Annotated in this window: 57 protein-coding genes, 1 pseudogene and 1 other annotated feature; of the genes and pseudogenes, 23 read left to right on the top strand and 35 right to left on the bottom strand. The window is 37.8% G+C overall.

The window, feature by feature from the left end:
* Positions 1 to 73: 73 nt before the first annotated feature.
* Together HCB49_RS07655 and trpS are read left to right on the top strand one after the other, a co-directional pair.
* Entirely contained in the window at positions 74 to 418 is a 345-nt protein-coding gene (locus tag HCB49_RS07655; RefSeq protein WP_185481212.1) for a DUF3899 domain-containing protein, read from the top strand.
* Between the two features lie 42 nt (positions 419 to 460).
* Positions 461 to 688 (top strand) — a binding site (T-box leader).
* A 64-nt stretch (positions 689 to 752) separates the two neighbouring features.
* The gene (gene trpS / locus HCB49_RS07650) at positions 753 to 1748 is read left to right on the top strand and encodes a tryptophan--tRNA ligase (RefSeq protein ID WP_008948507.1); all 996 of its coding nucleotides are present in this window, start codon (positions 753 to 755) and stop codon (positions 1746 to 1748) included.
* A 58-nt stretch (positions 1749 to 1806) separates the two neighbouring features.
* On the opposite strand, the gene HCB49_RS07645 is transcribed toward trpS, so the two are convergent.
* The 5 genes from HCB49_RS07645 to HCB49_RS07625 form a co-directional block, all read right to left on the bottom strand.
* Positions 1807 to 2223 (bottom strand): organic hydroperoxide resistance protein, encoded by a 417-nt coding sequence (locus HCB49_RS07645; protein WP_008948508.1) that lies wholly within the window; start codon positions 2221 to 2223, stop codon positions 1807 to 1809.
* Positions 2207 to 2659 (bottom strand): MarR family winged helix-turn-helix transcriptional regulator, encoded by a 453-nt coding sequence (locus tag HCB49_RS07640; protein ID WP_185481336.1) that lies wholly within the window; start codon positions 2657 to 2659, stop codon positions 2207 to 2209. The genes HCB49_RS07645 and HCB49_RS07640 overlap by 17 nt, the downstream gene beginning before the upstream one ends.
* Before the next feature lie 122 nt (positions 2660 to 2781).
* On the bottom strand, positions 2782 to 4023 hold the full coding sequence (fabF, locus tag HCB49_RS07635; RefSeq protein ID WP_185481214.1) for a beta-ketoacyl-ACP synthase II: 1242 nt from the start codon (positions 4021 to 4023) through the stop codon (positions 2782 to 2784).
* Positions 4024 to 4225: 202 nt separating this feature from the next.
* Positions 4226 to 5164, bottom strand: a complete 939-nt coding sequence (gene fabH, locus HCB49_RS07630) for a 3-oxoacyl-ACP synthase III FabH (RefSeq protein ID WP_008948512.1) — start codon at positions 5162 to 5164, stop codon at positions 4226 to 4228.
* Positions 5165 to 5283: 119 nt separating this feature from the next.
* Positions 5284 to 6411 carry a GW domain-containing glycosaminoglycan-binding protein gene (locus HCB49_RS07625; protein ID WP_185604812.1) on the bottom strand — a complete coding sequence of 376 codons (1128 nt, stop codon included), beginning with the start codon at positions 6409 to 6411 and terminating at the stop codon, positions 5284 to 5286.
* A 323-nt stretch (positions 6412 to 6734) separates the two neighbouring features.
* On the opposite strand from HCB49_RS07625, the gene HCB49_RS07620 reads away from it, so the two are divergent.
* Positions 6735 to 6923 (top strand): YjzD family protein, encoded by a 189-nt coding sequence (locus tag HCB49_RS07620; RefSeq protein ID WP_185392509.1) that lies wholly within the window; start codon positions 6735 to 6737, stop codon positions 6921 to 6923.
* 89 nt (positions 6924 to 7012) lie between these two features.
* On the opposite strand, the gene gpmA is transcribed toward HCB49_RS07620, so the two are convergent.
* The 8 genes from gpmA to hemE all read right to left on the bottom strand — a co-directional run bounded on the left by gpmA (position 7013) and on the right by hemE (position 15545).
* Positions 7013 to 7702: a 2,3-diphosphoglycerate-dependent phosphoglycerate mutase gene (gene gpmA / locus HCB49_RS07615; RefSeq protein WP_185392508.1), complete on the bottom strand. Its 690-nt coding sequence runs from the start codon at positions 7700 to 7702 to the stop codon at positions 7013 to 7015.
* A gap of 90 nt (positions 7703 to 7792) precedes the next feature.
* The gene (gene clpB, locus HCB49_RS07610; RefSeq protein ID WP_185604585.1) at positions 7793 to 10393 is read right to left on the bottom strand and encodes an ATP-dependent chaperone ClpB; all 2601 of its coding nucleotides are present in this window, start codon (positions 10391 to 10393) and stop codon (positions 7793 to 7795) included.
* A gap of 148 nt (positions 10394 to 10541) precedes the next feature.
* Positions 10542 to 11219, bottom strand: a complete 678-nt coding sequence (locus HCB49_RS07605; RefSeq protein ID WP_185481217.1) for a Bax inhibitor-1/YccA family protein — start codon at positions 11217 to 11219, stop codon at positions 10542 to 10544.
* 111 nt (positions 11220 to 11330) lie between these two features.
* Positions 11331 to 12101, bottom strand: a complete 771-nt coding sequence (locus HCB49_RS07600; protein ID WP_185481218.1) for a Cof-type HAD-IIB family hydrolase — start codon at positions 12099 to 12101, stop codon at positions 11331 to 11333.
* 63 nt (positions 12102 to 12164) lie between these two features.
* Entirely contained in the window at positions 12165 to 12950 is a 786-nt protein-coding gene (locus HCB49_RS07595; RefSeq protein WP_185392504.1) for a GNAT family N-acetyltransferase, read from the bottom strand.
* A gap of 110 nt (positions 12951 to 13060) precedes the next feature.
* Positions 13061 to 13405: a hypothetical protein gene (locus tag HCB49_RS07590; RefSeq protein WP_185481219.1), complete on the bottom strand. Its 345-nt coding sequence runs from the start codon at positions 13403 to 13405 to the stop codon at positions 13061 to 13063.
* A 152-nt stretch (positions 13406 to 13557) separates the two neighbouring features.
* On the bottom strand, positions 13558 to 14487 hold the full coding sequence (gene hemH / locus HCB49_RS07585; RefSeq protein ID WP_185604584.1) for a ferrochelatase: 930 nt from the start codon (positions 14485 to 14487) through the stop codon (positions 13558 to 13560).
* Positions 14487 to 15545 carry a uroporphyrinogen decarboxylase gene (gene hemE, locus HCB49_RS07580; protein ID WP_185604583.1) on the bottom strand — a complete coding sequence of 353 codons (1059 nt, stop codon included), beginning with the start codon at positions 15543 to 15545 and terminating at the stop codon, positions 14487 to 14489. The genes hemH and hemE overlap by 1 nt, the downstream gene beginning before the upstream one ends.
* A 197-nt stretch (positions 15546 to 15742) precedes the next feature.
* On the opposite strand from hemE, the gene HCB49_RS07575 reads away from it, so the two are divergent.
* The gene (locus tag HCB49_RS07575) at positions 15743 to 16246 is read left to right on the top strand and encodes an antibiotic biosynthesis monooxygenase family protein (protein ID WP_185481222.1); all 504 of its coding nucleotides are present in this window, start codon (positions 15743 to 15745) and stop codon (positions 16244 to 16246) included.
* A 38-nt stretch (positions 16247 to 16284) separates the two neighbouring features.
* On the opposite strand, the gene HCB49_RS07570 is transcribed toward HCB49_RS07575, so the two are convergent.
* On the bottom strand, positions 16285 to 17508 hold the full coding sequence (locus HCB49_RS07570; RefSeq protein ID WP_185604582.1) for an ABC transporter permease: 1224 nt from the start codon (positions 17506 to 17508) through the stop codon (positions 16285 to 16287).
* Positions 17492 to 18244, bottom strand: coding sequence for an ABC transporter ATP-binding protein (locus tag HCB49_RS07565; RefSeq protein ID WP_008948525.1), 753 nt, complete (start codon positions 18242 to 18244; stop codon positions 17492 to 17494). The genes HCB49_RS07570 and HCB49_RS07565 overlap by 17 nt, the downstream gene beginning before the upstream one ends.
* A gap of 160 nt (positions 18245 to 18404) precedes the next feature.
* Between HCB49_RS07565 and HCB49_RS07560 the strand changes: the two genes are divergently transcribed.
* The 4 genes from HCB49_RS07560 to HCB49_RS07545 all read left to right on the top strand — a co-directional run bounded on the left by HCB49_RS07560 (position 18405) and on the right by HCB49_RS07545 (position 20936).
* Positions 18405 to 18827 carry an HIT family protein gene (locus HCB49_RS07560; RefSeq protein ID WP_185604581.1) on the top strand — a complete coding sequence of 141 codons (423 nt, stop codon included), beginning with the start codon at positions 18405 to 18407 and terminating at the stop codon, positions 18825 to 18827.
* A gap of 29 nt (positions 18828 to 18856) precedes the next feature.
* Positions 18857 to 19219, top strand: coding sequence for a YtxH domain-containing protein (locus HCB49_RS07555; protein ID WP_003768001.1), 363 nt, complete (start codon positions 18857 to 18859; stop codon positions 19217 to 19219).
* Between the two features lie 182 nt (positions 19220 to 19401).
* Positions 19402 to 19941, top strand: coding sequence for a DUF3267 domain-containing protein (locus tag HCB49_RS07550; RefSeq protein ID WP_185481225.1), 540 nt, complete (start codon positions 19402 to 19404; stop codon positions 19939 to 19941).
* 116 nt (positions 19942 to 20057) lie between these two features.
* On the top strand, positions 20058 to 20936 hold the full coding sequence (locus HCB49_RS07545) for a peptidylprolyl isomerase (protein ID WP_185604580.1): 879 nt from the start codon (positions 20058 to 20060) through the stop codon (positions 20934 to 20936).
* Between the two features lie 47 nt (positions 20937 to 20983).
* On the opposite strand, the gene yhaM is transcribed toward HCB49_RS07545, so the two are convergent.
* The 10 genes from yhaM to HCB49_RS07495 form a co-directional block, all read right to left on the bottom strand.
* Positions 20984 to 21925 carry a 3'-5' exoribonuclease YhaM gene (gene yhaM, locus HCB49_RS07540; protein WP_185481227.1) on the bottom strand — a complete coding sequence of 314 codons (942 nt, stop codon included), beginning with the start codon at positions 21923 to 21925 and terminating at the stop codon, positions 20984 to 20986.
* Positions 21926 to 21969: 44 nt separating this feature from the next.
* The gene (locus tag HCB49_RS07535; protein WP_185604579.1) at positions 21970 to 24693 is read right to left on the bottom strand and encodes an ATP-binding protein; all 2724 of its coding nucleotides are present in this window, start codon (positions 24691 to 24693) and stop codon (positions 21970 to 21972) included.
* Positions 24690 to 25925 (bottom strand): metallophosphoesterase family protein, encoded by a 1236-nt coding sequence (locus HCB49_RS07530; protein WP_185604578.1) that lies wholly within the window; start codon positions 25923 to 25925, stop codon positions 24690 to 24692. The genes HCB49_RS07535 and HCB49_RS07530 overlap by 4 nt, the downstream gene beginning before the upstream one ends.
* Positions 25926 to 26069: 144 nt before the next feature.
* A complete protein-coding gene (locus HCB49_RS07525; RefSeq protein WP_185481230.1) occupies positions 26070 to 26423 on the bottom strand; it encodes a YlbF/YmcA family competence regulator in 354 nt (117 codons plus the stop codon).
* A gap of 81 nt (positions 26424 to 26504) precedes the next feature.
* Positions 26505 to 27638, bottom strand: coding sequence for a DUF445 domain-containing protein (locus tag HCB49_RS07520; RefSeq protein ID WP_185604577.1), 1134 nt, complete (start codon positions 27636 to 27638; stop codon positions 26505 to 26507).
* A gap of 103 nt (positions 27639 to 27741) precedes the next feature.
* Positions 27742 to 29109, bottom strand: coding sequence for a class II fumarate hydratase (gene fumC, locus HCB49_RS07515; protein ID WP_185604576.1), 1368 nt, complete (start codon positions 29107 to 29109; stop codon positions 27742 to 27744).
* Between the two features lie 69 nt (positions 29110 to 29178).
* Positions 29179 to 29973 (bottom strand): ABC transporter permease, encoded by a 795-nt coding sequence (locus tag HCB49_RS07510; RefSeq protein ID WP_185604575.1) that lies wholly within the window; start codon positions 29971 to 29973, stop codon positions 29179 to 29181.
* On the bottom strand, positions 29970 to 30875 hold the full coding sequence (locus tag HCB49_RS07505; protein WP_185604574.1) for an ABC transporter ATP-binding protein: 906 nt from the start codon (positions 30873 to 30875) through the stop codon (positions 29970 to 29972). Before HCB49_RS07505 ends, HCB49_RS07510 begins: the two co-directional genes overlap by 4 nt.
* Positions 30875 to 31072: a PLDc N-terminal domain-containing protein gene (locus HCB49_RS07500; protein ID WP_185604573.1), complete on the bottom strand. Its 198-nt coding sequence runs from the start codon at positions 31070 to 31072 to the stop codon at positions 30875 to 30877. The genes HCB49_RS07505 and HCB49_RS07500 overlap by 1 nt, the downstream gene beginning before the upstream one ends.
* A gap of 108 nt (positions 31073 to 31180) precedes the next feature.
* Positions 31181 to 33325 carry a penicillin-binding protein 1A gene (locus HCB49_RS07495; protein WP_185604572.1) on the bottom strand — a complete coding sequence of 715 codons (2145 nt, stop codon included), beginning with the start codon at positions 33323 to 33325 and terminating at the stop codon, positions 31181 to 31183.
* A gap of 322 nt (positions 33326 to 33647) precedes the next feature.
* On the opposite strand from HCB49_RS07495, the gene HCB49_RS07490 reads away from it, so the two are divergent.
* From HCB49_RS07490 to HCB49_RS07480, 3 genes are all read left to right on the top strand, one after another.
* The gene (locus tag HCB49_RS07490; RefSeq protein WP_185392576.1) at positions 33648 to 34073 is read left to right on the top strand and encodes a low molecular weight phosphatase family protein; all 426 of its coding nucleotides are present in this window, start codon (positions 33648 to 33650) and stop codon (positions 34071 to 34073) included.
* Positions 34074 to 34136: 63 nt separating this feature from the next.
* Positions 34137 to 35006 (top strand): cation diffusion facilitator family transporter, encoded by an 870-nt coding sequence (locus HCB49_RS07485; protein ID WP_185599805.1) that lies wholly within the window; start codon positions 34137 to 34139, stop codon positions 35004 to 35006.
* A 255-nt stretch (positions 35007 to 35261) separates the two neighbouring features.
* Complete coding sequence (locus HCB49_RS07480) at positions 35262 to 36566, top strand: hemolysin family protein (RefSeq protein WP_185604571.1); 1305 nt, start codon at positions 35262 to 35264, stop codon at positions 36564 to 36566.
* A 36-nt stretch (positions 36567 to 36602) separates the two neighbouring features.
* On the opposite strand, the gene HCB49_RS07475 is transcribed toward HCB49_RS07480, so the two are convergent.
* Positions 36603 to 37481, bottom strand: a complete 879-nt coding sequence (locus tag HCB49_RS07475; protein ID WP_185604570.1) for a LysR family transcriptional regulator — start codon at positions 37479 to 37481, stop codon at positions 36603 to 36605.
* Between the two features lie 301 nt (positions 37482 to 37782).
* On the opposite strand from HCB49_RS07475, the gene HCB49_RS07470 reads away from it, so the two are divergent.
* From HCB49_RS07470 to HCB49_RS07450, 5 genes are all read left to right on the top strand, one after another.
* Positions 37783 to 38637: a sugar phosphate isomerase/epimerase family protein gene (locus HCB49_RS07470; protein WP_185604569.1), complete on the top strand. Its 855-nt coding sequence runs from the start codon at positions 37783 to 37785 to the stop codon at positions 38635 to 38637.
* Between the two features lie 69 nt (positions 38638 to 38706).
* On the top strand, positions 38707 to 40632 hold the full coding sequence (locus HCB49_RS07465) for an oxidoreductase (protein ID WP_185604568.1): 1926 nt from the start codon (positions 38707 to 38709) through the stop codon (positions 40630 to 40632).
* A 59-nt stretch (positions 40633 to 40691) separates the two neighbouring features.
* Complete coding sequence (gene aroE / locus HCB49_RS07460; protein ID WP_185604567.1) at positions 40692 to 41561, top strand: shikimate dehydrogenase; 870 nt, start codon at positions 40692 to 40694, stop codon at positions 41559 to 41561.
* A gap of 33 nt (positions 41562 to 41594) precedes the next feature.
* A complete protein-coding gene (locus tag HCB49_RS07455) occupies positions 41595 to 42803 on the top strand; it encodes an MFS transporter (RefSeq protein ID WP_185392483.1) in 1209 nt (402 codons plus the stop codon).
* 154 nt (positions 42804 to 42957) lie between these two features.
* Positions 42958 to 44151 carry an MFS transporter gene (locus tag HCB49_RS07450; RefSeq protein ID WP_185604566.1) on the top strand — a complete coding sequence of 398 codons (1194 nt, stop codon included), beginning with the start codon at positions 42958 to 42960 and terminating at the stop codon, positions 44149 to 44151.
* A 40-nt stretch (positions 44152 to 44191) separates the two neighbouring features.
* On the opposite strand, the gene HCB49_RS07445 is transcribed toward HCB49_RS07450, so the two are convergent.
* From HCB49_RS07445 to HCB49_RS07430, 4 genes are all read right to left on the bottom strand, one after another.
* A complete protein-coding gene (locus HCB49_RS07445; protein WP_185604565.1) occupies positions 44192 to 45256 on the bottom strand; it encodes a hypothetical protein in 1065 nt (354 codons plus the stop codon).
* Positions 45253 to 46131 carry an ATP-binding cassette domain-containing protein gene (locus HCB49_RS07440; RefSeq protein ID WP_185604564.1) on the bottom strand — a complete coding sequence of 293 codons (879 nt, stop codon included), beginning with the start codon at positions 46129 to 46131 and terminating at the stop codon, positions 45253 to 45255. Before HCB49_RS07440 ends, HCB49_RS07445 begins: the two co-directional genes overlap by 4 nt.
* Complete coding sequence (locus HCB49_RS07435; protein WP_185481246.1) at positions 46121 to 46516, bottom strand: GntR family transcriptional regulator; 396 nt, start codon at positions 46514 to 46516, stop codon at positions 46121 to 46123. The genes HCB49_RS07440 and HCB49_RS07435 overlap by 11 nt, the downstream gene beginning before the upstream one ends.
* Before the next feature lie 115 nt (positions 46517 to 46631).
* Positions 46632 to 47090, bottom strand: coding sequence for a methylated-DNA--[protein]-cysteine S-methyltransferase (locus tag HCB49_RS07430; RefSeq protein ID WP_185604563.1), 459 nt, complete (start codon positions 47088 to 47090; stop codon positions 46632 to 46634).
* Between the two features lie 145 nt (positions 47091 to 47235).
* On the opposite strand from HCB49_RS07430, the pseudogene HCB49_RS07425 reads away from it, so the two are divergent.
* Positions 47236 to 47804 (top strand): annotated as a pseudogene (locus tag HCB49_RS07425) (bifunctional transcriptional activator/DNA repair enzyme AdaA).
* A 16-nt stretch (positions 47805 to 47820) separates the two neighbouring features.
* Positions 47821 to 48690 carry an RluA family pseudouridine synthase gene (locus HCB49_RS07420; RefSeq protein ID WP_185604562.1) on the top strand — a complete coding sequence of 290 codons (870 nt, stop codon included), beginning with the start codon at positions 47821 to 47823 and terminating at the stop codon, positions 48688 to 48690.
* A 12-nt stretch (positions 48691 to 48702) separates the two neighbouring features.
* Here HCB49_RS07420 and HCB49_RS07415 read toward each other — a convergent pair whose 3' ends face one another.
* Genes HCB49_RS07415 through HCB49_RS07405 form a run of 3 tightly spaced genes read right to left on the bottom strand, consistent with a single transcriptional unit; the run spans position 48703 to position 50634 of the window.
* Positions 48703 to 49095, bottom strand: coding sequence for a VOC family protein (locus tag HCB49_RS07415; RefSeq protein WP_185604561.1), 393 nt, complete (start codon positions 49093 to 49095; stop codon positions 48703 to 48705).
* 1 nt (position 49096) lies between these two features.
* Entirely contained in the window at positions 49097 to 49753 is a 657-nt protein-coding gene (locus HCB49_RS07410; RefSeq protein ID WP_185604560.1) for a DNA alkylation repair protein, read from the bottom strand.
* On the bottom strand, positions 49750 to 50634 hold the full coding sequence (locus tag HCB49_RS07405) for an aldo/keto reductase (protein WP_185481251.1): 885 nt from the start codon (positions 50632 to 50634) through the stop codon (positions 49750 to 49752). Before HCB49_RS07405 ends, HCB49_RS07410 begins: the two co-directional genes overlap by 4 nt.
* Before the next feature lie 386 nt (positions 50635 to 51020).
* Here HCB49_RS07405 and HCB49_RS07400 point away from each other — a divergent pair, with 386 nt between their 5' ends.
* The 5 genes from HCB49_RS07400 (at position 51021) to HCB49_RS07380 (ending at position 56247) form a co-directional block, all read left to right on the top strand.
* On the top strand, positions 51021 to 51641 hold the full coding sequence (locus HCB49_RS07400) for a DUF47 domain-containing protein (protein ID WP_003723380.1): 621 nt from the start codon (positions 51021 to 51023) through the stop codon (positions 51639 to 51641).
* 13 nt (positions 51642 to 51654) lie between these two features.
* Positions 51655 to 52653, top strand: a complete 999-nt coding sequence (locus tag HCB49_RS07395) for an inorganic phosphate transporter (RefSeq protein WP_185481252.1) — start codon at positions 51655 to 51657, stop codon at positions 52651 to 52653.
* A 191-nt stretch (positions 52654 to 52844) separates the two neighbouring features.
* Positions 52845 to 54305 carry an ABC transporter substrate-binding protein/permease gene (locus HCB49_RS07390; protein ID WP_185604559.1) on the top strand — a complete coding sequence of 487 codons (1461 nt, stop codon included), beginning with the start codon at positions 52845 to 52847 and terminating at the stop codon, positions 54303 to 54305.
* On the top strand, positions 54298 to 55023 hold the full coding sequence (locus HCB49_RS07385; protein ID WP_185604558.1) for an amino acid ABC transporter ATP-binding protein: 726 nt from the start codon (positions 54298 to 54300) through the stop codon (positions 55021 to 55023). Before HCB49_RS07390 ends, HCB49_RS07385 begins: the two co-directional genes overlap by 8 nt.
* Positions 55024 to 55098: 75 nt before the next feature.
* On the top strand, positions 55099 to 56247 hold the full coding sequence (locus tag HCB49_RS07380) for a pyridoxal phosphate-dependent aminotransferase (protein ID WP_185481339.1): 1149 nt from the start codon (positions 55099 to 55101) through the stop codon (positions 56245 to 56247).
* Positions 56248 to 56313: 66 nt separating this feature from the next.
* Here the strand turns inward: HCB49_RS07380 and HCB49_RS07375 are convergent, their stop codons facing one another.
* Together HCB49_RS07375 and HCB49_RS07370 are read right to left on the bottom strand one after the other, a co-directional pair.
* Positions 56314 to 56766 carry a hypothetical protein gene (locus HCB49_RS07375; protein ID WP_185604557.1) on the bottom strand — a complete coding sequence of 151 codons (453 nt, stop codon included), beginning with the start codon at positions 56764 to 56766 and terminating at the stop codon, positions 56314 to 56316.
* Between the two features lie 117 nt (positions 56767 to 56883).
* Positions 56884 to 57513: an HAD family hydrolase gene (locus HCB49_RS07370; protein WP_185481256.1), complete on the bottom strand. Its 630-nt coding sequence runs from the start codon at positions 57511 to 57513 to the stop codon at positions 56884 to 56886.
* Between the last annotated feature and the right edge of the window lie 158 nt (positions 57514 to 57671).

The following is a 57671-nucleotide window of genomic DNA, read 5'->3' as shown; positions in this document are numbered from 1 at the left end:
TTCCTTCTATCATATAGTCTTTCTATGGAAATTGTGATAGAGTGAATTATGAATTTTAATTAGAGGTGAAGAAATGTTTTTACGAATTACTATTTATACACTTATTCAAGAAGCCATTATTTTTGGTATTCTGCTTTTCGGCAAAAATCAGCATGTTAGTTTAAGCAATTATGTGGATGTTTCTTTCCTTGTAGCGCTTATTACATTATTAATAGGGTTATTCGTTTATATTATGAGAAGTGGCTTTTTAGACCGTGTTCATAACGGCTTTCGAAACCTCTCTCGTAAAATTAAACGAGAAGAAGAGAGCGAGTTCTCGGATATGCTATTATCGGAGCTAGTTGGCCTTCAATACGCTGGAATTTTGATTAGTTCGCTTCTTGTTATGCTATCTAGTATCCTGTGCATATTTTTGTAATTGACAAGCTGATTTGAAAACTGCTAGAATAAATGTAATATAACTGATGCGTTAATAGGAAGATTAGTACATTTTGTTGCTTTATAATAGAGAGTCTGTGGTTGGTGAAAACAGATAAAGCGCAAAATCGAATGGACTTCTAAGGACTGTTTGTGAAAGATTAGTAGCGAACAGCGGCTAAAGACCGTTACTTCTTTAATAGAAATTTTCTATTGCTAAGAGCCTTTTTGGTACTTAGGGTGGCACCGCGGATAACCGTTCGTCCCTAACATTTATATGTTGGGATGGACGGTTTTTTATTTTCGCAATCAGTGAAAAAATTGGAGGAATAAACATGAAAAAAGTAATCTTTTCCGGAATACAACCTAGTGGACAACTAACTTTAGGAAACTATATTGGGGCGTTGAAACAATTTGGACAGTTTCAAGATGAGTACGAATGTTTTTATTGTATCGTAGACGAGCACGCGATTACGGTACCACAAGATAGATTAAAACTTCGCGAGCAAACAAGAAGCCTAGCAGCCCTTTATTTAGCGGTTGGACTTGATCCAGAAAAAGCGACTCTTTTTATTCAATCAGAAGTCGCAGCACACGCACAAGCCGCATGGATTTTACAGTGTAACGTTTATATTGGCGAATTAGAGCGTATGACACAATTTAAAGATAAATCAGATGGAAAAGCTGGCGTTAGTGCTGGACTTTTAACCTACCCTCCTTTAATGGCTGCTGATATCTTACTTTATCAAACAGATTTAGTGCCTGTTGGTGAGGATCAAAAGCAACATATTGAATTAACTCGTGACTTAGCAGAGCGATTTAATAAAAAACATGCGGATATCTTTACGATGCCAGAAGTATTTATTCCTAAACAAGGCGCTCGAGTGATGTCTTTACAAGATCCAACGAAAAAAATGAGTAAATCGGATGCTAATTTAAAAAATGCGATTTTCTTACTTGATCCCCCAGCAACTATTAGAAAAAAAATCAAAAGTGCTGTAACGGATTCTAGTGGTATCATCGAATACAATAAAGAAGAAAAACCAGGTGTATCTAACTTGCTAACTATTTATTCCGTTATTACTGGTGAAACGATTGCTAGTATAGAAGAAAAATATGTAGGCAAAGGTTATGGCGATTTTAAAACCGACTTAGCCGAGTTAGTTGTTGCTGAACTTGAACCGATTCAAGAAAGATATTACGCTTATCTTGAATCCGCAGAATTAGACACTATTTTAGACGCAGGAGCTGAAAAAGCTGCTCGTGTAGCTAATAAAACATTGAAGAAAATGGAAAATGGCGTTGGCCTTGGCCGTAAACGCAGAAAATAACGATAAAAAAGCCGAGTACTTGGATTAGCTCAAGTACTCGGCTTTTTCGATTTAAAGATTAACCTACTTTAATTTCTACATCAATGTTGCCACGAGTTGCTTTAGAATATGGGCATACTTCATGCGCTTTTTTAAGTAGTGCTTCTGTTTTTTCTTCATCTTGCCCTTCGATAGTTCCTTCTAATAAGACACCGATTTTAAAGCCATTATCTTCTGGGTCGCTATATAAGCTAACAGTCGCTGTTACTGTGCTTTTTGCTTCAATTCCAGCTTTGCCAAGAACTAATTCTAGAGCACTGTTGAAACAAGCTCCGTATCCAGCAGCAAATAGTTGTTCTGGGTTCGTTCCACCGCCACCATCTCCACCAAGTTCTGTTGGCGCAGAAATATCAAAGTAAAATACGTTATCTGGCGAATGTACTTCACCACTTCTTCCACCAGTATTAATGACCGTTGTTTCATACAGTTTTTTCATTTTCTATTCCTCCTAATTGGTTAGTTAGTGCTTGTATTTTTGTAAGTAATTGTCTGTAGTCTAATTCTGCAAAATCGAGTAATTGAAGGCAGTTGTCCACGCTTTTTAATACATCTGGTTGTATTTTTATTGCTTTTTCTGTTAGGCGAATATACACACGTCGCTCGTCTTCCGGATGACGATTCCGTGTAACATATCCTAAATGCTCCATTCGTTTTAACATAGGTGTTAACGTTCCACTATCTAAAGCCAAGCGTTTCCCAAGATCTGATACTGTTTGTTCCTCACCTTCCCATAGAACAAGCAGTGCAATGTATTGTGGATAAGTTAATTGAAACGGCTCTAAAGCTTCCCGATACAGTTTCGTAAATTGTTTGGATGCATTGTAAACAGAAAAACACAGCTGTTCTTCTAATATGCGCGTGTTCGTGTCCAACATGTTCTCCTCCTTTTAAGTTGTGTACAATTTAATTTTATACAATACAAATAAATAAAGCTAGTTTTCTGCTCAAAAAAAGCCTTACCTCTTTATTGGAGGTAAGGCTTTTGATTATAAGCTTATTCTTCTATTCTTTTGAATACTAAAGTAGCGTTATGGCCACCGAAGCCGAAAGAGTTAGAAAGTGCTACATTTACTTCTGTTTCACGAGCTACATTTGGAACATAATCCAAGTCACAAACTTCATCTTGGTTTTCTAAATGAATTGTTGGCGCAATAATGTTATCGCGGATACTCAACAATGCAAAAATAGCTTCAATACCACCAGATGCACCTAAAGTGTGTCCAGTCATTGATTTAGTTGAACTAATTGCTAATTTTTTCGCATGATCCCCAAAGACTGTTTTAATCGCTTGTGTTTCATACTCGTCATTATAAGGCGTACTTGTTCCGTGCGCATTAATGTAATCCACTTTGTCAGGAGTAAGACCTGCATCATCAATGGCCATTTTCATTGCACGAGCTGCACCTTCACCATTTGGAGCTGGGGCAGTAATATGGTATGCATCACCTGTTGCACCGTAGCCAACGATTTCTGCATAAATTTTCGCACCACGAGCTTTTGCGTGTTCGTATTCTTCTAAAATAACAATCCCAGCACCTTCACCAATGATAAAGCCATCACGGTCTTTATCAAATGGACGACATGCAGTTTCTGGATCTGGATTTAATGATAAAGCTTTGTTCGCAGTGAAACCAGCAAGCGACATTTTTGTAATCGGGGCTTCTGCTCCACCAGTAATCATCGCATCAGCATCTCCACGTTCGATAACTTTAAATGCATCACCGATAGAGTTTGTTGCTGTTGCACACGCTGTAACAGTTGTTGAGTTAATACCTTTTGCTCCGAAACGAATAGAAACTTGACCGGAACCCATATCCGGAATCATCATTGGAACGAAAAACGGACTAACTCGACGATGTCCGCGATTTAAGAAAATTTCATATTGTGTTTCGAAAGTTTCCATTCCGCCGATTCCTGAACCAATCCAAACGCCTACGCGAGTTGCATTGGAATCATCAATAACTAAACCAGAATCTTGTACAGCCATTTCAGCACTTGCAATTGCGTAATGTGTGAAACGGTCCATTTTACGAGCTTCTTTTTTCTCTAAATATTTTTCTACATCAAAATCTTTTAATTCTGCTGCAATTTTAACCGGAAAATCATCCGGATTAAGTCTTGTCATTTCTGCAACACCATTAACACCTTTTTTTGCGTTTTCCCAAGAGGTTTCCGCATCGTTTCCAATTGGTGTAACAGCGCCAATACCAGTAACAACTACTCTTCTCTTATCCATTTACTCATCTCCTTATTTTGCAATTCATAAAAAACAACTTCTGTCTAATGACAGCAGCTAGTATAAAGTTAAGGCTTTATTTAAAATTAAAAATAGTGCACAAACAAATAAACCAAAAGCCTGTTTCATTATAACATAAATAAAGGAAAGTTGTCCTAACAAAAATAATCGTTAGGGCAACTTTCCATTTTTAATTTGTTGCTTACTTACCCCAACGAATAATTAGGGCGCCCCAAGTTAGTCCGCCGCCAAAACCGACAAGCAAGACATTATCGTTATCCTTAATTCGTCCTTCTTCCACAGCATCAACAAGTGCAAGCGCTATAGAAGATGAGGAAGTATTTCCGTATTTATGAACAGTTTTCATTAGTTTTTCTTCAGGTAAATTCAAGCGTTCACGAGAAGCTTCCATGATACGAATGTTTGCTTGGTGAGGAATTAATAAATCTAATTCTTCTTTTTCAAGACCGGCACGTTCTAGTACACGTAAAGAAGCTTCACCCATTTGGCGAACTGCAAAACGGAATACTTCGCGTCCATTCATATAAATCTTTTTATTTTCATCTAAGTTCAAGTATTTTCCACCAGAACCATCTGAACCTAAGTCAAATGAAAGTAAACCATGATCATCAGAAACTGGTCCCATAACAACGGCACCCGCTCCATCACCGAATAATACAGCAGTTGCGCGATCATCCCAGTTAGTGATTTTAGATAATTTATCCGCACCAACAACGACGATATTTTTATATGCGCCTGTTTTAATGAATTGCGCTGCTGTTACTACGCCAAAAGTAAAGCCGGCACAAGCAGCTTCCACGTCCATACCCGCAGCATTTTTTGCTCCTAGACGGTCTTGGATAATATTCGCAACGGATGGGAATGTTGCTTCTTGCGTAACAGTTGCAACGATAAATAAATCAATATCATCTGGAGTAAGACCAGCATTTTCAATTGCTACTTTTGCTGCTTCATAAGCTAAGTCGTGCGTATATTCATCATCGCGAGCAATTCTTCTTTCTTCAATACCAGTTCGAGTACGAATCCACTCGTCAGATGTTTCCATTATCTTTTCTAAATCAAAGTTTGTTACTATTCTTTCAGGTACGTATTTACCTACTCCTAAAATTCCTGCGTTCATGCGTTCTCCTCCATATCAAACTACATCAGGATGAAAATATGCTTTTTCTCCTGGATATTTTATGACCTGGTACTAATTTTAACAGAGAAATATCAATTACGCAATTGGATTGCTATTTTTTATTTTACTTCTAGTGTTTTGTTAGGGTTGTTTTCAGCGAAACCGCCTGCTTTAGACCAGCCGATAACTTTCCCATCATCCGATTTAATACGGTACCAATATTCATTTTTCACATCTGCTCGGCGATCTATGTCTAATTCTTTTCCTAGATAATCATTTAAATTTGTTACTACTTTTGAATTATCTTCTACTGGGTAAGCATAGATTTTTTGGTCAGAATCGGTGATGTATTTATCTAGCGTTACACTCGTTTCATTTTGTGGTGTGTAGAAAACTGTTACCGATTGACTGTTAATCCACCCAATTATCTTACCTTGATCTTGCAGTTGATACCATGTTCCTTTTGCTGTTATAGCTTTTTGAGAAATTCGAAGTGTTTTATTTTGGTAATCTCTGGTGATGCCTGCTTTTTCTGCACCTTCTGTATTGTATGGTTTCGTCCAAATAATTTCATCACTTGGATTCGTAATTTCTGCATAGGCTAATTGGTTCTCAGTTGAAGTAACTGTATCGTAAATTTGGTCATAACGATCCAAATGATAAGTTTCAATAGTTGAAATGAGTTTATCAGCGTAACCTGGGTCAGTTGCATAACCTGCATCTTGAATGGCGTGGGCTGCTGTTTTATAATCGGTTTCTCCAATTACTGCGGAATATAATTCTGAATTACCAGATACTCCATTAACAAAAAGTTGCGCATGATCGACTAATGATGCCTTTTTGTCTGGATATTTTCTAAAGTCGGCTTGTGTGTGGTATGCCTTGCCGTTGCTAAATTCTTGTGTTCCCATGGAAACGGAACTTCCTTCATAGCTACCTTTAATTCCAAACAAGTTGTTAGCTGAAGTGGATAAGCCGCTTTTGCCCCAGTTGGATTCTAAAATGGCTTGCGCTAATGTAACGCTCGTTAATATTTTTTCGTCTTTTTGTAAGTCTTGTGCATCGTTTGCGATTGATTGTATAAATTGCTGTTGTGATAAAGTCATTCCTGCTTGACTCACTGCAGTTTGGCTCGCTTCTGCTGCCCCTGCATCCACAAAAGGTAACAATGTAGAACTTACGATGACACTTGCTAGTAAAATCTGCGTGAATTTCTTTTTCATTATCAGTTGGCACTTCCTATCCAAATTAGTTAGTTCCCCCAATTTAAATGGCTCTGTCTCTGTTAACCTTCTCCATTCTAGCATTTTCATTCTGAGAGCCTACTAATTTTTCAATGAAAGAATTATCATAAAGTAAGCAGAATGGCTATTTTAAAGGGGTGAAATACACCTATTTACATTTGACAATATTATGTCATTGCTTATTTGCCCCTTTACACTACTATTCTCCGTACTTGCGGTTTTTCCTTCCTTTTTTTCGATAATCGTATTTTCAAATGATATATGATTGGATAATCCCATTTTATGTGCTAAAATGTATAATGAAATAGATGAAATGGGGTGTAAGGATGCGTTACGTGGTGACTGTAATTTGGGTATTCTTACTTTCTTTAATGGCTGAATTCGTTCTTTCTTCCATGTTATATGTATCATTTGATATGACACGGGCTATTATTTTAACAGTAGGGTTATCCTTCTTCATTATTTTAATCACTTTCTTGATGCCTAAAGATAGCGAAGTTTATGACTTTAAGTAAACATCCAACTTTCTGATAGCGAGAACTCACTTTTCGAGTGTAGCTCAAAAAAAGAACCTCTTTCCAATAACTGGAAAGAGGTTCTTTTTTTATTTGTCCAAATAATATTTGTTGACTGGTTTTAAATCATCATTTAGCTCGTATACAAGCGGTACGCCTGTTGGGATTTCTAATTCCATTATTTCATCATCACTGATTCCTTCTAAGAATTTCACTAATGCTCGTAAACTGTTACCATGAGCTGCGATAACTACTCGGCGACCAGCTTTAATTTCTGGAGCAATTGTATCCATCCAGTAAGGAATAACACGTTCTAGCGTTACTTTCAAGTTTTCACCTGAGGGAATTGCGTGTGTATCAAGTAGTTGATAACGACGGTCATTCTTTGCTTGTCTTTCGTCGTTTTCTTCTAATAATGGTGGAAGAGTATCATAGCTTCTGCGCCATTTTTGTACTTGGTCGGCACCATATTTTTCAGCGGTCTCTTGTTTATTAAGACCTTGAAGTGCGCCGTAATGCCTTTCGTTTAAACGCCAAGATTTATTAACTGGGACCCACATTTGATCAGATTCTTCTAATACATAATTAAGTGTTTTAATAGCTCTTGTTAAAACGGAAGTGAAGGCTACATCAAATTCTAAGCCGGCTTCTTTGATTCTTTTCCCAGCAGTTTGCGCTTCTACAACGCCTTCCTCTGACAAGTCTACATCATGCCAACCTGTAAATAAATTCAATTTGTTCCATTCACTTTGACCGTGACGAATTAATACTAATTTCATCTTCCTCATCCTTCCATTTTCGTCTATTTTCTAAACGACTAATCCAACCAAAGTTTTCCCTTTCACGTGGGGTGTCAAACCTTTTTCATGTTATTCTGTGACTTTAAAAGTAAATTCTTTATCGTGCAAATCAATTTCCACGGATGAATGTGGCATGATTTTACCAGATACAATTTCTCTTGCTAGTGGTGTTTCTACATGACGCACAATATAGCGTTTAAGTGGTCGAGCGCCGTAAACTGGATCATACGCTTCTTCTGCAATGAAAGCTTTGGCATTATCAGAAATAGTGATAGAGATTTCTTGATCAGCTAAGCGAAGTTGCAATTCTTCTACTAATTTTTCCACAATGCCTTTAATATCAGCTAGTGTTAGTGGTTTAAATAGAATAATATCGTCTACTCGGTTCAAGAATTCTGGTTTAAATTCACTTTGCAAAATTTGCATGACGTCTGATTCTAATTCTGGTGAAATTTCGCCTTCTTCAGTTCTTTCAAGTAATAAATTAGAGCCAATATTTGACGTCATAATAATTACTGTATTTTTAAAATCAATTAAGCGACCTTGCGAATCCGTAATACGTCCGTCATCGAGTACTTGTAATAGTATGTTAAATACATCTGGATGAGCTTTTTCGATTTCATCAAGTAAAACAATTGAATAAGGATTTCGTCTTACAGCTTCCGTTAGTTGTCCGCCTTCCTCGTAGCCAACATAACCTGGAGGAGCTCCGACAAGTCTTGATACAGAATGTTTCTCCATATACTCAGACATATCAATTCGAATCATATGATCTTCTGAATCAAACATGTTGAAGGCTAAAGCTTTGGCAAGTTCTGTTTTACCCACACCTGTTGGGCCTAAGAAAATAAAGGAACCGATTGGACGTTTTGGATCTTTAATACCGGCACGTGCGCGCAATACAGCATCGCTAACTAACTGAACAGCATTTTCTTGACCGATTACTTTTTGGTGAAGGACATCTGCCAGTTTTAACAGTTTTTCGCGTTCGCCTTCTACAAGCTTAGTCACTGGAATCCCCGTCCAGCGTCCGACAATTTCCGCGATTTCATTTTCTGTGACTTCTTCTTGTAAAATCCGATCTTCTTGCGCTGTTTTCTCGCGATTTTCTTCTTCTAAAGCGAGCAATTCTTTTTCCACGGCTGGGATTTTACCGTGACGTAATTCTGCGGCTTTGTTTAAATCATAATTGTTTTCCGCTTCTTCTAATTCATGGCGTAAATGATCGATTTGTTCACGAACTTCGCGAATTTTACTGATTTCGCTTTTTTCGGACTCCCATTTCGATTTCATTTTATTTGCTTCTTCTTTGTAATCAGCTAGTTCGCGTTGCAACATTTCTAAGCGTCGTTCACTTGCTGGATCTTTTTCTTCTTTTAAAGCTGCTTCTTCAATTTCTAATTGCATCACTTTTCTTGTTACTTCATCAAGTTCACTAGGCATCGAGTCAATTTCTACACGAATCGTTGCGCATGCCTCATCTACTAAATCAATTGCTTTATCTGGTAAAAAGCGGTCGGTAATATAACGGTTGGAAAGACTCGCTGCCGCCACTAACGCATTATCATGAATATTAACACCATGATGGATTTCAAAACGTTCTTTTAAACCACGTAAAATGGAGACTGTATCTTCCACTGTTGGCTCTGGGACAAGTACTTTTTGGAAACGTCTTTCAAGTGCGGCATCTTTTTCGATATATTGGCGGTATTCATCCAATGTGGTCGCGCCGATACAGTGAAGTTCTCCTCTGGCAAGCATTGGTTTTAGCATATTTCCTGCATCCATTGCCCCGTCTGTTTTACCTGCGCCGACAATCGTATGAATTTCATCAATAAAGAGTAAAATTTGACCGTCACTTTGTTTTACTTCTTGGAGTACTGCTTTCAAACGTTCTTCAAATTCACCGCGATATTTAGCTCCAGCAATAAGGGAACCAATATCAAGTGAAATAATCGTTTTATCTTTCAGCCCTTCTGGCACGTCTTTTCGAACGATACGTTGTGCTAAACCTTCGACAATCGCTGTTTTACCAACACCTGGTTCACCGATTAATACGGGATTATTTTTAGTTTTTCTAGATAAAATTCGGATAACGTTACGGATTTCAGCATCGCGTCCGATTACTGGATCGAGTTTGCCACTTCTAACTTCCGCAACTAAATCACGTCCATATTTTGTTAAAGCTTCATAGTTTTCTTCTGCATTTTGAGAAGTCACTCTTTTCCCTCCTCTGATTTTTAAAATGGCATCTTTGATTTGTTTTTTAGTTTTGTGTTGATTTTTAAGTTCGGCTGTAATTGGATTCGACTTTTGATCCATAACAGCTAAGATAAGATGCTCTGTTGAGACAAAATCATCTTCTAATTGTTGTTGTTCTTTTTCTGCATCCCGCATTAGTTGGAAAAGTGCTTGACTCATTGCTTGGCCATAGTTCACGCCACTTCCTGAAACTACTGGGATTTTTTCCAAAGCATTATCTACTACTTTTTGAAGTGCTTCTGTGTCAACTTCTGCTACATCATATACCCGTTTTGCAAAGTCGCTCTCTGTTAATAACACTTTAAAAACGTGTGTAACGTCGATTTCTTGGTGTTCTGATGCAATAGCTAGATTTTGTGCGTCCGCAATTGTTTGCTGGACTTGTTGTGTAAATTTTTGTAAATCCATTTATTCGTCCTCCTTATAAAAGATAAGTCTGACCTTTTTTGACCTTAATTTTATTATAGAATTTTAAATGACGTTTGTCTAACAAAAACCATCTTTTTTTATAGAAAAAGATCCACCACTTTTTAGGTTGGCAGATCTTCTAATTTTCTCAGTCACGGCCTGTAAATAAACGTAACAAGAACAGGAATAAGTTAAGGAAATCTAGGTATAAATTCATCGCAAGCATTGGTACATCTGCAAGCTCCACATCGCGCTTCATAATTTGGTTAAAATCATACAAAATATATAATGAGAAAATGATTGTTCCGCCTGCTGAAATAATGGTTGACAACATAGAACCTAGTGGTAAAAATACTCCTACGAAACTAAAGATGATTAGAATGATAACCGCAGCGAATAACGCACTACTTAAGAAAGATAAGTCTTTCTTCATTTTGGCACCAATAAAAGCTAATGTGGTGAAAGTAACGGTTGCTGTAACAAATGCCATCAGAACGGCAGCACCTTGCCCAGCACCAAAATAATATGTCAAAGTTGGTCCAAGCGTTAAACCTGTGACAAACGCAAAGGCTAGCACTACTGGGTAACCAACTACTTTATTAACTGTTTTACTTCGACGCACTACCATTGCTGTGATTAGTAACGCGACTTCTAATACGACAAGAGGTAAATAAAGTTCTGGGCTTAATTTACTCCCAATTGCAGCACCGATAGATGCAAGTAGCAAAGAAAATACAAACCAATTAAGTACTTTTTGCATAATAATTTGTTTTTCTGTTCTTTTCTCTGTATTTACTCGCTCGGATGTTTGATTGATTTCGTTCATGAACATTTCTCCTCTTCCAATTGATTAGTTTAATTATATCAAAAGAATTATTACATTTCTATCGGTCTTGCGTTGGAATTTCACAAAAAAAGAAGCGCACGAGGCACTTCTTTAAATTAAATCAAATTGTTTCAAGCCTAGCATAATGCCGTCACTATTGTTATCTTTCGTTACAAAAGTGGCTTTTTCTTTTAATAGAGGTACGGCATTTTCCATTGCAATCGCATAATCTACTGCGCCAAACATCTCTAAGTCGTTCATACCGTCTCCGAAAGCATAGGTTGGAACATCCTGGTAACCCATTACTTCAAGTAGCTTTGAAATACCAACTGCTTTGGAACCACCTTTTTTTAGTACATCATTACTAAATGGTGTGTTGCGGACAAACTGTAACTCTGGAAAACGTTCTGGGAAATAGTCATCTCCTGTTTCAAGTAAAAGAAGCGCCATATTGATGGTTTCTTCTTTATACATATTCGTTCTTACTTCTGGCATTGGCTCCCCTAGGAAGTCATAATGTGCTTTTACAACTGGCGTGTTTGCGGTTGCACCAATTCTTTTATCATTATAATAACAAACTTCGACATTTTGTGATTTAGCTTCTTTTGTTAAACGTTCTAAGAGAGTCGCATCAATCACATCTTCGTATACTTTTTCGCCTTCAAAAATAGCCATTTGTCCATTCATCATTACAGCGGATTCGATGCCGGTATTTTTCATTTGATGACTGATTTCGATAAGTGTCCGTCCGGTAGCAATGACAGGAATAATATTATTTTCCCGAAGTTTGTCTAATGCTTGAAGTGAGCTATCAAGTACTTTGGATTCGCTATTTAACAGCGTTCCATCCATATCAAAAAAACAAATTCCACGTGGTTTCACATTATCCATCCTTTACTAACATAATATATCCATCATACCAATCATCCGGACGTAAAGTAAAGGCTATTTGTACATAACAAAATCTCCAGTATGCTCAAAACCAAGGCGGTGGTATATTTCACCAGCGACTGGATTATCATAGAACAAACAAGGCTTCTTCCCTTCTGCTAAAACATCGCAACATAATTTTTTGAGAAGTGTGCTCGCAAAACCCCGTTGCCGGTAGCCATCACTTGTTGCAACTCCTGTAATCATTGCTGAAAACGAATTTTCTGCAGACGTTTCTGCTACAGCTACTACTTCTTGATCTTGTTCAATATAATAAATTCGTTTCACGCCTTTTTCAATTTGGCGAATAATTAATTCTTCATTTTCTTCACGTGTGCCAAATTCTTTAATATCTTTGCGCATTTTAATAATTGGCGCTACATCTTCGGCAACTGCAGTCCGTACAATAACATCTTGATTTACGGAAATTCGGTTTACATGTTCGCACTCGCAAAAATAAGTATCTTGTCTTTTTTCGGCAAGTTGTGGTAAAAAAGCTTCAAATTCCTTTGTGACACGAGAAATACCGCTAACTTCATAAGTATCATGTTTAGCAATAATTTCCGAGAAAGCTTTTGCATCAAAATTAGCATCTTTTGAATACGGTAAGAAAAACGTATCGAATCGAAGTAACAATGCGTGTAATTTGCCCGCTGAATCGAATTCGCCCCAAAGATCTTGCACATCACTCTCGTAACCAAAATTCTCGATATCCCCAATTATAAATAGATTCAGGGTTGCTTCGGGTTTTAAAAGTGCCATTACTTCTTCATTATCAGATACAGTCAGTTTTCTAATCATGTGCCACACTCCTATTTTGAAAATTGTCTTCATTTTACGTGAGTTAGGTAGGTTCGTCAAGCCCTGAATATTTCACATAAAAAAGCTCGGGACAATTAGTCCCAAGCTTCTTAAGATTCGTAATGAATTTCGCCAATTTTTAACAATAAGCTGATTGCATTGAATTTTTCGTCTCCAAGATGCATTTTGTTTGTATCTTGAAAAGTAATAGGTGCTGATGTAATGGCTTCTTTCGGTTGTTCAAAGAATTTTTCGTCTAGTGCCAAACTTTCTGTAATTTGTGTTATGTATTTTTGGAATTTAGTTTCGTTTCTCATTTTCCCTATCATTAATGCTTTTAAAGTGCTTTGGGAAATCCCGGCTGCAAGAGCGAATGTTCTATGAGTATATCCATTTATTTTCATATAAAGTGACAAATTAGTGGCAATTCTTTGTTTCTCTGCCTTGTTTTTCATTTGGGTGAACCTCCTGTCTTTCTATAGTTATCATTATGCCCGGTGAAGATGAGAATTTGATTAAAACTTCATAGTATTTAGCTAAAAATATTGAAAACGTTTTCTTTTAATGCAAAAAATATGCCGGAATAACATCTATCCCGGCACGTTTTTTATTTTGTGTATTTTTCCCAGACAACAGTTCTTAATACTTCTAAAAATTCTGGGTCGGCATTTGGCATCGGTGGTCGGTGGTATGCTGCGCCAACTTCATCTGTGACTACTTTACATTCATAATCATTGTCGTAAAGTACTTCTAAATGTTCCGCAACAAAGCCAACTGGCGTATAAATAAAGTGTTTATATTTTTCTTGACCATAAAGTTCCCTTGTTAAATCCTGTACATCAGGTCCAAGCCACGGTTCTCCGGTCTTTCCTTCACTTTGCCAACCTAATGCGTAATGAGGTACTGCGACTTTGCCAAAGATTAAATCAGCTGTTTCTTGCAGTTGGTCGGGGTATGGATCATTATGTTGTTTAATTTTTTCTGGCAAGCTATGCGCCGAAACGATTAAAACAGTATCCATTAATTCATCTGCTGGAATCTGTTTGGCTATTTCGTTAATTCGGCCAGCCCACATTTGGATGAATTTTGGCTGTTTGTACCAATCATTGATAGCTTTAATTTTGATATTGCCCAGTTTTTCAGCAGCATCTTTCGCTCTTTTATTGTATGCTTCGACGCTAAAACTAGAATAATGTGGTGCTAATACGATAGAAATTGCTTCTTCTATGCCATCTTTATGCATCGCTTCGACTGCATCTTCAATGAAAGGTTCGATATGTTTCAAGCCAATATAGGCTTTAAATTCCACTTCGTCTTGCGTTTCATTTAACGCTTTTTCTAGTCCATAGGCTTGTGCTTCAGTGATTTTTGCTAGTGGAGATAGGCCGCCGATAGCATGATATCTCCCGCGTAAATCTGCAATCATTTCTTCGCTTGGCTTATGACCGTGACGGATATCTGTATAGTAACGTTCGATATCTTCATCTTTGTACGGTGTCCCGTAAGCCATTACAAGTAAACCTACTTTTTTAGTCATTATTTATCATCCTTTTTTAATAGAATTTCGCTTCTCTCATGGATGTAAGTGGTTAGTTTTTCCAGCATTTCTGGTGGTACTTCTGGGAAAACGCCGTGTCCTAAGTTAAAAATAAAACCTGGTTTTAAAACGCCTTCTTGCAAAATTCGTTCGGCTTCTTCCAAGCATTTTTCTGGTGCGAGTAATGTGGACGGATCTAAATTCCCTTGGATTGCTTTGGTTGGTACTTTTTGTCTAGCAGTTGTTAGTGTTTCGCGCCAGTCAACACCAACAACATCAAGTGGCATCGTTTCCCATTCGACAAGAAGGTGACTTGCGCCAACTGCTTGCATAATAATTGGCGTCGTTGGGTGAACGGTTTTAACTTCGCGTACAATCATTTCAATAACTGGTCGGATATATGTTGCGTAATCCGCTCGGCTCAGTGCTCCTACCCACGAATCAAATAGTTGTACAGCGGAAGCTCCGGCGTTAATTTGCGCGACTAAATAGCTCGCCGTCATTCGCCCCAATTTTTCCATTAGTATTGCCCAAATTTCTGGTTCGCGGTACATAAAGCTTTTTGTTTGGTGGTAATTTTTCGATGGGCCGCCTTCTATCATATAGCTTGCTAAAGTGAACGGCGCGCCAGCAAAGCCAATTAGTGGCACCTCTAACATATCATCTGCTAGTAGTTTTATCGTATCGAGCACATAAGGTACTTCGATTTCTGGTTGAAAGAGTGTCAGTTTTTCTACATCTTGGAACGTTCTAATAGGATTATGTATCACTGGACCAATGCCAGACTTAATCTCTACGTCTACCCCCATCCCCGGAAGTGGTGTCATAATATCTTTATATAAAATTGCTGCGTCTACACCGTATTGATCTACAGGTAGCTTGGTTACATAAGCACATAATTCTGGTTGATGCGTGATTTCAAATAGAGAGTATTGTTCTTTTAATTTACGATATTCTGGTTGGGATCTCCCTGCTTGTCTCATATACCAAACCGGAATTCGGTCAACTTGTTCTTTTCGCGCTGCTTTTAAAAATAAATCATTCGTTATTTTTGTCATCGAGTCGCTTCCCTTCTTTGTTCATTTACACACAATAGGCAACAGAACAATAAATAACTTCTCCAGATAAAAGGATACTAGAAATCTTGTATAAAACCAAACAAATTGCCTATCTGCTGTTTCAATTATGAAAAACGTGGAAAACAAAGGTGTAATCATTTATCTTAAAGGAATAAAAACCGAAAGAAGGACTTATCATGAAAAAAGTATTTATCACAACCGGAACTGAGCATTATCTCCGTCAACTAATGGCGAATTACAATGGCGAAAATGTGACCCTTCTGCAAAATTTCTCCCAATCACTTTTGTATCAAGAATCTACGGGCGAAAAAATTTTCCAAGAAGGCGCGGCGTATCGAGTATTACAAAGCAGCGGTTCCTTAAAAGGTTTTGGAATAGTTGTTTTTGAATATATCCAACTCCGCGATGAAGAAATTCCGATTTTCTTACAACTGTATCAACATGCTAGTTTACATTTTAGCGAAACACCTGGCTTACAAAGTACGAAACTTACAAAAGCGATGAATACGAATAAATTTTTAATTATTTCTTTTTGGGATTCCGAAGTGTTCTTCCAAGAATGGAAAAAAACACCGCTACACAAAGAAATAACGAATATCATGAAGAAAAATAATACTCAAACAGGTTTCTCTCATGAAGATATTTATCATTATCCCGAATTTTCCCATGATGCTAAATAAGAAAAAGCGATTTGGACCAAAAATCCAAATCGCTTTTTTTATTCATACATTTTTTTCATTCTGACTGGTGCATAAAGGAACGTAAAAATAGCAACAAAAGCCAGATTTATTCCTAAAATAATCATCCCGCCAATGGTTCCATTTTGAGCAATTCCAATAATGCTAAAGAGCAATGCTTGCGCGAGTAGCAAAATTCGTAAAAAATGGATAAAACTACGATGACGGTAACTATCATCAATTGGATAAAGCCGCAACATAATTTGTGCATCATAATGTTTTAACATCGGAATAAATTGAAAACCTGTTAAATATAAGAAAAGTAGTGAGAAAATAATATTCAAGTAAAAGCCTTGAACAAATACGAGTAAAATAACCGCAATCACGGTCAGTCGGATGTATAATCCAGCATATTCATTCGTTCTCGCAAATGTCCGGCTAAACAAATAGGCAAACGTTTTTCTTTTCGCATAAGGAATAGGCTGGTAAAGAAAATCAAGATAACTCCGTCTGCGAACCGTCCCGCGCAAATGTGGTACATCCGTAAATAGATTCACTAAACGATAAAAACGATTCATCCGCGCTTCTTCTTTATCCACTAAATATTCCCAGCGCAATGTCACTTTAGCTGTCTTTGTTTTAAGCCAGTAATAGCTTGCTAAAAGTACTACCAACACTAGCGGAATCGAAATATAAGGCACTGCAATAAGGGCAATATAAATCAAAATAGCATTGAGAATCACACGAATAAACATCCACGTTGTATCCGCTTCTTCTAATTTCATGCTTTCCCAACCGAAATAAATATTCCAAGCTTTTAGCATGCTAAGTACGATAAACAAAGTGAAAAACTGGCTATATGGAACCTCTGTCACTTCCACATACATTGGCATACAAATTCCGAGCACAATAACAAAAACATATAATTGCATAAAGAAACTAGCTATTTTCGCTTGAGAAAAATAAGTATCCATGGCTTTTTCTTGGACAATTAAGTAAACAATGTCCGGCTTTTTGAGCAAGGTGGCAACTGGACTAATCGCAATAGAAGCCGTAAGTAAAATCACCATTAACGGAATAACTGGGAATGTTGGTTCCAGTGTCTTCACCCAACCAGCGTAATAAAAAATTCCCGCACCAAGCCCAATCACAAGCACAAAAAGCAAATGATCATTAAACATATAACGAATGTAGCGCATAACTTCTGTCGTATACGCACTAAAACGTTCCTTCCAAAGCGCTTTGCTGTCAAATATCATCTTCATCAGCTTCCTCTTCCTTTGTCAACTGAATGTAAATTTCATCAAGTGAAGCTCCTGGCATTTCGAAATTTGTTTGTAAGTCTTTCAGCGTTCCTTCTGCACGAATTTCCCCTTGATGAATAATAATGAAGGTATCGCAATATTTTTCCGCCGTTGCTAGGATATGCGTGGACATTAAAATACTTGCACCCTTACTACGCATTTCGTCCATCCAATTAAGGAGCGACTGAATACCAAGCGGATCGAGTCCAACAAAAGGTTCATCAATAATATATAATTTAGGCTCAATTAAAAAAGCCGACATAATCATTACTTTTTGCTTCATCCCTTTAGAAAAATGAGCTGGAAACCAATTCAATTTTTTCTCTAAACGAAACTCTTTTAACAGTGGTGTCATTCTCGCGTGTAGTTCTTCTTCGGATATTCCATAAGCCATTCCGGTTAATTCCAAATGTTCTTTTAAAGTTAATTCTTCATATAATACCGGTGTTTCTGGGATATAAGAAAATTGCTTTCGATATGTTTCTGTATCTTCCACTAACTGGTGACCGTTGATTTTAATCGTTCCTTGTTTAGGGTGCATTAAGCCAGTTATATGTTTGATGGTAGTACTTTTCCCTGCCCCGTTTAGACCAATTAATCCAACTATTTGTTTTTCTTCAATCGCAAATGAAATATCTTTTAAGACTGGCCGTTTTGTATATCCGCCTGTCAGGTGTTCTACTTCTACTAAAGCCATTTCCATACCTCCTTACGTAATCTTTAGTTAATAATAGCATATTCATCCCTTGAACTGTCAAAATAATCCACTACCTACTATCTAACACATGCTTTTCAGTCCTTTTTATGTTAAATTAAAGTAGTACATAATTATATGTTGTGAAAGGTGGTCATACTTAATGGACGATTGCATTTTCTGCAAAATAGTTCGTGGTGAAATTCCTTCTGCCAAAGTGTACGAAGATGAGGAAATTTACGCTTTCCTTGATTTAGGACAAGTCACAGAAGGTCATACACTCGTTATTCCCAAAAAACATGCTAGGAACACATTCGATTTACCCGATGAAACGGCCGCCGAATTATTCCGTCGTGTACCAAAAATCGCGCGAGCATTGAAAGAAGCTTTACCAATACAAGGATTAAATATTCTAAATAATAATGAAGAAGTTGCTTTCCAATCTGTTTTTCATTGTCATATCCATTTAATACCAAGGTATAGCAAATCAGACGACTTTGGGTTAAAATGGAAAGATAACGCAGACTGGTACACACAAGAACGTTACCAAGAAATTGCTGAACTTATTGCAGCAAAAGTAGACTAAAATGACTTTATGGATGGAGTGGAGTATAAATGAATAAAAAATCACTTATTTTCGGTATTTTAGCTGGTGGGGCAATTGGAGCTGCAGCCTCAGTATTGTTTGCTCCAAAATCCGGCAATGAACTTCGAAAAGATATTGTCGCTAAATCAGGCGAAGCAAGTGTTATTTTGAAAGAACTCGCATATAATGCAAATGAGCTTATCCAATCAGTTCAAGTGCTTGGCTCAGAAGGTTCCACATTACTAAAAGATGTTTCTTCTGACATTATGGAATCCGTTTCCAAATGGAATGAAGAAATGGAACCAGAAAAGAAACGCTTAAAAGACGAAATTAAAGACATGCAAAAAACAATTTCTGACTTAGAAAAAACGTTGAAAAAAGATAATAAATAAGTAGAAAAACTGGGCGCCTGCTCAGTTTTTTTGTTTGGCTAAAACGAGCTTCAAAAAAACGTCAAAATTAGGCAATTATTTCTCTAAAAAAAGCTTGAATTTTGGAGCATTTGAGCATACAATACTATGGTGCCTTCTGACAGAGGAGCACTATTTTAGCTATAACTGGAGGAAAGCTTACAATGCGCTGCCTAAAATCAATCAACACAGAGCGACGAGACGAATTTAATCGCCTTTTCTTTAAAGGAATTCTTGTCTGGCTAGTTGCCGTATGTATTTGTTTTTTAACACAACATTTAATTTATCCTGGTCAACTGACAAATGATTATCAATTCGTTAGCTTTTTGGGTATTATTTTAATTTACCCAATCCATAAATTGCTTCATATTCTTGGATGCTTTAAGTACCGTGAAGGAACTGTAATCCAGTGGCGCATCCATTTCTTTTTCCTTCCTTGTATAAAATTAAATATAAAGCGAATCATTCCAAAATGGCACTACATTTTTTCGTTAGTTTTACCATTTGTAGTCATTACTGCTATTTTAGTAGCGTTAATGCTGCTTACGCCAATCGGGCATTCGGGAATGTTCTTAATTTTACTTTCCGTGCACGTTGGAATGAGCTTTTCTGACTTTACTCATATTAACAAATTATGGAAAATGCCGAAGAATTGTTTTATCGAAAGTGCAGAGCGCGGATTTTCTATTTTAATTTCTGACTAAACCATAAGAATATCATTAAATTTCTTTCATCTTTTCTTTTTATCTTTAATTTATGTTATGATAGTTATTGTGTTAAGCGGGAATTATTCCAACAACTAAGGAGTGTGTTTTATTTAATGAAGAAGAAATTAATTCTTGGACTTGTCATGGTTATGGCATTGTTCAGTCTAGCAGCGTGCGGTGGCGGCGGAAATGTCGTTAAGACAGATTCTGGCGATGTAACAAAAGACGAACTTTATGATGCTATGAAAGATAAATATGGTTCTGAATTCGTACAACAACTTACTTTCGAAAAAGTCCTTAGCGATAAATACAAAGTAAGCGATGAAGATGTTGACAAAAAATTCAACGAGTACAAATCACAATACGGAGATCAATTCTCTGCAGTGTTAGCTCAAAGTGGCCTAACTGAAAAATCATTCAAAAGCCAACTTAAATACAACATGTTAGTACAAAAAGCAACAGAAGCTAATACAGATACTAGCGATAAAGCATTAAAAGAATACTACAAAACTTGGCAACCAGATATCACTGTAAGCCACATTTTAGTAGCTGATGAAAACAAAGCCAAAGAAGTTGAACAAAAACTAAAAGATGGCGCGAAATTTGCAGATTTAGCGAAAGAATACTCTACTGATACTGCTACAAAAGAAAATGGCGGTAAATTAGAGCCATTCGGTCCTGGTAAAATGGATCCAGCATTTGAAAAAGCAGCTTATGCCCTTAAAAACAAAGGCGACATCAGTGCTCCAGTAAAAACACAATACGGATACCACATCATCCAAATGGACGAACCAGCGACAAAAACTACTTTTGAAAAAGATAAGAAAGCTGTAAAAGAATCTTACCTTCAGTCTCAATTAACTACTGAGAACATGCAAAAAACACTTAAAAAAGTATACAAAGATGCTAAAGTAGAAGTTAAAGATGAAGACTTGAAAGATGCTTTCAAAGATTTTGACGGTTCTAAATCTGATTCTGATTCATCTAAATAAGTAATTAAAAACCACGCTTGGAATTTTCCAAGCGTGGTTTTTTGTGTTTATTCAAATGTGGGATTATAAAACGAACGATTATCTAATCCAAATACACGTTCACTAAATTCACCAGGTTTTGTATGTTTTAACACTTTATCCATCATATTTAAGGATGCATCCATTAAATCAATTTGATGTAAAATTTCTGCTTCACGTACAAGCGGTGGTTTCGGGCTACCCCATTCCCCTTTGCCGTGGTGAGAAAGTAACACATGTTTTAAAACAACGACTTCTTCCCCGTCGATAGAAAGCTCGTCAGCAATTTTGCTCACTTCTTCTACTACGATGGAAATATGGCCAATCAAGTTCCCTTCCAGTGTATACGTTGTTGATACCGGTCCTGAAAGTTCAATCACTTTGCCTAAATCATGTAAAATTACTCCTGCGTATAGTAAATCGCGGTTAACGGATGGGTAAAGATCTGCAACTGACTTTGCAAGACGTAGCATTGAAACTACATGAAAACTCAAACCAGAAACAAATTCATGATGATGGCGCATTGCTGCTGGATAATCATAAAAATCATCTTGGTATTTTTTCAAGAGCGCTCGAGTAATTCGTTGCAAGTTCGCATTTTTCATTTCAAAAATATATTGTGTAATCTCGTCAGCCATTTCATCTTTATTGATTGGCGCCGTTTCCATGAACTCACTAGCACTAACACCATCAATAGCTGTCGCCTGTCTAATTTGGCGGATTTTGAGTTGCTTTCTTCCACGGTAATTTTGAATATCACCCATAAGGTGCACAATTTGCTGTACCCCATAATTTACTTCATCACTTTCTTTTACATCCCAAAGTTTTGCTTCTAATTCACCTGATTTATCTTGCAAAACAAGACTCAAGAATGGCTTTCCATTGCTAGCCGTCCCTTTGACACTTGATTTAATTAGCAAGAATAGGTCTACTGTTTCGCCAACTTCATAGTCTAATAATCTTTTTTCCATTGTATCGCCTTCTTTCTTTCTGTAGTAAGAAGTTTCTTCACTCATTATAGCACGCGTATGTCCTCACTGGAAAAATATTTGCGAGTTTCTTGATGACATGTGAAAAATATTACTTGGTTTTCACTTTTTCGTTTTTGGAGTAGTTGCATCATTTGCCCCATTCTGGCCGAGTCAAAATGCACAAATCCATCATCAATAATAATTGGTAGTGGAAAGTCTTTATGAATAACATCAATTAGCGCAAAACGAATAGCTAAATAAAGTTGTTCTTTGGTCGCTTGGCTAAGTTCTTCTGGGAAAAACGGAACGATTTCTTTGCTTTCCACTTGCAACCTATTTTCTTGTAAGTATACCTTCGTGTAGTTTCCGTTTGTTAGATGTTGGAAATAGTCACTTGCTAATTTTAAGGTTTTAGGAAGCTTACCTTCTTGTAACTGCTGCATGGTGTCTTGTAAAATTTGTAGTGCCAGTTTTGTTTCTGTCCATTCAGCTGCTATTTGTTGTAATTGGCTCTTTTCTGAATAAAATTCTTGCATTAAAACAGCGAAAGTTCCGCCTTCTTCTAATTTGCTGATTTCATGATTTTTTGCTGCAAGTGAAGCGTAAAGTTGCTCTTGCTCTACTTCTATTTTGCGCAGTTTTTCTTCTAAATGGAGTTCTTTTTCTTTGATGGTAGCTTGATTTTCAAACTGGCTTAAAGCGATTCGTTTGTCTGGCTCCAGTTGCGCTTCGATAAGAACTAATCGTTCGCGCCATTTTTGTTCTTCTTTCACACGCATGGCAGCCATTCGAAATTCTTCTTCATTATTTGTATTGGCTCGATCTAGCAAGTCTGTTTTCTCTTTTTTTACGAGCAATAAATCTTGCTTCACTAAATCTAGTTGCATTGTTACTTGTTCTAATTTTTCAGCAAGCTTGGCATTTTCCGTTAGGTGGTTTCGATAATAAAGTAAGCCTTGTCGCAGAAATGTGATTTTTTCTTCGATGTCTTTATAATCTGCGGGAAGTTGTAACTTGGCAAGTCGCGCTTTGTATTCATTTTGTTTTTCTTCCAACGGTTCTAATTTCAAGCTAAGTTCAGTGACTAGTTGCCTTTTTTCACTATTGGTTTTGTATTGTTGTAAATCATATGACCAATTTATTCCTGGCTCGGTTTCGATTGCTAAATCAGCAAATAGTTGGTTTAGTTCCATCGTATGCTGATAAATTGCTTCGTTTAATTTATTCTCGCTAGCTTGTAATTCAGCTATTTGAGAAGCAACGATATCCATTTCATTCAATAACTGTTGCCATTCTTGCCTTATTTTCTTTTGCTCTAAAAAGGCTAAAAGTTGTTCGTTATTAGCTGGTGCTGCTTTTCCTGTAGTCATAAATGAATAGCCGACAATAAGCGCACCAATAAAAACAAGCGCAATGCTCCACATAGACTGGAAAATAATCATCAAAACTAGAGCTACTGCAAAAATGCCTAGTGAGATAAAGGTTTTCGTCATGGCTGTTTTTGGTTTTTGTTCGATTTTTTCTTTTGCTCGTTGGAACGTTTTATTGCCCCACATCTCGGCTTCTATTTGATCAATCTTTTTTTGAAGTTTTTCTTCTGTGTCAGTGGTTAGTTTTAATTTCAGCTGGATATCATGTTGCTGTTCTTTATAGGATTGTTCATTTTCTTTTAAACGGTTTGTTTTTTGTTCTAGTTCGCTTGTCCATATTCTAAGTGGTCGTTTTGCATCCACTTGGTGAAATTGGATTTCTTGCTTTAAGCCATTCAATTGCAGCTCGCGTTCGCCAAAAGCAGCATATGTTTCGATTAAATAAGTGATTTCAGCTTCATTCTCTGCAAAAAAGAGGCTGTGTTCATAGCTGTTTTTACTAATGAGATTTTTTTGGCGTTCTTCTAACTGAATCAACTGATTTTGCCATTCTTTTTCTCGGAGTTGTAGGTGTTCTAAACGAATAATTCCGTCTAGTGGAAAACTGGCTTCTGGAGCTTGGCTAGCTTTGTTGTCGAGCGCTTTCCACTCCTGATATAGCGGCCACAAGTCTGACAAAATAGTTAATGTATCCAGTTCTACGCGGATGGTTGTCTTTTCTTTTTGCAATGCTGCTTGCCTTGTTGTTGCTTGTTCTTTTTCGTTTATAAGTTGTTCATATTGTGCATTTTGTTTTTTTGCGTTTTGAAAAGCTTGTTGGGCTGCTTTTACTTTTTTTAGTTGTTGATTAATTAGTGGATTTCGACCGCTTGGTTTGTAAAGGTTATCTAATTTTTTTTGTAGAGCTTCCGCAGTTTTTAGAAGAGCATCCGAACCGGTCGTCCCTGTCGCTAGTAAATATCGTTCAAATTCCTTCTTCTTCCATTGATGAATATTTTGCAAGCCATGTATATCAAACGAAAAAATAGCCTCATACGTATTTCGATCGATTTCGCCTATGATTTCTAGTAACTTCTCTTCTCCAGCTGTTTGGCCATCACCATAGTAAATCCGCACGTCGCCAGTTGCTTTTCCTTTTAAACGTTCAATAACAACTTTGCCAAGAGGAGTATCTTCTAAGGTCAGTCGTCCACCATACGGGCCACCATTTTTCGGTTCCATACGTGGGATGGATTGCTGTTTTGTTGGGAAGCCAAATAAAATACTATGTATAAAAGCCATAATAGTTGATTTTCCAGCTTCATTTTCACCGAAGATTACTTGAAAATTGGCGATATTATCAAAATGAGCGTTGGACCATTTACCGTAACCAACAATATCAATCGACGTTATTCTCATTTATTATCACCTTCCACTTCTGCAAGCGTCATCCCTAGTTCCATTAAAGCTTCATTTAAAATTGTCTCTCGATCTTGTTCAGATAAATCATCTAAATATCTACTCACACCACTTTCAAGATAAAGTCCTTCTACTGCTTGATAAAAAGCGGATTCATCGTGTAGTTTGTGATAGCTGCGCATAATTTCTTTGCCTGCTAAATGATGTTCATGCCATGTTTGGGAATTACTTTTGTTCGTTATTTCGATTGTTATTTTGTGTACCCATACAAATGTGGTATCTTCCAGTCCTACTTCTTCTTGAAGCATTTGTAACCAATCATTTGTATTAAGTTTTTGCTTATTTGCCATTTGGACAATTACATGAAGAAAATAGCTATGGCTTCGTCCTCGGTAGCTTTCTAACAGTTTGGTCATTTCGCGGTAAAAAGTATTAATCTCGCTATTTTCAGGCAAGGAAATTACGACTTCATCCCAAATAATCGGGCTCGTTTCGATAAAATCAATGCTTGTGTTTGCTTCTGATAAAGTGATAATACTTGCGCCTTTTTCGCCTGACTCTTTACGATTTCGACCTTGGATATTTCCCGGGTAATAAATGCTAGGAAATTCCGCAAGCAATTGACGTTTATGAATATGTCCGAGCGCCCAATAGTCAAAACCTTTTTTGCTAATTTCTTGCATTCTAAATGGAGCGTAGACATCATGTTCTTCGCTACTGGATACTTCTGATCCGTGCAGTAGAGCAATATGGAAATCTGCATCTCCTTGCACCTTGTATTCATCTACGCGACTGGAACGAATATGACGTTCGTTATAACTGAATCCATAAAGATGAACATTAGCACCATTAACTGTTTGAATGGATGCTACTTCCACATGTTCTGGAAAAACATGCACATTGCTTGGTAATGCCAACTTTTCTTTATGTTTTTCTATAAAATCATGATTACCGTGAATCATAAATACATTAATATTAGCGGCTTCTAATCGCTTCATTTCTTTTAAAAAGCGCGCTTGAGCACGGACACTTTGGTCTTCACTATCATAAATATCTCCCGCAATTAAAACGAAATCAACGGCTTCTTTAATTGCTATGGTTGTTATTCGTTCTAACGATTGAAATGTACTTTCTTGTACGGCAGAAAAAAGCGGCTGTGGTAGCGTCGAAAGTCCAATGAAAGGACTATCTAAATGCAAATCTGCTATATGTAAAAATTTGATTTCTTTCATGACTTTCGCCTCCTTCTCAAAAACCGAATATACGTTCTTATTATACCTTACTATTGCTTCACGTACAAGCATTTCAAATAAAAAAGTGGCGCGATTATTTGCTAAATAAATAACAAATAATCGCGCCACTTCAATTTATACATATTAGTCGTTTGCTACGTTGTATAAATCTTGTAATGGTGTCATGATGATGCGGTTTAAATCATTGATAATCATGCTCATCGCTTGTTCTTTTTCCATTAGTTTCACAATTAGTTCGTTTTCTTGAACTTCTTGAGCAACTTGTTGTGCTACATCTACTGTTTCGTCGTCAATTTCTTGACCAGTCATTTGTTTTTCTTGGATTGTTACTTGAACATCACGGAAACGTTCGAATTTTGCTTTTGCGTCAGCGTTTTCGTTTACTTCGCGGTATGCTTCTTGTAAGCTGATGAATTCAGGTGTTTCACGAATTCCTTTGTCTAAATCATGTGCTAAATCATAAATATTAACTGCCATTGATAAATCCTCCAAATATCTGTATTTGTCACTTCTGTTTCACTATAACAAAAAGTAGCATGTTATTCCAGTATAAAAGAACTAAATCCACATTGCGAGAATTCCTTGAATAATTCCAATAAATCCTCCTAAAATCCCACCTAAATAAGTAATCATTTTTAATTCTCTTCCAGATATTTCAACGACTAGTTTTTCAATTTCAGGCAAGGAAAAAGTAGCAATTTGCGTTTCGACTAATTTAGCTAAATCCATTCGTGCTACTATATCCGCGCTATGTGTCGCTACAAAATCAAGCATTCGCTCTACAGCAAAAGGAATCACTTTTTCTGTAATGGCGGCTTCGTAATTGCTTAGCATCGCTTGGATTGGTTGGTTAAATAATTTATCGTGCGGAACTGCTTGAATTAGTTCAGAAGTCAGCTGTCCTGCCAAATGTGCTTGTTTTTCGGTCGGGATAAGTTCTTGTAATTCTTTTGCTTCAAAATTGCGCCATTCTGTTGTTAATAGTTGGTTGATGAGATTTTTCGTGTCTTCTTGACTGATAAGTTTTAAGCCTTCTTGTTGAATTTTTTCAGAGAAGGTATCGACATTGATGAACATTCTAGCCATACTGCCCATTTTCCCGTGTTCTTCAAAGAATTTTTGTAGCATTTGTTTAATTTGGATTTTACCTTCTTCACTTGCGATAAAAACGGACATTTTGCTCGTAATTCTTTCTGTTACATGAGGAAGCTTGGTTGAAAGCTCTGTCTCTAGCATGGCAGGAATTAAGTCGCTCATTTGGGTGGCTTTTTTTGCTGTTAAAAAGTGGTTGATTTCTTTCTCTATTGTTGTTTCTAACCAGGCAATGGAGCGTACTTCTGCATTTTCATAACCGAAATAATGTAGTAATTCATTCGGCGTTGTTTCTAAGTCCATTTTTTCGTGAAACATTTTTGTGATTGTTTCGGTTATTTCTTTTTGTAAAGTCTCATCCAGCAACCGGGCGCGAATGGCGTCTTCTGTGAGTAAATGGCTTACGACTACTTTTCCGATGTGTTCGGCAAGTTCATCGCGTCGTTTTGGAATGAGACCTGGTGTAAATGGTAATCGTTTATTGAAAAGGTAAATGGCTTTGTACGGGCGGAAAAGCATTCGAATCGCGATATAATTCGTCATGGCTCCGATAAATCCACCAATCACTGCCATTAAAAGTATCGTAAATAACACTGACATGTTTTGCATCTCCTAATATTTGTCTAGTAAAAGTGGTTTCATTATACGTGAAAAATCCCTAGACAACAATTGTTTCTAGGGAAGTTCATTCTAAAGTATGAGATTACAAATTAGTCATTTTTAGCGGATCTATCCATAAATCAAATTCCGCTTCGCTGACAAAACCGGTTTTGATTGCCGCTTCTTTTAAAGTAGTATTTTCGTCAAAAGCTAGTTTGGCAATCTTGGCAGCTTTTTCATAACCAATGTGCGGATTCAAGGCTGTTACTAGCATTAACGAGTCATTTACTTTCGTTTCAATGACGCTTTCGTTTGCAGTAAGCCCTTCTAAACAATGAATCCGGAACGAGCGCATGCTATCTGAAAGAAGTTTGACAGACTCTAAGAAATTAAAAATGATCACTGGTTTATACACATTGAGTTCAAAGTTTCCTTGGCTCGCAGCAACATTGATTGTCGTATCATTTCCCATTACTTGTGCCGCAACCATCGTTATCGCCTCACACTGCGTAGGATTCACTTTCCCCGGCATAATCGAGCTACCTGGCTCATTGGCAGGAATCGTCAGCTCGCCAATGCCGCTACGGGGTCCGCTTGCTAGAAAACGAATGTCATTAGCAATTTTCATTAGATCCGAAGCAAGGCTACGAATCGCCCCATGAACAAAATTAATCGGACTATGGCTAGTTAAGGCAAAATATTTATTGGAATCAGATGTAAAAGGATATCCCGTTTGCTTCATTAACTCTTTGGCTACTTTATCCCCAAAATCGCGTGAAGCATTCAAACCTGTTCCAACTGCTGTCCCACCAATCGCAAGTGGTAAAATGGCTTTCATACTTGATTCAAGATAATTTTTATTATTTGTTAGGCATGCTTCCCAGCCACTAATCTCCTGTCCGAGTGTTAACGGGGTTGCGTCTTGTAAATGGGTTCGCCCAATTTTAACGAGCTGCATATACTTATTTTTCTTCTCTGTTAAAACGGCTTCCATTTTAGTGATTTCTGGTAAAAGGTTTGTTACTATAGCTTCATAAGCCGCGATATGCATCGCTGTCGGAAACGTGTCATTCGAACTTTGCGACATGTTGACATCATCATTCGGATGAATCTGTCCTTCGCCTAGCGTTAGATTGGCGACATGCGCAATAACCTCATTAACATTCATATTACTCTGTGTTCCGCTTCCCGTTTGCCAAACAACTAAAGGAAAATGTTCATCTAACTCGCCTTGAATGATTTGGTCACAAACGCTACCAATTGCTAATGCTTTTTCTTCGGGTAATTTGTCTTCCGCTGCGTTTACTTTCGCTGTGGCTTTCTTTAACTGGGCAAAAGCATGAATAATTTCGATTGGCATTTGGTTATCACCAATGGCAAAATTTCTTCTACTTCGTTCTGTTTGCGCTCCCCAATATTTTGCCGCATCTACGGAAATTTCTCCAAGTGTATCTCGCTCTATTCGTTCCATTTCGCCACCCCTTTTTATTCTATTTTAGTATAAACCGGATGTTTTCGCAAAACTCACGAATAATGTTCGCTATTCTGATTTCGGTAGCGGTTTTATTTTAATCATTAAAATAGTTAGGCTAACAAGTAATACAATCCATGCCGCAGTGATGCAAAGTGATGGGATAAAATAATCCATCGTCTTTTCTGACATAATAAGCATCGTTGCATTTTTGCTTAAATATGCGGGATTAAACATTTGAATCCACCCGCCAAAACCACTAATGATTCCAAGAACAATCGCGATAAATACGCTAAGCATTGCTACCACTGCATTACTATCGAAAACAGCACTTGCAAATACAACGAGGCTGATTACAAAAACAAACCAAAGTGCATACACTAAAAAGCCTTCCACTAAAGATTGAACCGATAATTCACCAAATAAAAAGTACGTATAATAAGCGGCTAGTACGTAGCCAATTAAAAGCGAACTTAAACCAACCACGCATTGCATAACCCATTTAGATAACACGTATTCGATAGCACTCACGGGTCGTGTCATAATAAACGCAAGCATTCCTCTTGTACGGTCATTTTGAATACAAGCCATTGCAACAACGATAATAATGATAATGCCAATTTGATCAAATTGAGAACCAAGCGTTTGCGCCATTACTTCCTGCGCCGATTGATTTCCCATCAAAGCAACAACTTGTTCCGTTTCTGCTCCAGTACCAACTGCTTTCAATATTTCGGGCAAAAAATAAATCATTAATGGTTGAGTGAGCCCAAGCAAAGCGAAGACGATTGGTAGCCAAATAATTTTTAAACTCCGACGTTGTTCTAGCCATTCTTTTGCTAGTAAAGCGTTAAAATGTGTCATTTGCCCACCTTCTCCATAAATATTTCTTCTAAGCTTTGATGTCTATTTTCGACACGAATAAACTCTCCATCTATATTTAGCAAGGAACTCAAAATGGCTTCTGCTCCTGCTTTTTGGTTCGTTGTATAGACTTGATATACCGTCCCCACTTTTTCGATTTTTTCGACATAGTTATTTTGAAGAAGCTCTTTTTGCCAAGTATCGCTATCGCCATTTAATTCGACATCAAATACAGGAGAACTTTCTTCTTTGATTAGCTGTGACACTGTGTTATCTGCGACTAATTCGCCATTTTTAATGATGGCAATACGGTCGCAAATTTCTTCGGCATCTTTTAAAATATGTGTTGAAAATAAAATCGTAATTTCTTTTTTTAGTTTATCTAAAAGGAGCATCATTTCCCGGCGACCAATTGGATCAAGCGCGGAAACTGGCTCGTCTAGCACCAGTAATTCTGGTCGATGTAAGATGGCTTGTGCAATTCCAAGACGTTGACGCATACCCCCAGAATAGGTACTAATTTTCTTATTTGCACTTGCTTCTAGTCCAACTAGTAATAAAACTTCTTGAATACGCGCTTCTAAATCTTTTTTCTCCATATTAGACAGTTTTCCCATAAAATGGAGGCATTCAGTTGCGCTCATCCAGCCGTAAAATTCTGGATATTGCGGTAAAAAGCCAATTTTCTCACGGACAGATTTAGCATCTTTTCCGTCCAAAGTGATTTGACCCTCGTCTTGGGTTAGTATTTGGACAATCATATTAATCATCGTTGACTTGCCGGCGCCGTTAGGACCGATTAAGGCTACGCATTCTTTTTCGTTGATACTTAAATCAATCCCCTTGATAACCCATTTTCCATTGTATTTTTTCTTTAGTCCTTGGATTTCTAATTTTTTCATTAGTTAGTATCCTCTTTTCGGCCGAAAATAAAATAGGCGATTGGGCCAAAGACGTTGATAACAATGATAACTACTAGCCAAATGATTGGATTTTTGCGTGTATTCCAGTTTTTAGTTAAATCAATAATGGCGGTTAATAATAGTGCTAAGTAAAGAAGTAATACAGGTATAATTAATGCTATTTGAGTTTTATCCAAAGTTTTCACCTCATTCTTTTGTTATACTCATTGTATAACAGTTATAATATTAATGCAATATAAAAAAGCACATTTCACTAGCGCTAAACTAGTAAAATGTGCTTTCCATTAATTGCCTATCGAGTCAATTAAATTTCCAATGCCATCAGAAACTTTTCCGCCAAATTCTTTTACTTTATCGGCGCCTTTTTTAATTGTTTCACCGGCTTCATCTGCTTTTTCTTTTACGCCACTCCAGAAGTCACTACCACTATCTTTCGTTGCTTCTTCCTCTTCTTTTTTCGCAGCAGTTTCTTGTGCAGCACTTTTCGTACTAAAGTCTGTGGATTTCTGATAGCGTAAGCCACTGTTCATGACGTAGTGCGCCAAACTGGAAACACCCGCAGAACTTGTTGTCGTCAAATAATGCTCTTTGTCGGTTTTATCAAATCCCATCCAAACGGCACCGACCAAGTTTGGTGTATAGCCAACAAACCATTGATCTTTTGTTCCGTTAGTATCATCAAAAGGAACTTGAGTTGAACCAGTTTTCCCAGCCATTTCGTGACCTGAAACAGCTGCACTTCGACCTGTTCCTGTGTTGATAACATCAAGTAGCATCGATGTCATTTCATTAGAAACTGTTTCTGAAATGATTTGTTTCGTTTTAGGCACATTTTCGTAAACGGTATTGCCTGATGGGTCGACAATTTTAGTGATAATATGTGATTCTGGTTTTGCGCCATTATTGGCAAATGTAGCATAAGCGGTCGCGATTTCGACTGGCGAAGCACCTTTACTCATACCACCGAGGGCAAGACCTAGTGTTTTATCTTGTTCGGGAACAGTAATACCAAATTTCTCAACTGATTTAACGCCTTTATCGATACCAATTTGGTCGAGCAACCAAACGGCCGGGGCATTAATCGAGTTTGCAACGGCTTTGTACATCGGAACTTCTCCGCTATAAACGCCGCCAACATTGGTTGGTGTATAGTTTCCTTTGTATGTTGTTTTTTCATCTTTTAGCATTGAGTCAACATCGTAACCTGCTTGAAGCGCTGGTGTGTAAACTGCGAGAGGTTTCATCGTCGAACCTGGTTGAGCTTTCATTTGAGTTGCTCGGTTAAAGCCGCGGAAAACGTGTTCGCCGCGCCCACCAACAAGTGCCCGAATGCCCCCAGTCGCAGGGTCCATTAAGACTGCGCCAGATTGGACTAATGTACCGTCATTCGCATTCGATGGGAATAAATTATCGTTGTTGTATACTTTTTCTAAAGAGGTTTGATAGTTTTGATCTAATTCTGTGTAGATTTTATACCCTTTTTGCATGATTTCGTCTTGTGTTATATCCGCTTCATTGACAGCTTCGTTTATAACTGCATCGACATACCATGGATATTTATTTGCAAGTGGATCTTTGGATTGATCATTTAAAACAATTTTCGTTGCTTTATATTTCTCGCCTTCTGCTTTTGTTATATTGCCTGTTTCGACCATCGCATTTAAAACCATATTCCGGCGGTTCGTTGCTTTGTCGATATGTTGGTACGGATCATATGCACTTGGAGCTTGAAGTAATCCAGCTATTGTCGCGGCTTCTGGAATATTTAAATCGGCCGCTGACTTCCCAAAATATTTTAAGGAAGCATTTTCGACTCCCCACTCTCCGTTACCAAAATAAGAGCGATTTAAGTACATTTCCATAATTTCATCTTTGGAATAGGTTTTCTCGATTTCTCGAGCCATGAAAATTTCTTTCGCTTTTCGTGTAAAGGTTTGTTCTTGTGTTAGTAACGCATTCTTGGCAAGTTGTTGCGTGATTGTACTACCACCACCAGAAATACCTCCGCTTGTGACTAGGTTAACACCAGCTCGGGCAATCCCTTTTAAGTCAAAGCCTTTATGTTCGTAAAATTTTCTATCTTCAATGGAAACGACCGCATTTTGAAGATTTTTAGAGATTTTATTGATGGATACAAATGTTGCGTCCGTGGAAGAAAGTTCTCCCGCTTTGTCACCGTCTTTGTCATAAATAATCGTGGCGGATTCTAGACCTTTTTTCAAAGCATCTATATCAGCAGATTTTGCGACAACTACAAGATAAATAATAAAACTTAATAAAAATACAAGTCCAGCTAGTAAAAAAATCTTTCCGATATGTTTGTTTTTCCAGAAGCGTCTAAATTTCTGCCATCCTTTGTTAATCCATTTTCCGATAAAACCAAAGAATAATTTCAGGTATTTAATAAGTTGTTGTTTGAATTTGTCCATGTAACTCTCCTATCTTTCTACACGGTATTAACTAAAACTATAAACACAGTTATACACGTATTTTACGTTAAAAAGCAACTTTATGCCACCAACTTTAGACCGATTTTTGTAATAATTTTGTAATAATCCATATTTCCTACATATTTGTTAACCTCTTTTTTACAATTTCTTCATTTTAATGTTTCTAGTAGTTTAAAAAGGGTAGATATTACTGTTACCAATACTTGTGTTTTGGTAATAAGAATCACCTATATACTGTGTACAACAAGTAATGGCAGACGTTTTACATGGACGCATTAATAAGCCGGAAAGGAATTGGAATATGACGCAAAAGCTGATTTACTTTTTATCACAAACGCATATTCGAAGTGCCATTGCTGAAGCCTGGGCGAAAAGACTTTCACTTAGCAATGTCAAATTCATTAGCGGTTCTTGGCATAAATCCAAAGCAACACCATTTATTGCAGAAGCGTTGAATGAGTTTGCGATTGAGCCACCTGAAAGCTTGTCTTATTCCCCGAGCTCTGAACTACTGGCAGATGCTGATCTCATTGTAACAATTTATGATTCTGCATATGAAACTGCACCAAATTTTCCCGCTGACATACAAGAAAAGATAATTTATTGGGACATTGATGATCCAGAACAAGAAATAGCGTTACCAAAAAAATGGGCAAGTTATCAAGAAGTGTGTGATAACATTGCTTTATCCGTAAAAAATTTAGAGCACGTATTGATAGAGGCTTAGATTCTGTTGTCCCGCCATTTGTAGGCGGGACTTTTATGTTAAACGAGAAGGGAGTCATACATAATGGATGGATACAACGATTTAAAAAAGGCAGAGAAAGCGGCATTTTTGAGTATATTTGCTTACTTATTTCTCGCTGTGTTAAAAATAGTCGCTGGTCAGCTTGGAAATTCCGATGCCTTACTTGCTGATGGTTTGAATAATACAACGGATATAATCGCTTCTGTGGCGCTTTTAATTGGCCTTCGAATTTCGCGAATTCCACCTGATGCTGATCATTCATACGGACATCGTCGCACAGAAACGATTAGCTCTTTGATTGCTTCTATTATTATGTTTCTCGTTGGTGTACAAGTTATTTGGAGCTCGATTGTACATATCATTGAAAAAGAATTTGCAACGCCATCGATGTTAACTGCAGTCGTTGCCCTATTTTCTGGCGTGTTTATGTACGGCGTTTATTTATATAATCACCAACTTGCGAAAAAAATAGATAGCCAAGCGGTGCGAGCTGCTGCTTATGATAATCGGTCAGATGCATTTGTTAGTTTTGGCGCATTCATCGGGATTATCGGGGCAGTGCTTGGGATTCCTTGGCTTGATTCAGTGACAGCTTTTTTAGTTGGCGTTTTAATTGTTTATACGGCTGTCAAAATTTTCTACGATGCTGCTCATTCGTTAACGGATGGCTTTGATGTTTCTAAACTTGAAACGATTCATGATTTAATTGCTTCCGTCCCTGATGTGAAGAAAGTTATTGATATTAAAGCGCGAATGAATGGTAATCGAATTTGGATTGATGCTACTATCGCCGTAGATCCAGAGCTAAATGTGGTTAAAAGTCATGAAATCACCGAAATCGTTGAGCAAAAAATTCGCAATGAATACGAAGGTGCTTTTACTTTAGTTCATATCGAACCATTTTTCGAATAATATTCGTTGTCAATCGCCGTAAAGTCAACTATAATTTAGATTAAAGTATCATTTGCTGGGAGGGAATATTCGATGGGGCAGAGAAACTAATTCATACAAATTATCTAACTAGAATGAAAAATATGCAGCAACACATTGGAGGAGTTCTCTTCCAGAGCGGCTTTTCTTCTATATAGATAGTTTTATCATAAGCTTATTTATATTAAATTAGGAGGTGTTTGCCTTAGCAGAAACTATTTCTGTCAAGGCGATTTATTGATATTAACCATTAAATTTTTAATTATAGCTTTACTTATTGCTATATCGGCGTTTTTCGTGGCAACGGAATTTGCGATTGTTAAAATGCGACCGAGCCGCTTGGACCAATTGATTGCGGAGAAAGATAAACGCGCGGTCCTTGCTAGACACATTTACAACCATTTGAACGCTTACTTATCAGCCTGCCAACTCGGGATAACGATTAGTTCTCTTGGACTTGGTTGGCTAGGTGAATCTACGGTAGAAGCTGCTCTACACCCATTATTTAGCTTAATGGAATTGCCGCAATCTGCTATTACGATTCTTTCCTTCACGATTGCCTTTCTTTTTATCACGTTTTTACACGTGGTTGTCGGCGAACTTGTACCGAAAACATTAGCGATTGATAAAACAGAAGCTGTGGCACTGTCGGTTGCTCGTCCACTGCATATTTTTTATAAAGTGATGTTCCCATTCATTTGGATTTTAAATGGATCTGCGGTTTTCATCGCGCGTCTTTTTGGCTTAGAACCTGCTTCGGAACATGAAATCGCACATACCGAAGATGAGTTAAAAATAATCGTTGGTGAAAGTTATAAGAGTGGTGAAATCAACCAATCAGAATTCCGTTATGTGAATAAGATTTTTGATTTTGATGAACGCATGGCGAAAGAAGTCATGATTCCACGAACCGAGATTGTGACCGTTGATACTGGTTCTACAATCGGCGAATTATCCGACATTATGCAAAATGAACGATATACGCGCTACCCGGTTATTGATGGTGACAAAGACCATGTTATCGGCGTACTTAACTTGAAAGAAATTTTATCGGCTTATGTAGAACATGGTTCCAATCCTAGTTTTAGCATTGATCCTTACGTAAAACCGATTATCCGAGTGATTGAAACGATTCCGATTAAAGAATTACTTTTCCGAATGCAGCGCGAACGTTCTCATATCGCGATTTTACTTGACGAATATGGCGGTACTTCTGGGCTTGTTACGGTAGAAGATATTGTGGAAGAAATCGTTGGGGATATCCGTGATGAATTTGATGCTGATGAAATTCCAGAAATTCGTAAAATCAAAGATGGACACTATATTGTCGATGCGAAACTTTTGATTGATGAAGTAAATAATATTTTAGGTACCGAAATTGAGGAAGAAGAAGTTGACACAATCGGTGGTTGGTTCTTAACGCAAAATTATGAAGTCGAAGTTGGGGATGAGATTGATTACGATGGTTTTATTTTCCGCGTAAAACAAGGCGAACCTCACCATATTGAGTATATCGAGATTATCAAAAAAACAAATGACTAATTCGAAAAAGCTATCCCTTGAGTGGGATAGCTTTTTTTAAATGCGATGCTCTAACATAAATTGTTTGAATTTCTCCGCCGCGGGAGTTAGGGTCTGATTTTTCGCAACTGCTAAATAAAAGAACCGTTCCCAGTTCGGACTCCTAATTGGCAACACTTTGACGTCGATATAATTCAAAATTGGCATATTCGGAACCACTGCTATTCCAAAATTTTGCGCAACCATCCCTGCAATCACTTGATCTACTTCGATTTCATAGGTGATTGAATATTCCGCACCAATTTTCCTAAATAGTTCATCGATAATTGGCCGTAATCCGCTTTTTTTCGAGAAGGCAATGTGCGGAAAGTTTACTGTTTCGCTCAAATCAATCCAGTCTTTCTCAGCTAGCGGATGATTTTTTGGCACAATAAGCACTAATTCTTGTTTGGCAATCGGTGTAAAATGGATATTTCGTTCATTTTCGAGTTTGGAGCAGATGCCAATATCAAATTTCTTTTCTTTTAAGCCTTGAATAATATCAATCGAAACACCAGTATGGAAAACGAAATCGATTTTCTTTTCCGGTTCAGTTTGCAAGAATTCTTGAACGAGCTTTGGTACAAGGGAGGTTCCGAGCGTTTGCAAGAAAGCTAAGTCAATCTGTCCTTCCCCATTTGCCGCTTTTTTAGTAGTAGCTACACCTGTGTCTAGCATATCGAGTGACTCTTCCACATAATCAAGAAACACTTTCCCCGCCTTACTTAAACCGATATTCCTGCCTTCTTTTTCAAATAAAGCGATGCCTAGTTCTTGTTCTAAAGAGGAAATCGCGTGGCTTAAACTAGGTTGCGTAATTAGCAATTTTTCAGCTGCTTTTGTGTAATGCTCCATGTGCGCCAATGTGACGAAATAACGTAAATGGTGTAAATTCATGCCTTCTCCCCTCCCTAAAAATTATCTATGCAATTTATCTATCAATTAATAGAATAATACCAATTTGTTTTTATGGAATAGTCATAATACAATTAAACTGTAGTTACGCCAGTGAAATAAACTTATTCCTTAAAAACCAATATACGGTAGAATAGGTTAACTGTCCAGTTCATTTTTCAACTATTGAAGGCGTTATCACATCAGAGATTTTTAATTTAGTGGAATTTATTTTTTTGCTGGTGTTTGTGAAAATATTATCAAAGTTTCTTGTAATTTTTATTATGGAGAGGAGATAATTTTTATGACAAATGCAAATGGCAACTTAAAAAAATGCCCCATCACGATTAGCTCTTACACACTCGGAACGGAGGTATCGTTTCCTAAACGTGTTAAAGTCGCTGCTGAAAATGGTTTTGACGGAATCGGCTTACGTGCAGAAAACTATGTTGACGCACTAGCTGCCGGATTAACCGACGAAGACATGCTCCGAATTTTAGACGAGCACAACATGAAAGTAACCGAAGTCGAGTACATAACACAGTGGGGCACTGCCCAAGATCGTACGGTGGAACAACAAAAGAAAGAGCAAACCACTTTTCATATGGCGCGATTATTCGGCGTCAAACATATTAACTGCGGTTTGCTTGAAAAACTCCCTGAAGAACAAATCATTGTCGCGCTTGGTGAACTATGTGACCGGGCCGAAGAATTAATTATCGGTTTAGAATTTATGCCATATAGTGGTGTCCCGGACTTACAAACAGCTTGGCGAGTTGCAGAAGCATGTGGCCGCGCTAACGCACAACTGATTTGCGATACGTGGCACTGGGCTCGAGCAAACCAAACAGCCGAATCTATCAAAAATGTTCCCGCTGACCGAATTGTATCCATTCAATTATGTGACGTCCACGAAACGCCTTACAAAGAACTGCGCGAAGAATCCCTTCATGATCGTTTAGCTCCTGGAGAAGGATACGGAGATACGGTCGGTTTTGCAAAAATTTTAAAAGAACACGGTGTTCATCCGCGTGTTATGGGGGTTGAAGTTATCTCAGACTCGATGGTCGCAACTGGTTTAGAATATGCGGCAATCAAAGTATATAATGCAACAAAAAAAGTATTAGACGAAGCATGGCCAGAGATTGCTCCAAAGTAAACGTCTATCCGATTATGTGAAAACTGTAACTTAGCAGAACGATTCCCTGTTGAAAGGAAAGTGTTATTTTTGAAATTTAATTCGATGTTTTCCCCCATTGATATTGGGCCGATGAGAGTGCCTAACCGATTTGTCGTGTCACCAATGTGTAACAACTATGCGAATACAGATGGAACTTTATCAGATACTTCCCTTGCTTATTATAAAGAACGAGCACTTGGTGGCTTTGGACTGATTACGTTTGAAGCGACTGTAGTAGATGTCCGTGCAAAAGGTGGCGCTAATAAAGCCTGTCTTTATAGCGATCATCAAATTGCTAGTTTTAAACGAGTAATTGATGTGTGTCATGATGCCGGAGCTAAAATTTCTGTGCAATTGCAGCACGCTGGACCGGAAGGGAATTCCAAAGTATCTGGTTTTCCTTTAAAAGCCGCTTCTGCGATTGCCTCTGCTGCTGGTCGAAATACGCCGGAAGCCATTTCCCGTGAAGAGCTATACGAATTAATCGAGCTTTACGGAGAAGCTGCTTTACGTGCCAAAAAAGCGGGTGCGGATGCAGTTGAAGTTCATTGTGCGCATGGTTATTTAGTAAGTAGTTTCTTATCCGCCCGTACAAATAAGCGTGTAGATGAATTTGGCGGTTGTTTTGAAAATAGAATGCGGTTGCCGCGCCTTATTATCGAAAGTATTCGTAAACGTGTTGGACATTCTATCGCGATTCTCTGCCGAATTAATAGTACCGATGGCGTGGACGGTGGGCTTAGCGTTCAAGATAGCGCGACGGTTGCCGCATATTTAGAAGATTGTGGTTTGGATGGTTTGCATGTTTCCCGCAGTGTCCACATTCGCGATGAATACATGTGGGCGCCAACCGTCTTACATGCGGGATTTAGTTCCGACCTTGTGACGCAAATTAAACGAGCAGTTTCTATCCCCGTTATTACGGTTGGTCGTTTTACCGAACCACATTATGCGGAATTAATGGTTCGTGAAGGCCGCGCTGACTTAGTTGCCTTTGGGCGTCAGTCTTTAGCAGATCCAGAAACACCAAACAAAGCAGCGGCTGGCAAACTGGATGAACTACTTCCATGCATCGCTTGCCTTCAAGGATGTGTCGCTAACATGTATGCTGGAAAACCAATTACTTGTTTAGTCAATCCGTTACTCGGCCGCGAATCAGAAGCTTACTTACCAAAAACATCAAGTAAAAAAGTGGTGGTTGTCGGTGGCGGTGTTGGCGGACTTTACGCTGGATGGATGGCCGGCTCTCGCGGACATGATGTAACCATATACGAAGCATCTGATATGATTGGTGGCCAAATGCGCCTAGCAGCCTATCCTCCCGGCAAAGGTGATTTGACCAATATGGTTCGCAGCTATATTAAAAAATGCGAGCAATTCGATGTAGAAATTAAAACGAATACATCTGTCACAACAGAACTTATTCAGGAAGTTTCCCCAGATGCTGTTATTATTGCGACTGGCGCAACTCCGCTTGTTTTACCTATTCCAGGAATTGAGGATGCTGGGTTAATACACGCTGTTGACTTACTGGATGGCAAAGAAACCTGTGGCAAGAAAGTCCTAGTTGTCGGTGGCGGAATGGTTGGTAGTGAAACAGCCGCATTTCTGGGTGAAGCAGGCCATGATGTCACTGTTGTTGAACTACGCGATGAAGTCGGAGCAGATGTCATTTCTGAGCATCGTAAATTCCTTATGCGTGATTTCGATGAATATAAAATCAAAAGTGTGACTAACGCAAAAGTGACCAGTTTCTTTACAGACGGGGTAACGTATTCCTTAGCAGATGACAAAGAATACCGAATTGACGGTTTTGACTCTGTCGTTCTGGCAATGGGATCAAGAGCTTATAACCCGCTAGAAGAAGCTATCAAGGAAATCGTACCCGAAACCTATGTGATCGGTGATGCCGTTCGCGCACGCCGGGCATTAGACGCAACGAAAGAAGCACTAGATGCTGTATTACAATTATAATTTGTTGTCATACTCGTTGTGAGGACAGCGAGTATGATTCATTCGGAGGTAAAGGAAACATGGAAAATCGAATATCAGGAACGACTAGGCTGCTTGGCTTAATTGGTTCACCCATAGATCATTCAAAATCTCCAATCATGTATAATTACAGTTTTCAAAAAGCCGGTTTGGATTATGCCTATCTTGCTTTTGATACCCCTATCGAAAAAGTTGCTGATGCGATCAGTGCAATCAAAACATTCAACCTTCGTGGTTCTAACGTAACCATGCCTTGTAAAAGTGAAGTTTTAAAATACATGGATGACCTTTCCCCTGCTGCTCGGATGATTGGCGCTGTTAACACTATCGTAAATGAAAACGGGAAACTAACCGGGCATATCACAGACGGCCTTGGTTTTGTTGCAAATTTACGAGATGCTCATGTCGATGTTGCCGGTAAAAAAATGACTATAATCGGCGCTGGTGGCGCGGCTACAGCAATCCAAGTCCAGTGCGCACTTGATGGGGCCAAGGAAATCACCATTTTTAATATTAAAGATGCTTTTTATGAAAAAGCTAAACAAACGATTACTTCGATTAAACAAGAAGTACCACATTGCATCGTACATATTTATGATCTGAACGATACAGAAAAATTACATGCGGAAATTGCAACCAGTGACATCCTTGTCAACGCAACACTCGTTGGTATGCATCCAAATGAACAAGAAACACCAATTAACGATCCCTCTGTTTTTCAAAAAGAACTCATCGTAACAGATATTGTTTATAACCCGAAAAAAACCAAACTATTACTAGATGCAGAAGCGGCTGGTTGCAAAATAGTTGGCGGGTTAGGAATGCTTTTGTGGCAAGGCGCTGAAGCATACAAACTGTTTACTGGAAAAGATATGCCAGTTTCAGAAATAAAGGATCTATATTTTAACTAAATAAATTCATCAGGATTTCGAGAGGAGAAAAAAATGAACGCAAAAAGATTTTATCCAACAGCAATAGCACTTTATTTTACTTATTTTATTCACGGTATTGGGGTATCCATTCTTGGCCAATACAAACAAGATTTCGCTGGAGTATGGGGAGCAGATACGCTTTCTGACGGCACATTTGATGTAAGTATGGTTATCGCGGTTATCGCGGCACTTGGCTTAGGTCGCTTACTAACACTACCTATTTCTGGACCTTTTTCAGATAAATTTGGTCGTAAACCTTCCGCATTAATCGGGGTTGGTTTATATGCTATTTATTTCATCGGTCTTGCATTTGCACCGAATATGTATATCGCATACGCTTTCGCTTTTGTCGGAGGAGCAGCGAACTCATTCTTAGACACAGCCGTAACACCATCTGTTCTAGAAATTTTCACGAAAAATGGCGCAATTGCCAATATGTTTACTAAATTCTCTATCTCTATCGGACAATTCGTCTTACCTTTCGCAATTGGTATGGTTGCGGCGGCAAATATGTCATTCCGTACACTATTCATTATTACAATGGCTTTAATCGTTATCGATGGTTTAATTATCGCGTTTATGCCATTCCCTCCAATGAACAACAATGTTGGCGGCGAAAAAGCAAAACCAGCAAAAATGAAATTCAACGCAACAAGTTGGGCAATTATCGGTATTGGTTTTACCTGTACATCTACTTTCCAACTATGGCTAAACTGTAACCAAGAACTCGGAAAATTATACGGTATGGCTGATCCAAGTAAAATTCAATCATTCTACTCACTAGGAACCATGTGCGCGATTTTAATTACCGCTGTTCTCGTGAAGAAATTTATTTTACCAGTACGAATTTTGATTCTTTATCCAGCAATCGCAACATTAATGCTACTAATTATTTACATCGTTCAAACGCCAACTATTTGTTTGATTGGTGGATTTGTTATCGGATACGCCGCTGCTGGTGGGGTTCTTCAACTAGCTGTATCGACTGCCAATGAATTTTTCCCAACGAACAAAGGGAAAATCACTTCGATTGTCATGATTTCTTCTAGTCTAGCAAACTACATCGTTTTAAACGTAGCGAGCTATATTACGAAAGCTGGTGGTATCGAAGGTCCGAAATATGTGTTATTATTCAATGTAGCGATAACTGTTATTGGTATCCTACTAGCAATCTTCGTCAACATGCGTTATAAAAGCGAATCTAAAATCGCAACTAAATAATTAATTATTCAACTGAGCATTCACCTGCTCAGTTGAACTTACCTATCATTTGTGAAGTAAAGCACAAACTTATGTATTTTATCTATATGTACACCTAAAAAAAGAGGACATTTTTAATAAAAATCCCTCATACTTACATAAAGGAGAGCAGACTATGAAAAATAAATATTTATCTACATCACTAGGTCTTTATATGAACTACTTTGTTCATGGTATGGCGTTAATCATCATCGCACAAAATATTGATTTTTTATCTCAAAAATGGCATACAGATTTAGCTGGTGCTGCCGGCGTTGTATCTTCCTTTGGGATTGGTAAATTATTAGCTGTATTTATTTCGGGGAAACTATCCGATAAATTTGGTCGAAAGTTGTCTGTTATTCTCGGAGTGTTTTTCTACATTGTCTTTTTAGGCGGTATTTTGTTAAGTCCAAACACGATTATTGCTTATGCGTTTGGGATTTCCGCTGGGATTGCTAACTCCTTCTTAGACACAGGAACTTATCCCGCACTTATGGAAGCATATCCAAAAAAAGCTGCTTCTGCCAACATTATCGTGAAAGCCTTCGTGCAAACTGGACAATTCCTTTTACCGTTCATGATTGCTTTCATTTTGGCCAACAACTTGTGGTATGGCTGGAGCTTTATTGTTTTAATCGTCATCTTACTTATCAACTTGCTCTATACGTTAACGCGTACATTCCCGCCAATGACTGTTGGGAAACCGCTAGACTTTGAAGCAGAACTTGCCGAAGAGAAAAAGCAGAAGTTTCATTTTAGTATTGATGAAATTTGTTTGATTTTATTTGGTTTTGTCGCTCAAACATTGCTTTATATTATGAGTCAATGGATTGCTAAATACGGCTCTGAAGTCATCCATATGACCGATGATGCTTCCCGATTACTTGTCAGCTATGCGAGTGTCGGAGCGATTATCTGCGTGTGCGTAACATTTGTTTTAGGGAATCGTGGCGTACGAACGTTGTATATTTTAATTACTTACATCACTATGACGATGCTCATTTCCTTCACATTATTTGCTTTCCCAAGCGAAATCGTATGTATTGTTGGAGCTTTCTTACTTGGTTATTTCTCTGCTGGAGGAATCATTCAACTAGGGCTTACGTTACTTGCAGAAGTTTCGGCTCGTGGAAAAGGCTTTGTTACGAGTCTTTACACCATTGCAGAAGGGATTGCCGTATTTATTATCCCACTAATTGCCGCAGCTATTTCCCGAGTTGATATCGCCGCTATTTTCTTACTAAACGCCGGCATTGCACTGTTCGGATTAGCGCTCTTACTGGTTGTGTTTACAAGAAAGAAAAAATTTGCTCGTGACCATATATAAAAAAAGGTCGAGAATTGGATAATCCAGTTCTCGACCTTTTTTAATGTTTCCTTAACGTTTTCCATTTGTACATAAGTATCCAAAAAGCAACGACTGCTACGATTAAAATTAGTATCATTTTAATTACTAAGCCAACAACTTGCCCAGTCGTAATTAATTTGGCATATTCAAAACTGGCGTAATGACCACTTAAACAAATAGTGATATAAAGGGAGCCAATGATTAGTATCGGTAGACGGAATTTGTTATTCATTAAAAATCTACCGTTGTTTTCTAAAGAGGCGGTTTTCATTGCGTACCAGCTAATGATTAACATTACTACTGATAAAGCAATTAAAATGATAAATTCCCCTAACGCCATTCCCCCTCTTAAAATTGGGGTTGGAAGTGCATTAAACAACATTACTGCCCCACCATCCACATCAGCAATTGTCTTCCCAGAAAAATAGGCTTTAAATCCTACAATCAAATTAGTTAACGCTCCTGGGAACATATAGAGAAAACTCACAACTGAGCCAATAGCGATAATACCAGCTGTAATGATTTCTCCAACTAAATTCCCAACTGCCATTGCTAATATATAAGAAAATAAAAACAACAGTGAAAAAGAAACAATATACATAAACGCATCTGGCACACTTGGTAAATATATTTCCGGTATTTGCTGATAAATATACATAAACCTGCCAAGCATAATCAACGGCCCTATCAAGAAAATCAAAAGGAGCGGAATAAGCATTTTATGCCAAAATAGTTGCCGCCTTGAATACGGTAAACCAAACGTAAAATAATCCATCTGCTTATTTTTCTCAAAAACCGTTAATTTTAATCCCAAGAATAAAAATATATAGAAGAAAAGTGCTAAATTCCCTTCAAAATCATAAGGAGTTAAGCTTAAATCATTTTTTATTTCATTCCCTGTCATTTTTTGATCAGTGGAATTTAGTTTTTGGAATTCTTCCGACTGATAATATTTGTAGTTTTCGTTAAATAAACTAACTGTATTTGTTGCCGTTGTCGCTTCAGAGCCAATAAAAGCGATGATGATAAATATAAACACCCAAGCATTCTGACGCCATTCTTTCCAGAGAAGTCCTGTACTCATGCTTTATCGCCTCCTTGTTCTTCTAGATGATAGATAAACAGGTCTTCCAGCGTAACAGCGAGTTCATCCATGAAAATCGGTTTTTCTTTTTTAATTGCCGCATATAATTCCGTATTCATATCTCGGAATAAAATGGTATATACACGGCCATACTTGTTAATTATTTTTCCGTTTTCAAGTAAAATAGGTGGTATTTTCTTATTTTCAAAAGCGATTTGGATCTTAACAGCTTGTTCTCGAAGCGATTCCAGATGATACGATTCTTCAATATGATTATCTTGCAAAATATGAATATAATCAGCAATCGGATCTAAATCATCTAAACGGTGCGAAGAAATAATAATTCCTAGTTTTCGTTTTTCCACTTCTCCTAACAATATGCCCATAATTTTCTTTTGAGCAATGATATCTAGGCCTTCCATTGGTTCGTCGAGTAAAATATAATCGGATCCTACCGAAAGTGCCAAAACAAGGCCAAATAGCCCCTTCATTCCTTTAGAATAATTTTGAAATTTTACATCTGTGGCTAGGTTGACTTGCTTCATCAAATCATCAAACTTAGCTCCATCAAATAATGGATATGTCTTTTGATAGAATTTTTTGATCGTTGGAATTTTATATCCATCCCAACAACTTAAATTATCTTGAAGCATAAACAGTCTTTGCTTTAGTTGAGGATTTTTGCTTAAAGGCTCATCTAGGTATACATCCCCCTCATCTGGAATATAAAAACCCATTATCGTCCGAAAAAGAGTTGTTTTTCCTACGCCGTTCCGTCCAACTATACCAACAATTTCTCCTGGTTTTACTTCAAATGTTATTTTATCCAATAAGAGTTTTCCATCAATTTTTTTACTAAGCGCATCAACCTTCAACCACGTCACCTCCAATGATGTCTTGACTATATTCATCTGATAATCTATGTATTTCCTCTACATTAATTCCAAGGTAAACTAAATCGAGTATTGTTTCTTTTAATTTTACTTTTGTCTCTGCTAACTTTTTTGGCGAATTAACTTTATCTGTTTGATTCGCTATAAAGGTTCCTTTTCCTTTGACCGTGACGATGACTTCTTGCCGTTCTAATTCTTGGTAAGCTTTACTCACAGTGTTTGGATTCACTCCTATTCTACTAGCAAATTCCCGTATCGACAGTATCTTTTCGCCTTCTTTTAATATCCCTTTGACAACTTGTTCTTTAATTTTTTGGACGATCTGTTCATAAATCGGTAGTTGACTTTTTGTGTTAATCTTAAACATCTCTCCCCCTGCTTTCATGAACTCTACTATAGAGAACTAATTGTACTAGTTACTATAGTACAGTAGATAAAAAAATAAATCAATTCTCATATTAAAAAGAGAATTGATTTAAGCTTTATTTTTCTAGTGTTAGTAATGCTTCTTTCATCGCTATTCCGCCGCTATAACCAGTTAATTTGCCATTTTTGCCAATAACTCTGTGGCAAGGTATGACTAAAAGTAGTGGGTTTTTGCCAATTGCTGTTCCTACTGCGCGAACAGCTTTAGGGCGATTGATTTGCTCGGCGATTTCTGTGTAGGTTCGTGTTTCCCCGTATGGAATGGTTTGTAAGGCATTAAACACCTCAAGTTGTAAAGGAGTCGCTGCCAAATCAATTGGTACAGTAAATTGCGTACGTTCGCCGTTCAAATAAGCTCGGATTTCTTCTTTATATAGTGTCATCTTTTCTGGGGCAAACGTGGCTGATTGGATTTGTTCTTCTTGTGTTCCAATATAAACTAGCCCTAGATCTGTCGCGGCGAAATAAAGCTCTTTTTCTGAAAAATGGATCGTATCATAGTATAAAGTCGCCATTCTCTTCACCTCTTTCTAACGTTAATTATACGCTTAATTAGGTGGATTTCCTATGCAGTTTCACTATAAAAGCAAGATTAGAAAAGTTTCCCTCGCAATTTGGCTTGATAACGTTTATGATTAATAAGAAGTTGAGGTGATAACATTGTCGGATTATTACTTAACCCAAAAAAGATGGCAAGCAATTGCAACAAATGACAAGTCTGCTGATGGCTCTTTTTTCTACGGAGTTACGTCAACGAAGATTTTTTGCTATCCTTCTTGTAAATCACGATTGCCAAAGAAAGAAAATATTGTCATTTTTCATAGTGCGGAGGAAGCTTTTTCGGATGGATATCGCGCTTGCAAACGATGCAAATCTGGTGGTAATGCGTTACCTGATACCGAGTGGGTTACTAATATCGAAAGTTATATTAAGGAAAATTTTGCTCGTCCACTTACTTTACAAACAATTGCAGACGATTGCCACGGGAGTCCATATCATTTACATCGAACGTTTAAGCGGATTAAGACGATTACACCTATTGCGTATCTTGAGAATGTTCGGATTGACTTTGTAAAACAGCAGCTTCTTCATTCCGATCAGTCCATTGAAACTATCGGGAAACTGTCCGGCTTTCCAAATCCCTCCCATTTTTCAACGACTTTTAAAAGACATACTGGTTTGTCGCCAAAGCAATTTCGAGACAAATAAGAATAAAAAAATTAAATTAGAACGGATGATACGATTATGACACATGTAACATTGCCCATTTTAGAAGATTGGGAAGGCCTTTCATTAACAACTATTTTGCAAGAAAAATTTCATCTAGGAAAAAAAGCGCGCCATGAAATTCGCATGTCGCAAGATGTTTTGCTTAATAATAAGCCACTTGAAGATTGGAATACACCACTTTTCGTTGGTGCAAGTCTTTCTTTACCAAACATTTTGCACGAAAAAATTCCGGTTTACGCGTATGACTTAGAAATTATTTATGAAGATGATTTTTTACTTGTCGTGAATAAACCTGTTGGTATGAAAACGCACCCGAATGATAGTTACGAAGGAGATACATGCGCGAATGCAGTGCAATATTATTTAGAAAAAACAGGCCAAGAAGCGAATGCCTTAGCTGTTCATCGTCTCGATCAAACAACATCTGGACTAGTGCTTTTTGCTAAAAATAAATTAGCAATCGCCGGCCTATCGTGGCAAATGGAAAACAGAGCGATTCACCGGACTTATCTTGCAGCTGTTGACGGCACTTGGGGGCTTGTGATGCAGACGATTAATAAACCCATTGGTGAAGATCGCCACCACGGCTCCAGACGCCAAATCAGCCCATACGGTCAACCCGCTGTAACCCATGTAAAAGTATTAGAAAATGATAACGAAAAAAACACTTCGCTTGTAGAGTGTCAAATCGAAACTGGTCGGACACACCAAATCCGCGTTCATTTAAGCGGTATCGGTCATCCAATCATTGGCGATACGCTTTACGGCGGTTCTCCTCGTGCTAATCGCATCATGCTACATGCCGAGAAATTACATTTAAACCATCCTTTCAAAGGCAAAGAAATGAATTTTTCTGCGCCAGCTGGGGATGATTGGGTATTTTAAAAAGCCACAACATTACGCTGTGACTTCTGTACAAATTTCTACTTTCATGCCATCCGGATCTTCAAAAAATACGGCATAATGATTTTTACCACCAGCAAAAGGATATCGGTCTTCATATAGAAGCCGGATTCCTTTTGCTTTTAATTTAGCCCGAAACTCATCAATTCGTTCTTTGGTATCACCATGAAAAGCTAAATGATTAAGGCCAACTCGTTTACGATGATAACCTTCTGCAAGAAACGGTTCCTCGGTCTGTACAAAGACTAAATACGTCTTCCCGAACTTATAACTAAAACCTTCAGTCCACGTCTGATATAACTCATAAGAAAGCTCTTCTAACAATTCTGACCAAAATACACGACTTTTTTCTAAATCGGCTACATAGATTTCCACGTGATGTAACATTTTACGCCTCCCCGATATGTTTAAGCGCTTCTCTACGGCTTAACGGTGCAAGTGGCTGGCTATTTACAAACTGACGAACAGCCTCACTATCCACTTTCGCATATTGTCTAAGCGCCCAACCAATTGCTTTTTGAATAAAGAATTCTTTGGAATCAAGCCATTTTTCGCAGTTGGAAAATAACAATTCCACATCGGTTTGCTCTTTATATTTTAACTGAAATAAAATCGCTGTTCGCGCAAGCCAAATATTATCTCCGTTGATCCACGCTTCATTATAAGCAGGAACCAGTTCTGGATATAGTTTGAAATGATTGCTTACAACCGTTCCCGCCAAGCCATCTACCGTATCCCACCAAGATTTCGTTACAATTAATTTTTCGTAGACTTCTATCGCTTCACTTGGCTGCTTTTTACCATAACGGCTCAATAAATCAATCGCCACATATTGAAATTCGCGCTCCTCTTCCGCAAATAAGGTAGCGGCAAATCCAAGCAAATCCACCGGCGTCCCATTTTCTTTCAAAAATGTCACTACTAATTTTTTCCGTTCGCCGGCTCTAATCCCAAGAAAAGTAAATTGATTTTTCATGTAAGCTTCCATCGGGCTCGCATCTTGAGGTGAACCGTTAGCGCGAAATAACGTTTGAATATCTATCATTCTGTTCTCCCGCCTGTTAAATAAGCACGTTCTCGTTCAATGCTACTTAAAAAGTACTCTAAATCATCCGGATCCGGCCCCACACGCTTCCCGGTTTCCAAGCGATCAATTTTCTCCATATCACTAGCATCCAATTGAAAATACGACAAGCGTGAGTTTTCTTCAATTCGACTAGAAGTAATCGACTTCGGAAAAATAATCGTATTGCGGTTCAAATGCCATTGTAAAATTACTTGATCCACAGAAGCTTGATGTTTTTTCGCGATTTCTGTAATCACCGGATTTTGCATTAAAATCCCCTTCGCAAGTGGCGACCAAGCCGCATGCGCGATATTTTGTTCCGCTAAATATTTCCGAAGATCATTTTGCGGTAAAAGTGGATGCGTTTCCACTTGATTTAACACAGGTTTTTCATTGGCAGCAACTAATAAATCACTTAAATGATGTTGCTTGAAATTGGCAACCCCAATCGATTTAATCAATTTTTCATCATGCAACCGTTCCATCGCCCGCCAAGAATCACGGTATTTCCCCGCAACTGGCCAGTGAATCAAATATAAATCCAAATAATCCAGTTTCAAATTTCCGAGCGTCCGTTCAAACGCAAATAACGTCTCATCGTAGCCAAGATCGCCGTTCCACACTTTCGAGCTAATAAATAATTCTTCGCGCGAAACCGCACTATCCGCAACCGCTTGCCCAACAATTGCCTCATTATTATAAACTGCCGCCGTATCAAATAACCGATAACCAACTTCAATGGCCTTCTCCACAGCACCAGCGATAAATTCCTGTTCTGTTACTTGAAACACACCAAGTCCAATATAAGGAATTGTCTCATTCCCCGGCAGCATCATTCTGTCTTGTAAAGTTTTTGTCAAAACGAAACCCTCCTCACGAAAACTGTTTTGTGAACTTTTTCTCTTAAATGAATTATACACTATTTTCGCAAATTTATATTTTAAAACCAGTATACCGAAATGCGCCTTACTCTCCTAATAAAAAGCCACAAAAAATCTACTTTTTTTATTCATTTAGTGAAATACCTAAAAACAGCCATTGGAAACGCTGTCAGAACGTTTATTTGCAAAGTCGTCAAAAAAAAGTTTCCTATTTATTCCCATCCTATGTTAGTATTAATTTGTGGTAAAGATCTATCAAGTTTTTTATTAATTTTTGTTAACTTATCGTTAAGAAAAAAGCTCCCTTTTCAAAGTAAAAGCGAGCTGATTATTAATGACCAAAAATGATCGGGGGAATTAAGAAAATGGCTTTTAAAAATAAAAAAGACCGTTTTGCTTCGTTGTTGCATGACATTGCAGTAAATTTACATGAAGGTGCAAATTTCTTTGCAACTTACAACATTAATTCGGTGGAGGATCTACATACTTTCTCGAATAAAATCAAAGAATATGAAACAGCTGGGGACTCCATGGTTCACAAAATGATTATGGAATTAAACGACGCTTTCATTACACCTATCGAACGCGAGGATATGTTAGAACTTACTAACCGCCTTGATGACGTGATGGATGCACTTGATGAAACAGCTTTCTCACTAGAAATCTGCCAAATCACTCATTATGATGAATACATGACTAAATTTATCCAAGCTATTCAAGCAAGCACTGTTGAAATTGAAAAAGCAGTTGATCTTGTTTTTGATAAAAAACTAAAAGATGTTCGTAAACTTGCGATTCAAATTAAAGATTACGAATCTCAATGTGATGATGTTTACCGCGAATCACTAATCCAACTTTTCCAAAACGAAAAAGATCCAATTAAACTTATTCGTCTAAGAGAAGTTTATGAAAAATTAGAAGACATTGCTGATAGTTGTCAAAGCGTTGCTAATACGCTTGAATCAATTGTCATGAAAAATGCGTAAGGGGCCTAGATAGATGGAAGGAATGTTTCTCATCACCCTCGTCATCGTACTTGCCGCGCTAGCATTTGACCTAATCAACGGGTTTCATGATACAGCTAACGCCATTGCGACTAGTGTCTCTACAAAAGCCTTAAAACCACGACATGCGATTATTCTCGCTGCTGTAATGAACTTTGTGGGTGCTATTTCATTCACAGGGGTTGCTAAAACAATTACAAAAGACATTGTTAACCCATTCGCTTTAGATCACGGGGAACTTGTTATTTTAGCAGCATTACTTTCAGCTATTGCATGGAACTTAATCACTTGGTATTTCGGAATTCCTAGTAGTTCCTCTCATGCCTTGATTGGCTCCATCGCAGGTGCAGCAATTGCATCAGCTGGATTTGCATCAATTGAATACAGCGGATTTACTAAAATCATTGTTGGTTTATTAGTATCTCCTGTACTTGCTTTCGTAGTCGGTTACACGATATATTCACTTTTCAAGATATTCTTGAAGAACTTAAACTTAGCCACGACCAATCGGCGCTTCCGGATGATTCAAGTCGGAACTGCTGCGCTACAATCATACACACACGGAACAAACGATGCACAAAAATCAATGGGTATCATCACAATGGCATTAATTGCTAGTGGTTTCCAAACAACTGATGATGTGCAATTATGGGTTCAAGTATCCTGTGCGATTGCAATGGCAATTGGTACAAGTATTGGTGGTTGGAAAATCATCAAAACTGTCGGCGGTAAAATCATGAAAATCAAACCAGTTAATGGTGTAGCGGCTGATTTAAGCTCCGTTATCATTATTTTCGGTGCTACTTTCATTCATTTACCAGTTAGTACAACACATGTAATCAGCTCTTCTATCCTTGGTGTTGGAACAGCTCACCGTGTGAAAGGTGTCAAATGGGATACTGCACAACGCATGATTATCACATGGGTTATCACACTTCCTATTTCTGCAACGATTGCAGCACTTATCTTCTATGTACTAAGATTCATTCTTTAATACACTTTAGAACCTTGCTTATGCGAGGTTCTTTTTATACATTTTTTTGAATAAAACTAATAATTATACGAAAAAATAAGATTATTTTAAAAAGATATTGCATATTTACTCATTTTGATGTATTATAATAAACATCGATAATAACGATTCATTTATTATAAATTACTCAAATACTAAAGGGAGTTGTACTTATGCAGAAGCATTTATTACAAAAGTTCGCCGCAATTTTACTTGTTTTTATAGTTGTATTTTCTGGCTTCACTACTGTGTTCGCCGCTGATACCAAGGATCAAACCTTAACTAACATTCAAGAAAAAGGTGTTTTGACAGTCGGACTTTCCGCTGACTATCCACCGTATGAATTTCATCAAACAATCGATGGTAAAGATAAAGTCGTTGGTTTTGATGTAAGCATTGCCGAAAAAATTGCCAAAGATTTAGATGTGAAGTTAGATATTAAAGAAATGAACTTCGACAGTTTACTTGGCTCACTAAAAACCGGCAAAATTGATATGATTATTTCCGGGATGTCACCAACACCCGAACGTCAAAAAGAAGTAGATTTTTCTGATCCATATATGTTCGTTCAACAACGAGTTGTGATTAGAAAAACAGATAAAGATAAATTTACAAGTGTGAATGATTTTAGTGGCGTGAAAGTTGGTGCCCAAAAGCAAACGACACAAGAAGAATTAGCTCAAAACGAGCTAGTTGGTTCTGAAGTAGTTTCCCTTCAAAAAGTGCCCGACCTCATTCTTAACCTTAAAAGCAACAAAGTCGATGCCGTTGTTTTAGAAGGCCCCGTCGCCGAAGCATATATTAGCCAAGATAAAACACTCGCTATGGCCGATATCAAATTTGCTAACGGTAGTAAAGAAACAGCCATCGCAATGCCAAAAGGCTCCACTGAATTGCAAGCAAAAGTTAACGCCTCCATTAAAGACATCCAAGACACAGGCTTACTGAAAAAATACCAAAAAGAAGCCAATAAACTAATGTTCCAAGACGGTAGCTTCTATGAAAAATATGGCAACTACTTTATCACCGGTACATTAATAACGATTGCCCTTGCCGCTATCGGCGTATTATGTGGCGCTATTCTCGGCTCATTACTAGCACTCATGAAACTAGCAAAAACAAGATGGTTACGCTGGCCAGCAGCATGTTATATTGAATTTGTTCGTGGTACGCCACTTCTTATTCAAATTTTCATCGTCTTTTTCGGAACGCAAATCATCGGAATGGACGTATCAGCCTTCGTTTCTGGTTGTATCGCCCTATCCTTAAACAGCGCCGCTTATGTTGCTGAAATTATCCGTGCAGGTATTTCCGCTGTCAACAAAGGACAAATGGAAGCAGCTCGTTCTCTTGGTATGACACAAGGAGCAAGCATGCGTTACATCATCTTGCCACAAGCTGTGAAAAATATTCTTCCTGCACTTGGGAATGAATTCGTCACTGTTATTAAAGAATCTTCCATCGTATCCGTGATCGGTGTAACAGAACTAATGTTTATGACTGGCGTAGTTCAAGGCGCAAGCTTCAAGCCATTTATCCCGCTAATCATTACATCGTTAATTTACTTTGTACTAACATTTAGCCTGTCGAGACTACTAGGTGTTGCTGAAAGGAGAATGAGAACAAGTGATTGATATTAAAAACTTACACAAACATTTCGGTAAATTAGAAGTCTTAAAAGGTATTGACCTTGAAATCGCATCTGGAGAAGTGGTCGTAGTTATCGGCCCTTCTGGAAGCGGAAAAAGTACTTTCTTACGTTGCCTAAACTTATTAGAACAACCAACGTCCGGCACAATTCTTTTCGAAAATAAAGACCTGATGGCCAAACAAACCAACGTCAACGAACTACGTCAAAAAATGGGCATGGTTTTCCAAAACTTCAACTTATTCCCACATAAAAACGTACTCGAAAACCTGATGCTCGCTCCAACAAAAGTAAAAAATGAAGATAGTTCAGTTGCCAAAAAGCATGCACTCTCCTTACTTGAAAAAGTTGGACTAGCTAATAAAGCAACTAGCTACCCTTCGCAACTTTCTGGCGGACAGCAACAACGGGTAGCCATTGCCCGGGCGCTCGCAATGAATCCAGACGTCATGCTATTCGATGAACCAACTTCCGCACTTGACCCTGAAATGGTCGGTGAGGTTTTAAGCGTTATGAAGTCACTAGCAAAAGAAGGCATGACCATGGTTGTCGTAACGCACGAAATGGGCTTCGCAAGAGAAGTTGCCGACCGCGTTGTCTTCATGGACGAAGGCGTGATTCAAGAGCAAGGCACACCAGAAGAAGTATTCGGAAATCCACAAAACGATCGTACAAAAGACTTTTTAGGAAAAGTTTTAGCATAAACTTAGATTACGTCTCGCCTATTATCGGTGAGGCGTTTATCTGCACTTATAGAAAAAAGGAGCTAATTAAACATGATGAATAACTCAAAAATCGCTAAAAGACACCAACAAATGCCCGTTAACATTCTCGCTGATATTGGTACACTCGCGAAAACAATGCCTGATATTCTCGATTTATCCATTGGTGATCCTGATTTAATTACGGATGAATCAATTATAAATGCCGCATTTGAAGATGTGAAAGCTGGTCATACGAAATATACCGAATCAGGTGGAGACGTGGAACTTATCGACGCCATCCGTGGTTATTTCAGCCGCAATTACGACCTTTCTTTTGAACGTAGCCAAATCCGTGCCACAGTCGGCGCGCTTCATGGCATGTATTTAACTTTACAAACCATTCTTGATGACGGCGATGAAGTCATTATTCACGAGCCTTACTTCTCCCCTTACAAAGATCAAGTGTTAAACTCTGGTGGTACGCCAGTTATCATCCCTACTTACGAAAAAGATGACTTCGCGATTAATGTCGATATTTTAGAAGCTGCCATCACTAATAAAACGAAAGCTTTAATTTTAAATTCACCTAACAACCCAACTGGCGCTGTTTTTTCACCAGAAACATTTGAAAAAATCGCTAATTTAGCGAAAAAATACGATTTCTTTATTTTATCTGATGAAGTCTATGATGGTTTTAGTTTTTATGAAGAGTTCGTACCTATGGCCAAATTCGCGCCAGACCACACCATTACGTTTGGTAGTATGTCTAAAAATTTCGCGATGACAGGTTGGCGTCTAGGTTATATGATTGCTCCAACTTATTTAAACGAAGCTGCGAAGATTATTAACGAAGGAATTACGTACTCTGCCCCGTCGCCGTCCCAACGAGCTGCTATTTACGCGTTAAATCATTCTGAAACACTCATTCCTTTAGTAACAGAAACCTTCCAAAAACGCCTAGAATACATCGCAAAACGGGTGGAAGAAATCCCATATCTTTCTTTACACCCACTCAAAGGTTCTATTTATGCCTTTATCAACATTTCTAAAACAAACATGGATTCCGTTTCATTTACAGAATATGTGTTAAAAGAAACGCAAGTCCTTGTAATTCCTGGGCTAGCTTTCGGTGAGTCTGGTGATAATTATGTTCGCCTAGCCGCAACCCAAGACATCAGCGTACTCGAAGAAGCATTTAACCGCCTAGCCAAATTAACCTTCTAATTAAAAGAGCAAACTCGCTTCATTAGCAAGTTTGCTCTTTTTTATTTTAGCCCTGTTGTTATTTTTTTAATCCCAGTAGTTGAAGATTATTTGACCTACCGTTTCGGGCTTCCAGTAAGCAAGTTGTTCCAATTCAGCACTATTTAAGTCTGCTTTCTTTACCATACTTTGATTAAAAGAACTGTTTAGCTCTACTGCACCGATAATTTGGTAGAAAGGAGCAAATTGTTCATAAAGAAAAGGATTTTCGATGAAGTTGATGTCACCAAGTTCAATGGCTGATGCAAAAGTAAGGTAAGGATAATGTGCGTTCAGCAAGATATATAAACTATTACCTGAAACTTCAACTTGAGCATAATAAAAATTTGCTGGGGATTGGGGTGTATTAAACCCTAAAACTTTTCCACCATTACAAGATACAATGTCGAAGCATAATTGCTTGAACTGTTTCTCTTCTATATTTGGAGGTTTATTAGCTTCTGAATTATAAAAACCAGTTACCCCATTAGGAAGTTTCATCCTGTGTTCACCACCTGTTACACACTAATTTTAGATAAACGCAAACGATTATTCGTTCCTATTATCACAACATTTTGGAAAGATATCAAATATCAACATTATTCTTTAACAAAGCCTTTATTTTAATTTAATTTCTGCAAACGAAGAAACAACTGTCGCTTCTTTTGGAAATGTAATATTTTTTGTTGCTTCATTTGGTACGATATACACTTTCAATCCCGCTTGCATTGCTGACAGCGCGCCATTTTTTGAGTCTTCTATCGCAATTGCTTCTTCCGGTTTCACACCAAGAGCTTCCACCGCTTGCAAATAAAGTGCCGGATGGGGCTTGATTTCATCCACATGATCCGCAGTTTGAATCGTCTCAAAGTCCGCTAGAATCCCAAGTCGTTCAAGTGTAGGTTTAATCCAAGCATAACCCGAACTTGTAGCAAGGCCAATTTTATAATCATTCGCTTTTACTTGTTCAAAAAATTCTTTAAAGCCATCACGAAAGCCAAGTGATTGTTGGCCAAGATGACAAGCATCCGCCACAGTAGTTAAAAAAGCTTCCTTATCAAAAGCCCCGTTCGTTGCTTCCATCATATAGCGAATAATTGGTTCTTCACTTGTACCGATAATTTGCTGATAAATTTCATCTGGTAAATCAATATCGTACGTGTCTTTCAAGTATTTCATTGTCTCCGTATACCATAAATTCTCCGTATCAAGCATGGTGCCATCAAAATCAAAAACAACTGCCTTCACATGCATCCTCCTAGTATAAGTGATACTTTCATTGTAACATAGATAAACTATTTAAGAAATCTTCGAAAAAGGGTTGCTTTTTTAGCAAAAAACGAATAATATTGAAGTTGTGGTTTTTAATGTTCGTCATTTACCATTGAGTAAGATTTTAAAAAAGG

Origin of the sequence: Listeria cossartiae subsp. cayugensis (assembly GCF_014229095.1) — a bacterium.
In the GTDB taxonomy this organism is placed as follows: Bacteria; Bacillota; Bacilli; order Lactobacillales; family Listeriaceae; genus Listeria; species Listeria cayugensis.
This window is presented reverse-complemented; position numbering and strand designations above follow the sequence as displayed.

Excerpts from the sequence above, each read along its gene's own strand:
- HCB49_RS07655 (WP_185481212.1), top strand. The coding sequence starts at position 74 with ATGTTTTTACGAATTACTATTTATACACTTATTCAAGAAGCCATTATT.
- trpS (WP_008948507.1), top strand. The coding sequence starts at position 753 with ATGAAAAAAGTAATCTTTTCCGGAATACAACCTAGTGGACAACTAACT.
- HCB49_RS07645 (WP_008948508.1), bottom strand. The coding sequence starts at position 2,223 with ATGAAAAAACTGTATGAAACAACGGTCATTAATACTGGTGGAAGAAGT.
- fabF (WP_185481214.1), bottom strand. The coding sequence starts at position 4,023 with ATGGATAAGAGAAGAGTAGTTGTTACTGGTATTGGCGCTGTTACACCA.
- fabH (WP_008948512.1), bottom strand. The coding sequence starts at position 5,164 with ATGAACGCAGGAATTTTAGGAGTAGGTAAATACGTACCTGAAAGAATA.
- HCB49_RS07620 (WP_185392509.1), top strand. The coding sequence starts at position 6,735 with ATGCGTTACGTGGTGACTGTAATTTGGGTATTCTTACTTTCTTTAATG.
- gpmA (WP_185392508.1), bottom strand. The coding sequence starts at position 7,702 with ATGAAATTAGTATTAATTCGTCACGGTCAAAGTGAATGGAACAAATTG.
- clpB (WP_185604585.1), bottom strand. The coding sequence starts at position 10,393 with ATGGATTTACAAAAATTTACACAACAAGTCCAGCAAACAATTGCGGAC.
- HCB49_RS07605 (WP_185481217.1), bottom strand. The coding sequence starts at position 11,219 with ATGAACGAAATCAATCAAACATCCGAGCGAGTAAATACAGAGAAAAGA.
- HCB49_RS07595 (WP_185392504.1), bottom strand. The coding sequence starts at position 12,950 with ATGATTAGAAAACTGACTGTATCTGATAATGAAGAAGTAATGGCACTT.
- HCB49_RS07590 (WP_185481219.1), bottom strand. The coding sequence starts at position 13,405 with ATGAAAAACAAGGCAGAGAAACAAAGAATTGCCACTAATTTGTCACTT.
- hemH (WP_185604584.1), bottom strand. The coding sequence starts at position 14,487 with ATGACTAAAAAAGTAGGTTTACTTGTAATGGCTTACGGGACACCGTAC.
- hemE (WP_185604583.1), bottom strand. The coding sequence starts at position 15,545 with ATGACAAAAATAACGAATGATTTATTTTTAAAAGCAGCGCGAAAAGAA.
- HCB49_RS07575 (WP_185481222.1), top strand. The coding sequence starts at position 15,743 with ATGAAAAAAGTATTTATCACAACCGGAACTGAGCATTATCTCCGTCAA.
- HCB49_RS07570 (WP_185604582.1), bottom strand. The coding sequence starts at position 17,508 with ATGAAGATGATATTTGACAGCAAAGCGCTTTGGAAGGAACGTTTTAGT.
- HCB49_RS07565 (WP_008948525.1), bottom strand. The coding sequence starts at position 18,244 with ATGGCTTTAGTAGAAGTAGAACACCTGACAGGCGGATATACAAAACGG.
- HCB49_RS07560 (WP_185604581.1), top strand. The coding sequence starts at position 18,405 with ATGGACGATTGCATTTTCTGCAAAATAGTTCGTGGTGAAATTCCTTCT.
- HCB49_RS07555 (WP_003768001.1), top strand. The coding sequence starts at position 18,857 with ATGAATAAAAAATCACTTATTTTCGGTATTTTAGCTGGTGGGGCAATT.
- HCB49_RS07550 (WP_185481225.1), top strand. The coding sequence starts at position 19,402 with ATGCGCTGCCTAAAATCAATCAACACAGAGCGACGAGACGAATTTAAT.
- HCB49_RS07545 (WP_185604580.1), top strand. The coding sequence starts at position 20,058 with ATGAAGAAGAAATTAATTCTTGGACTTGTCATGGTTATGGCATTGTTC.
- yhaM (WP_185481227.1), bottom strand. The coding sequence starts at position 21,925 with ATGGAAAAAAGATTATTAGACTATGAAGTTGGCGAAACAGTAGACCTA.
- HCB49_RS07535 (WP_185604579.1), bottom strand. The coding sequence starts at position 24,693 with ATGAGAATAACGTCGATTGATATTGTTGGTTACGGTAAATGGTCCAAC.
- HCB49_RS07530 (WP_185604578.1), bottom strand. The coding sequence starts at position 25,925 with ATGAAAGAAATCAAATTTTTACATATAGCAGATTTGCATTTAGATAGT.
- HCB49_RS07525 (WP_185481230.1), bottom strand. The coding sequence starts at position 26,423 with ATGGCAGTTAATATTTATGATTTAGCACATGATTTAGACAAAGGAATT.
- HCB49_RS07520 (WP_185604577.1), bottom strand. The coding sequence starts at position 27,638 with ATGTCAGTGTTATTTACGATACTTTTAATGGCAGTGATTGGTGGATTT.
- fumC (WP_185604576.1), bottom strand. The coding sequence starts at position 29,109 with ATGGAACGAATAGAGCGAGATACACTTGGAGAAATTTCCGTAGATGCG.
- HCB49_RS07510 (WP_185604575.1), bottom strand. The coding sequence starts at position 29,973 with ATGACACATTTTAACGCTTTACTAGCAAAAGAATGGCTAGAACAACGT.
- HCB49_RS07505 (WP_185604574.1), bottom strand. The coding sequence starts at position 30,875 with ATGAAAAAATTAGAAATCCAAGGACTAAAGAAAAAATACAATGGAAAA.
- HCB49_RS07495 (WP_185604572.1), bottom strand. The coding sequence starts at position 33,325 with ATGGACAAATTCAAACAACAACTTATTAAATACCTGAAATTATTCTTT.
- HCB49_RS07490 (WP_185392576.1), top strand. The coding sequence starts at position 33,648 with ATGACGCAAAAGCTGATTTACTTTTTATCACAAACGCATATTCGAAGT.
- HCB49_RS07485 (WP_185599805.1), top strand. The coding sequence starts at position 34,137 with ATGGATGGATACAACGATTTAAAAAAGGCAGAGAAAGCGGCATTTTTG.
- HCB49_RS07475 (WP_185604570.1), bottom strand. The coding sequence starts at position 37,481 with ATGAATTTACACCATTTACGTTATTTCGTCACATTGGCGCACATGGAG.
- HCB49_RS07470 (WP_185604569.1), top strand. The coding sequence starts at position 37,783 with ATGACAAATGCAAATGGCAACTTAAAAAAATGCCCCATCACGATTAGC.
- aroE (WP_185604567.1), top strand. The coding sequence starts at position 40,692 with ATGGAAAATCGAATATCAGGAACGACTAGGCTGCTTGGCTTAATTGGT.
- HCB49_RS07455 (WP_185392483.1), top strand. The coding sequence starts at position 41,595 with ATGAACGCAAAAAGATTTTATCCAACAGCAATAGCACTTTATTTTACT.
- HCB49_RS07450 (WP_185604566.1), top strand. The coding sequence starts at position 42,958 with ATGAAAAATAAATATTTATCTACATCACTAGGTCTTTATATGAACTAC.
- HCB49_RS07445 (WP_185604565.1), bottom strand. The coding sequence starts at position 45,256 with ATGAGTACAGGACTTCTCTGGAAAGAATGGCGTCAGAATGCTTGGGTG.
- HCB49_RS07435 (WP_185481246.1), bottom strand. The coding sequence starts at position 46,516 with ATGTTTAAGATTAACACAAAAAGTCAACTACCGATTTATGAACAGATC.
- HCB49_RS07430 (WP_185604563.1), bottom strand. The coding sequence starts at position 47,090 with ATGGCGACTTTATACTATGATACGATCCATTTTTCAGAAAAAGAGCTT.
- HCB49_RS07420 (WP_185604562.1), top strand. The coding sequence starts at position 47,821 with ATGACACATGTAACATTGCCCATTTTAGAAGATTGGGAAGGCCTTTCA.
- HCB49_RS07415 (WP_185604561.1), bottom strand. The coding sequence starts at position 49,095 with ATGTTACATCACGTGGAAATCTATGTAGCCGATTTAGAAAAAAGTCGT.
- HCB49_RS07410 (WP_185604560.1), bottom strand. The coding sequence starts at position 49,753 with ATGATAGATATTCAAACGTTATTTCGCGCTAACGGTTCACCTCAAGAT.
- HCB49_RS07400 (WP_003723380.1), top strand. The coding sequence starts at position 51,021 with ATGGCTTTTAAAAATAAAAAAGACCGTTTTGCTTCGTTGTTGCATGAC.
- HCB49_RS07395 (WP_185481252.1), top strand. The coding sequence starts at position 51,655 with ATGGAAGGAATGTTTCTCATCACCCTCGTCATCGTACTTGCCGCGCTA.
- HCB49_RS07390 (WP_185604559.1), top strand. The coding sequence starts at position 52,845 with ATGCAGAAGCATTTATTACAAAAGTTCGCCGCAATTTTACTTGTTTTT.
- HCB49_RS07380 (WP_185481339.1), top strand. The coding sequence starts at position 55,099 with ATGAATAACTCAAAAATCGCTAAAAGACACCAACAAATGCCCGTTAAC.
- HCB49_RS07375 (WP_185604557.1), bottom strand. The coding sequence starts at position 56,766 with ATGAAACTTCCTAATGGGGTAACTGGTTTTTATAATTCAGAAGCTAAT.